Here is a 56,728-nt window from a genome sequence, read left to right on the forward strand (position 1 = left end):
GACCTTACCGCTTCGCGCCCAGTTCGCGTCCTTATCGTAGGCTTTCCCCTGATTACGCCATATCCATGCGTCCAGCAGCATATTGCCCGGCCCGGTATCAAAGCCGCGCACGGGCTGTCCCGGAATCAGCAGGGAGAGATTGGCAATACCGCCGATATTCAGCACCATGCGCCGTTCCGTGGCATCCATCAGCAGGGCCTGATGAAAGGCAGGCACCAGCGGCGCGCCTTGCCCACCCAGAGCCATATCGCGCCGACGGAAATCCCCGACCACCGTCACGCCTGTTGCCGCCACTATCTGGTTGTTATCGCCAATTTGTAAGGTATTGGGTGCCGCGCTGTGCGGCTCATGCCATACCGTTTGACCGTGACAGCCAATCGCCACCACATCGCTCATCTCCAGCGCCTCGCGCTGCATAAGCGTCAATACTGCGTCAGCGAATAGCTGGCCCAGTCGCGTGTCCAGTTGCCCCAGTTGCGACAACGTCACTGCCTGGCCCTGACAAATCGCCAGAATGCTTTGGCGCAGGTCGGGCGGCATGGGATGGCAATAGCTCGCCTGCTGCGCCACCATATTTTCGTCGATGGCGGCCAGCACGACATCGACCCCATCAAGGCTGGTACCCGACATCACGCCAATGTAGCGTCCTGATTTCATAGCCGTTCCTTTCATCGGGGTGAAAAAGTGAATACGCTGCCTGTAGCCTGACAAAATATCGGCCCTGAATCCATGATTACTTTGTTTTAAATCAACAAACTGTCTGGTGGTTAACGTCCTGGATATTTTTATGATTGATTGAATCATTGTTAAAAATTTGCGGTCTATGCTGTCGACAGCCAAGTTTTATTCCGCAGAAGGTTAATTCGCCAGGTTTCTGTCTTATACTGTTTACAGGATTTCGCGATAGAGATGGCGCATTCTTGAATAAAGGAGTTTCAAATGATTAAGCGTTTAATTGTGGTCGCTTTGACTGGTGCGATGCTGGCGGGCTGTAGCAATACCGATACGTTATCGGGCGATACCTACAGTGCCAGTGAGGCCAAGCAGGTACAAAGTGTTTCTTACGGTACCTTAGTCTCAGTTCGCCCGGTTAAAATCCAGGGTGGAGACGACAGCAACATCATTGGGGCCATTGGCGGTGCTGTACTGGGTGGATTCCTGGGTAATACCATCGGCGGTGGTGCAGGACGTAGCCTGGCAACAGCGGGGGGCGCGGTGCTGGGTGGCGTTGCAGGTCAGGGCGTACAAGGCGCAATGAACAAAACTGACGGCGTTGAGCTGGAAATCCGTAAGGATGACGGCAACACCATTATGGTGGTGCAGAAACAGGCAGCCAGCCGTTATTCAGTCGGACAACGTGTTGCGTTGGCCACCGACGGTAGTCAGGTTACCGTTTCTCCGCGTTAACGCAGTGACCAACCGACGCCGGTGCCGGTCGCACTGCGCGTCGGTCTTATTTCTCTTTGTTTTGCAGTTCGAGAATATTCTTTTCAAGACGCGCAATCAGCGTCACCATTTGGTTGATTTCGTCGCGGCTGATACCGGAGAGAATGTCATCCCGGGTAATATCAATCACGTGTTCAACCTGCTGAATGACTGGCTCTGCCTGTTGTGTCAGCTTAATGCGTTTGGCCCGGCGATCGTGGGCGCAAGTGGTCCGGGTAATCAGCCCTTTCTCCTCAAGTTGATCCAGGGTTCTGACCAGAGAAGGCTGCTCGATACCAATGGCTTTCGCTAACTGGATTTGCGACTGCTCAGGCGGCAGTTGATGGATATTGTGCAGTGTTACCCAGTGCGTTTGAGTCAGCTCTAACGGCTTCAAACGTTGATCAATCAGTGCTCGCCAGATTCGCACCAGCCTGGACAGATCCGTGCCGAGAGGGGTATCCATGCTATCTCCTTATAATGTATGTACGCAGCTATCAAGCTGCATTGTATAGCATTTTGCAAGCCCGAAGTTTAAATTACAAATAACCAAGTGAACAGTTTCGGCTGAAATTGTTTCACGCACAGGTTCCAGGATACTGCACTGCAATGGATATCATTCGCCAAGGATTTTTCAGCATCAGCCCGCTTTCCGAATTGATTTTCGGCGCCTCACTCTATTTCCCTCCTCTGTTTAAAGCGGTGCTGGCCGGTTTTGTTCTCTGGTTATTTATCCACCCGCTTCTGCGCGGCTGGCTTGCGTCGGGTGAGGTCTGGCATCCCACCTTGTTTGATCTCTCGCTGTTTGTGTTGTGTGTAACAGGCGCACTCTGGTTAATGGCGCACGGATGAAAAAGATGAACCTTTCAGGATTAAAGTACTTTTCTACGTTGATTGTTTTCACGCTGGCGCTTCTCAGCGCCTGGTGGGCCTGGAACTACTACATGCAGTCACCGTGGACGCGCGACGGCAAAGTACGTGCCGAGCTGGTCACGATCACCCCGCAAATTTCGGGACGGATCACGGCACTGAACGTGGTCGATAATCAGTTTGTACATAAAGGGGATCGGTTACTGACGCTGGATCCTGTGCCCTGGCAAATCGCTTTGCATAGAGCCGACGCACAGCTGAGTCAGGCGCAGGCCGATATGGCGAAAGCCCAAAATGAATTCAACCGGCGCAGTAAACTGCCGCGCAATACCATCTCGGGCGAAGATCTGGATGTCGCCCGACTGAATGCAGCGGCGGCGCAGGCCAACGTCAAGGCCGCGCAGGCCGCGCGTGAACAGGCCGCATGGAATTTACAGCAAACCACCGTGAACGCCCCCACGGACGGTTGGGTCAGCAATCTGACCCTACGTCCCGGCAATTTCGCCACGGCTGGCACTCCGCTTTTTGCGCTGGTGGACAGTCACGCTTTTTATGTCGTGGGCTACTTTGAAGAGACCAAATTGCGCCATATTCGTCCGGGTGCGGCCGCGCAAGTGACGCTCTACAGTACGGGCCGGCAGTTATCCGGTCAGGTTGAGAGCATAGGGCGCGCGATTTACGATCAGAGTCTGGACGTCGACAGTGGGCTGCTGCCCGATATCAAGCCGAACGTGCCCTGGGTGCGCCTTGCTCAACGTGTTCCTGTACGCATTCGTCTCGATGCTCTCCCGGATAACGCTCTGTTAATCGCCGGTACGACCTGCACGATTACGATACAACCATGAACCTCAACGGACTGGCCTGGCAAAACCTGCCCTGGCTGAAAGCGGACAGCAATCAGTGGCGTTATGCTCTGCGTAACGCGACTGCCATGTGCCTGGCCCTGAGCATTGCCTATGGACTGGATCTTAACGAACCCTACTGGGCCATGACCTCCGCTGCGGTGGTAAGCTTCCCGACAATCGGCGGTGTGATCAGTAAGAGTCTGGGACGTATTGTTGGAAGCCTGCTGGGGGCAACGGCCGCCTTGCTGATTGCGGGCCATACGCTTAATGAACCCTGGCTGTTTGCCTTTTTTATCGCAGGCTGGCTGGCGCTGTGTACCTGGGTGGCCAACCACTATCAAAATAATGTCGCCTATGGGTTTTCGCTGGCCGGGTACACTGCGGCGATCATTGCCTTTAGCTGTGTCAATCTGACCGATATCAGTGGCCTGTGGGACATTGCCCAGGCGCGCGTCTGTGAGGTGATTTCCGGGCTGCTCTGTGCGGGTTTAATGATGATGATCCTGCCCAGTACGTCAGACGGTGAAGCCCTGATCACCGCCCTGAAGCAGATGCACACGCGTCTGCTGGATCACGCCACGCTGCTCTTGCAGGACACCCGGAACGACGAGATCCGTCACGCTCACGAAGCGGTGATTGGCCAGATCCTGACCATGAATTTATTGCGTATCCAGGCATTCTGGAGCCATTACCGCTTTCGTCGCCAAAATAACGTTCTGAACTATATCCTGCATCAGCAGCTTCGTCTGACCAGCGTCCTGTCCAGCCTGCGGCGCATGCTGCTGAACTGGCCAGATGCGCCGGAAGCGCTGTATCAGGCTTTAACACGCATTATGCAGGAGCTGGCAAAACCGGACTGTGATAAGTACCGGCTGGCAGCTTTGTTACGCAGCATCACCCCTGCCAGCGATGGTGATTACCGGCAACGGGCGTTTTGTCAGCGGTTGCGCTACTTCTGCTGGATGTACCTCAATGTGTTGCGCTGGATAAGGCAGCTGGAACAGGCTGATGCCGATACCCGCTTTCAACCGCCTGCAGTGTCTGCGCTGGCCAGCGAAAGTGACAGCGCCGAAGCCAGCTGGAGTGCGCTACGAACATTCAGCATCATCGTGGCAGGCTGCGCATTCTGGATCGCGACACAATGGACCTCGGGCGCCTCGGCCCTGACGTTTACGGCGATTGCCTGTGTCCTTTACGCCTCGGCCCCTTCGCCCACAGGCAGCATTACGCTGTTACTGAAAACGTTGCTCTGGCTGTTTGCTTTTAGCGTGCTGTTTAAATTTGGTGTGATGGTGCAGTTTAATCAGCTGTGGCAACTGCTGGCCATCCTGTTTCCGCTGCTGCTGACGCTACAACTGTTCCGGGTACAGCAAAAACAGCGGGCGGCGATGTGGGGCCAGTTTATTGTTTTTTTGGGGTCGTTTCTGGCCGTCACCAATCCGCCCGACTGGGATTATCAGGGGTTCGTGAACGATAACATAGCGAAAGTCTGCGGTGTGCTGCTGGCCTGGCTGGCTTTCCAGATCCTGCGTCCCAGCTCCGATTCACGCCGCAGCCGTCGCCATATCCAGGCGTTGAGGCTGGCGTTTCTGGATCAGCTTCGTCAGCATCCCCACCGGGATCAAAACCGTTTTGAGTCGCTGATTTATCATAAAATTGGTCAACTCAGTAACAGTAAAGATGAAACGGCGCGCGTCTGGCTACTGCGTTGGGGCGTCGTTCTGCTTAACTGTTCCCATCTCGTCTGGCAACTGCGTGACTGGCAAACAGACACCCCGATACTGAACCAGTACCGGAGCGAAGCATTGCACAATCTGCAGAATATTATGAGCTTACACGGTGTGCAGCATCGCCACCTGGACACCGCGCTGGACGCGCTTCAGGGCCTCACAGAAGAGGCGCTTAGTGTCAACAGTGCCGACGCCAGCACCCTGGCCGGCCTGCTGTGGCGGTTGCGCTGTTCACTGGCGCAGCTGAAACAGGCGATTCCCGACTGATTACTGGCAATACTGCTGGTGCTGCCGGTTAAAATCATCCTGAAGTTGCTGAACGGTTTTTTGCCCTTCGAACCGGGTTTTATCGGCTTCGGAAACAGGCTCAATCACCAGGGCTTTTTCGTCGGGTGAATAGATAAAACGCCGGTAAATCATCGACCCCGTAAAACTTTTGCCCAGGATGCCACCACAAATCATTGTCGTGTTGTGCCGGTAAATGGTGGTATCCGTGAAATTGGTTTCCGTGGCGCTGCGCAGAACATTCTGGCAATGCTGCGCTTCAAGCTTTTGCCGCACATCCCGACTGAGCCGTTCACGGCCCTTCGCAATCTCTTCGCAGCGAAGGCGTGCTGAACTGGTATCAATGGTGCGCTGCAGTTCACGTCCTGTTTCTGTGATCAGTTGCGTATCATTGGGTTTATCGCATCCTGCCAGCAACAGACACAGTAGCCAGGCGCCCTTCCATTTCATTTGCACTGCTCCTCAGTTTGTCAGGCTTTGTAACGGGAATCAGTATCATAGGGGGGAATAAGACGATGATGCTACAACAAATTGTCAACAAGCGAAAAGCCGTGATGGCGGCAAAATCTGCCGCCATCAGCGACACTCAGCGTCAGATAACACCGCAGGCAAACCGTGCCCCGCCACCGCCCAAAGGTTGTGGGTGATCCGCATGGTTATCCCCGCCCACATGCACCATCAACGCTTTGCCTTTCACCTCACTCAGCGTTTTAATGCGCGGTGCCAGCACCGGATAGGTGGCTTTACCCTGCGCATCGACATAGAGCGCAGGCAGGTCGCCTAAATGGCCCTCAGCATAAGGCCCCAGGTGCTTGCCGGTGTTCGCCGGATCAAGATGCCCCCCTGCCGCCCCCGCGGCCACCCTTTTTCCTTCCGATTCGCCGGGTTCACAGCTGCCTTTCGCATGGACATGAAAACCGTAAATGCCCGGCTTCAGTCCTTCCAGCATGGGCGTCAGTTGCAAACCGTATTGCGTCTCTTCAATATTTACCGTGCCGATGGCATTGCCGATTCCCTGCGCCGAAACGGCATGAATTGTCACCTGTTCGCTGGCCGCCTGCGCGGCACCGCAGGCTAACAGCGTCGCTATCGCAATTGCGTTCACTTTCATTGTGGCTCCTTTTTGCTCTGGGGTTCAGCTTAAGCCTGGCCCCGTAGCGCAAAGATTGCCGCAAATTGACGAATGTTTACGCTCAGGGCACGTCATAGCCCAGTGCGGCTTTGCGGATGCGGAACCACTGCTGCCGACTGAGCGTCAGCCCGGCCGCCCCTGCCGCTTCTGTAATGCGATGGGTTTTGCCTGACCCGATGATGGGTAAGGGTTTACTCGGCAGACGCATCACCCAGGCATAGACGACCTGCTCAAGGCTTGATGCCCCGATCTCCTGACGAATGGCTTCAAGCTCGTCGCGCAGCGGCTGAAAATGCGGATCGCTGAACAGACGTCCGCCTCCCAGGCACGACCAGGCCATTGGGCGCAAACGCTGCTGCTGGCAGTGATCCAGCGATCCATCAAGCAGAACATGTTGCTGAACGGGTGAGATCTCAAGCTGGTTGGTCACGAGGCTAAACGGCAAACGAGACTGCAGCAGGGCAAACTGCGAGGGGGTAAAATTGGACACGCCAAAATGCAACACTTTGCCTGCCTGATGCAGGTGCAGAAAGGCTTCGGCAACCTCATCGGCCGCCATGAGCGGGTCGGGGCGATGAATCAACAGCAGATCAAGGCGATCGGTATTGAAATGTCCCAGCGAGCGTTCGGCACTGGCCACAATATGCGCTTTTTCCGTAATGTAATGGCCAATCTGGTGTTCAGGTTTTGCGCGGGTCGCGATACCGCACTTGGTGACGATCTGCAGCCGATCACGTAATCCCGGGGCCTGTCTGAGCGCCTCACCAAATGCGGCCTCACAGCGGTAATCACCATAAATGTCGGCATGATCGACCGTCGAAATGCCCAGTGAAAGATGGTGCTCAATAAACCCCACCAGCTGCTGTGGTGTCATGCCCCATTCCATCAAACGCCAATAGCCCATAATCAGCGGTGAAAAGTCGGGACCCTGTGGCGCGATGGCTTGCGGTTGTAACATGGTGTTCTCCCTGTGGCCTTGAGGCTGAATGTGTGTCAGGGAGTATAACGGAAATCACCATGCGGTCAGAATAAGGTGGGTTGCTGCGGTTCCTGCGGTTCTTCTTTGTGCTGCTGACGTAACAGGCGCAAACGGCGCTGGTGACAGAGGCGGAGCACCTCACGCTTTTGACTGTCGCTGTATTGCAGCCAGTTAAAACGTTCCTCACGGCTGCGCAGGCAGCCTTTGCAGTAGCCACGTGAATCGGTTTCGCAAATACGCCGGCAGGGACTGGGTACCGGAAAAAACTCAAGCTGCTCTGCCACAACGGCCTCTACTGAAACGGTGATACGTCTATTGAAGCCAGAGTCCGGCATTTGTGCAAGAAATAATCATAACTTGAACAATTTATTCATTCTAAATCACCTTCAATTTAACACTGCGTGCCTGGCGCGCGATAAAAGTTTGCATTAGACCGATTGGTCTACCAGGATGAACCCCATGAATAAGATGCCGCAACGTAATGAAACCCGGGAACACCTGCTGACGACAGGCGAATCGCTTTGTCTGCAACGGGGCTTTACCGGCATGGGCCTGAGCCAGCTACTGAACCAGGCGCAGATCCCTAAGGGATCGTTTTATTACTATTTTCCCTCTAAAGAAGCCTTTGGCGTGGCGTTGCTTGAGCGGTACTTTGTCCGTTACCTGCAGAACCTTGAGCAGCAGCTCTTCCAGCCTGCGGGATCGGCGGGTGAGCGATTACTGGCCCATTTTCGCCATGCGCTCGATCTGTTTGAACGGCAGGGCAATATTGTGGGCTGCCTGAGCGTAAAATTATCAGCCGAAGTCTGCGACCTGTCAGAGCCTATGCGCATAGCCTTGCAGCAGGGAGCCAGCCACGTTATCGCCGCCTATGCTAAGGCGCTGACGCAGGCACAGCACGAAGAGGATTTATCTCTACCCTCGCCTCCGGAGCAACTGGCTGAACTGCTGTATGTTCTCTGGCTGGGTGCAAGTTTACAGAGCAAGCTATCCCGTAATGCACAGCCCATGCGGCTGGCCTTAATTACCATCGAGCAGTGGCTAACAAAACCGCTGGTTTAAAAAAACCACCATTTGTAGACGACCGGTCTACTTGAAAGGAGTTGTTATGGCGAGTACTCAGTTGTTTCGTCCGTTAAAAGTGGGCGCAATTACCGTTCCTCATCGTGTCTTTATGGCCCCACTGACGCGTTTACGTAGCATCGAACCGGGCGATATCCCGACGCCGTTGATGGCCGAATACTATCGCCAACGTGCGGGTGCGGGGTTAATTATCACTGAAGCGACTCAGGTCTCCTTCCAGGCGAAAGGTTATGCGGGCGCGCCAGGCCTGCACACGCAGGAACAAATTGCCGCGTGGAAAGTCATCAATGAAGGCATTCATCAGGCAGGCGGCCACAGCGCAGTCCAGCTTTGGCACACCGGCCGCATTTCACATAACAGCGTTCAGCCTGAAGGTAAGGCACCGGTTGCACCGTCCGCCATTCCGGCAGGCACCCGCACCTCATTGCGTGCTGAAGACGGCAGCGTGTATCGCGAAGATACCTCGATGCCGCGCGAGCTGAGCGTCAGTGAAATCCAGCAGATTGTGGCGGATTTTGGTCAGGCAGCCGCCAATGCGCGTGAAGCTGATTTCGACCTGCTGGAACTGCACTCTGCTCATGGTTATCTGATGCATCAGTTCCTGTCGCCGTCGTCTAACCATCGTACCGATGCCTACGGCGGCAGCGTGGAAAACCGTGGCCGTTTTGCGCTGGAGGTCGTCGATGCCGCCATTGCTAACTGGTCCGCAGACCGCGTAGGTATTCGCGTGTCGCCTGTTGGCAGTTTCCAGAACCTGGATAACGGTCCGAACGAAGAAGAAGATGCGCTGTGGTTTATCGCTGAGCTGGCGAAACGCAACATCGCTTATCTGCACATGTCCGAACCGGACTGGGCAGGCGGCACGCCTTACAGCGATGCGTTCCGCCAGAAAGTGCGGGATACCTTCCCGGGCGTCATCATTGGTGCCGGCGCCTACACCGTCGAAAAAGCCGATGACCTGATCAGCCGTGGCCTGATCGATGCCGTTGCGTTTGGTCGTGACTACATCGCCAACCCGGATCTGGCGCAGCGTTTACAAAAAGATGCTCCGCTTAACCCACAACGTCCCGAATCGTTCTACGGCGGTGGCGCAGAGGGCTATACTGATTATCCTGCGCTGTAAAACAGCAGGCAGCCGTGAGAAGGTGTCACGGCTGCGGTTATTGTTTGGCGATGATCGTCGCTATACTGCGTATTTATGTCATCCGGGGATGACGTTTTTTTAAAGAGGAAACTATGCGTTTACTTCATACCATGCTGCGCGTTGGCGATTTACAACGCTCAATCGATTTTTACACCCGTGTGCTGGGCATGCGTCTGCTGCGTCAAAGCGAAAATGCTGAATATAAATATACGCTTGCGTTCGTCGGCTACACCGAAGAGAGCGAAGGCGCGGTGATTGAACTGACCTATAACTGGGGCGTAGACAGCTACGACCTGGGGAATGCTTATGGCCACATTGCGCTGGGCGTTGATGATGTCGCGGCGACCTGTGAACGTATCCGTAACGACGGCGGCAACGTGACCCGTGAAGCGGGCCCGGTGAAAGGCGGTTCCACCATCATCGCCTTCGTTGAAGATCCTGACGGTTATAAGATCGAGCTAATCGAAAACAAACATGCCGGTCACGGCCTCGGTAACTAACCGTTGCCGCCCATCAGCCTGCCCCCTGCAGGCTGATTCTTACTTCCCTCGCCCACATCTGCTGCAGAGAGTGCGCTTTTTTGGCATACTACGCGCTGCCCTTTTTCTGCAATGAGATCCTGATGTCTGAATCGTCTTCCCCCAACGCACTCAATCAACGCTTTCGTGGTTTTTATCCTGTCGTGATCGATGTTGAAACGGCGGGCTTTAATGCGCAAACCGATGCGCTGCTGGAAATCGCTGCCATCACCCTGAAAATGGATGATGAGGGTTGGCTTCATCACGACGAGACGCTGCATTTTCATGTGGAACCTTTTGTCGGTTCGCTCCTGCACCCTGAAGCGCTGGCGTTTACGGGCATCGATCCCACGAATCCCTTGCGCGGCGCAGTCACCGAATATGAGGCCCTGCATGCCATTTTTAAAATGGTGCGAAAAGGCATCAAAGAGACCGGATGCAACCGCGCCATCATGGTCGCTCACAACGCCACGTTTGATCTGAACTTTATGAATGCGGCGGCGGAACGTGCGGGCCTGAAACGCAATCCCTTTCATCCCTTTGCGACCTTCGACACGGCCGCGCTGAGCGGACTGGTGCTGGGCCAGACCGTGCTGGCAAAAGCCTGCAAAGCCGCAGGCATGGCGTTCGACAGCAGTCAGGCGCACTCCGCACTCTATGATACACAGCAAACGGCGACCTTATTTTGTGAGCTGGTTAACCGCTGGAAACGGCTGGGAGGCTGGCCGTTAGCTGTTACGGAAGCGTCGGCGACGGGTGGAGAAACAACCGAGTAACGCGCGTAAAAAAGGCCGACGAGGTCGGCCTTTTTCAGTTATTCCGCTTCTTTAAACTTCTCAGCGGTTTCTTTGATTAACGGCTGCAACTCGCCGCGCTGGAACATTTCAACAATAATGTCGCAGCCGCCGACCAGTTCGCCATCAACCCATAACTGCGGGAACGTGGGCCAGTTGGCGTATTTTGGCAGCTCTGCGCGAATATCCGGGTTCTGCAGAATATCCACGTAAGCAAAGCGCTCACCACAGGCAGACAACGCCTGGACCGCCTGCGCAGAGAAACCGCAGCTTGGCAGTTTCGGCGAACCTTTCATGTACAGCAGGATCGGGTTTTCTGCGATCTGGCGCTGAATTTTTTCTACAGTACTCATTATTGCCTTCCTTAATTCGTCACTTCGTGTTTCTTTATTGTAGCGACTTCACGCCAGGACTGAAAACGAGATTTTGGCTCGTCTGACGTTAAATCGCCATGTTTGCTAAGTAAGCTGGTCAGGCATCCGCAGGAAACTGTGACAAAGACTATGAATGTATTCATAATTTGCAATGAATTTGCTGTTATAAGAGACTGAAATTCCTGATTTATGCCTGATTTTTATCCAGGCCAGCAATTAATAAAAAAGGACTTACTCTTTTAAAAAAAACTGGACTAGAATGACTTCGGCGCTGATCGGTGATCAGATTTTTCTTAACTTTGTCAGAGACCTGTTTGATCTGACAGCTTAACCAGTAAACGGACTATGCGTTCAATCATTACGCTTCTTATTCTGGCTTTTGCGCAACTCTTCTTTAACATCGCTGCTGCCTCCCCGCATGCGACGGTTAAGGCCAGCTTGCATAAGGTAGAGAAAAAAAGTGCGCGCGACGATGATCGGCGCAAACGACGCGCGGTTAAAGCCTCATCTAAAAAAAGTCGCGCCTCCGCTGTTCAGAAAGTCAGTAAGACCACGAAAACCAGCAAAACGACCTCTCACACCATCACGCACAAAACACTCGCTAAAACGACTGCCTCGCACAAGACGCTGAGCAAAAAAGTCGCCGCCAATGCCGCCAGCAAAAAACGGTATGGTCATCAACGTGCTGCGAAGGCGTTAACGGCAGACAATACCGAAACCGGCACCATTAAAATGAGTAAAGCGCATCGCCAGCGTTACCAGAAAGCGCGTGAAACGGCGATGGCAAAACTGATGGGGCAACTTGGCAAGCGTTATCAGTGGGGAGGCAAATCGCCCCATACGGGTTTTGATTGCAGTGGCCTCGTATGGTACGCCTACAAAGACGTCGTGAAGTTTAAGATCCCCCGTACCGCTAACGAAATGTACCATCTGCGGGATGCAGCACCGGTCAACCGCGAATCCCTTGAAAAAGGCGATCTGGTTTTCTTCCGCATCAACGGGCGTGGAACCGCAGATCATGTCGGGGTTTACCTGGGCAACGGTAAATTCATTCAGTCACCGCGTACCGGTAAAGATATTCAAATCAGTGCGTTGAGCGAAGATTACTGGCAGCGCCATTATATTGGTGCGCGTCGCGTTATGACGCCAAAGACCGTTCGCTAAACGTCCTTCATACAAAAAAGCCGGGAAAGGCAGCTTCCCGGCTTTTTTATTGCCCATATCGCCCCGATTGTGCAGCGGGGTGTTCCGGGCGAAAATGCCGCACTTGCCGGTGATACGGTCTGACAGACAGGACGTATCACCGGCAAGGCTGGACGCGCAGTCAGCCAGTATAGCGTCGCTGCAAACGAATGCGGCTAGTGCAGAATAGCGGTGAAGCTAAACGCGATGATCATTAACAGTGCGGCTGCCGTCGTCATTAATGACAGTTTTAAATCGGTACTCATCCCCTCTCCTTTAACCCTGACGTTTGTAAGGTTATAGCATTTTCACATACGCGTGGGTAAAAATCTCGTTTTATCCGCACAGCCTTGTTAGAATCCCCCCTTTGTTGCGCAACAGCGCGCAATATCGGTTGCGTCCGCGCCCTTTTCAGACGTTATTTCCTGCCCTGATGACTCAATACCGGACAGAAAAGCGATGTTTTTCGCAGAAATAACCGTCCGCTGACGCAAACGTTTAACAATATGCTTATCAATAATTTAGATAGGCCCGGGAGTTCGATTTACATGGCAACAATTAAAGATGTGGCGAAGCGTGCGGGCGTGTCCACCACGACCGTCTCACACGTCATCAATAAAACGCGCTTTGTCGCAGAAAATACCTGCGAAGCGGTGTGGGAAGCGATTCGGGAACTGCATTATTCTCCCAGCGCAGTCGCGCGTAGCCTGAAGGTGAATCACACCAAAACGCTGGGCCTGCTCGCCACGTCCAGTGAAGCGCCCTACTTTGCTGAAATTATCGAAGCCATTGAGAATCACTGCTTCGATAAAGGCTATACCCTGATTCTGGGCAACGCACATAATGACCTGCAAAAACAGCGCGCCTATCTGTCGATGATGGCGCAAAAGCGCGTTGACGGGCTTCTGGTGATGTGTTCAGAGTATCCGGATGATCTGCTGCAAATGCTGGAAGCGAACCGCAATATTCCGATGGTGGTGATGGACTGGGGCGAATCCCGTGCCGACTTTACCGATACCGTACTGGACAATGCTTTTCAGGGCGGTTATCTGGCGGGACGTTATTTGATTGAGCGTGGTCATCGCGATATTGGTGCCATTCCCGGCCAGATGGAGCGTAACACGGGAGGCGGTCGCCATGCCGGTTTCCTTAAGGCGCTGGAAGAAGCGGGTATTCAGCCACGTGCCGAATGGATTGTGCAGGGTGACTTTGAACCCGAATCTGGCTATCAGGCCATGCAGCAGATTCTGTCACAGAAGCAGCGCCCAAGCGCCGTATTCTGTGGGGGCGACATCATGGCGATGGGCGCAATCTGCGCGGCCGACGAAATGGGCCTGCGCGTGCCGCAGGATATCTCCGTCATTGGTTACGACAATGTGCGCAATGCGCGCTATTTCACTCCGGCACTGACCACGGTGCATCAACCTAAAGCCCAGTTGGGTGAGAAAGCGCTGGAGATGTTGTTAGATCGCATTACCAGTAAGCGGGAAGAGTCGCAGACGATTGAAGTCCACCCGACGCTTATTGAGCGACGCTCGGTGGGCTATGGTCCTTATCGCGATTACCGCCGTTAATCCTCGCTCAACCACTCCTGATTTAGCGTTTGCGCATCGCCCAGGTACTGGAGTAACCACCCCAGCGCCGGTGATGCGCGATCTTCCGCCCAGCTGACGCAGCAGGGACTTTCCGGAAACGCCTGTGGTAAGTTCAGCTCTGCCATCTCGCCGCTGTCCAGTAAGGGCCGCGCTAAATGGCCGGGTATCATCGCGACACACAAGCCGGCGCGCACGCAGTCCAGACCGGTTTGCCAGTCCGGGACCACCAGCCGGCGTTGGTTATCCAGCGCCCAGGTCATACGACGCGGTAACGCGCGTGACGTATCTTCCAGCACCAGAGAAGGCCAGTAGCGCAACGCCTCATCATCCAGCGTAGCAACCTGCGTCAGAGGATGCTGATGCGCCACCACGCAACGCCAGTTCAGGGTGCCCATATCGCGAAAGGCGAAACGCCCCCCCACCGGAATCGCCTGTGTCGCACCTATCGCCACATCCACTCGCCCGTCTGCCAGCGCATCCCAGACGCCGTTAAAGACCTCATAGCTGATGTGCAACTCCATGTCGGGAAAATGACGGTAAAAATCCCTGACAAACTGCCGGGTCCGCTGCGGTTTGACGATGCAGTCGACGGCAATACCAATCTGACCGCGCCAGCCGTTGGCGAGCTGTTGACACTGACGTCGTGTGGCATCCATTTTTTTGATAACGCTGCGCCCTTCCCGCACGAAATGCTCGCCCGCCGGCGTGAGAATCACCTCCCGGTGCTGGCGTTCAAACAGCGGCACAGCCAGCCAGGTTTCCAGCTGGCGAACGGTATAGCTGATGGCAGAAGGCACACGGTGCAGTTCCTGGGCGGCCGCGCTAAAGCTGCCACCGCGTGCGACCGCATCCACCACTTCCAGCGCATATTCAGACCACATAATTTGCCTTCAAAATTTTTAACAGCAACAGGCAAATTTTACCGTTTCACAGCGTGAAGTACAGCTTTTACACTGCCCCGCGTTTATTCTGCAACTGATGAGAACCCGATGTCCGCTTCAAAAGGCTTTATTCCCTATCTTGCCGTGCTCAGTATGCTGGGCTTTCTGGCAACCGATATGTACCTGCCCGCCTTCGGCGCTATGCAGCAAAGTTTTAGCACGTCAGCCGGGATGATCAGCGCCAGCATGAGTCTGTTTCTGGCCGGTTTTGCCTGTGGTCAACTGGTCTGGGGCCCCTTATCTGATCGGTTGGGGCGTAAGCCGGTGCTGCTGGCAGGCCTCGCCCTGTTTGCTCTGGGCTGTGCGGGTATGTTGTGGGTAGATAATGTGATCCTGATGCTGGTACTGCGTTTTGTGCAGGCTATCGGCGTGTGCGCGGCGGCCGTCAGCTGGCAGGCGCTGGTCGTCGATCGCTATCCTCAGTCACAGGCTAATAAAGTCTTTGCTACCATTATGCCGCTCGTCGCGCTGTCTCCCGCCCTGGCGCCGTTACTGGGCGCCTGGCTGATCGGCCATTTTCACTGGCGCGCCATTTTTGCGGTGCTGACGGGAATTGCTGTGGCGCTCATCCTGGTCACGCTGCGCCTGCCTTCGCCGCAAAAAAAGCAACGTTCCCCTGCTCCGCAGCCTGGGTTTCTGACGCTGCTGCGCGCACGTGCCTACAGCGGTAACGTACTGATGTATTCCGCCTGCTCAGCCAGTTTTTTTGCATGGCTGACGGGTTCGCCGTTTATCCTGGCTGATATTGGTCTGTCTCCTGCGGATATCGGGCTCAGTTATATTCCCCAAACCATCGCCTTTTTAATCGGCGGGTTTGGCTGCCGTGCGCTGCTCAACCGGTTTTCTGGCGCAACGCTGCTGCCGTGGCTGCTCGGCGTCTATAGCCTGAGTGTCGGGGCGCTGTTTGCCGTCGCGCTTTCGGGAAGCCCGTCACTCACGGCGTTACTGGTGCCGTTCTGCGGCATGGCGCTGGCAAATGGCGCGATTTATCCGATTGTGGTGTCCAGTGCGCTGCTGCCCTTCCCAAATGCCACCGGGAAAGCGGCGGCATTCCAGAACACGCTTCAGCTCGGACTCTGTTTTGCCGCCAGCCTTGCGGTGTCCGCAGGCTTGATCCAGGCTCTGTTTACGACCACGCTAATTATGATGGTGACGATTGGTCTGGCATGGATGGGCTATCAGCTACAGCGCGGCGCCGGCGCACAAACTGATATTGCCTCATCTGCACATCCCTGCCAGGATAATCACTGAGGCAACGATTTGCGTGTTACCCGTTTTCACTGACTGAATCAGGGTCTGCCAGTGTGCCTCCTCTGCCAGACCCACTCGCACTGTCATCATAATAAAAATGTTTCACACAGCCTTCAGGCTGTGACGGCATCTGTGTGAGCAACGCTGCATGGATACCGACGTTTTCTCTTCTCTGTACCCTTTTTGTTGTCTGGCGCAAGGCGTCATCTGTGACTTTTCTCATAATCCTGAGAAACAGCTCCTGCTTTTTCTCAGGTTCTGACGGTTCTGGTGATGGAGTGGCTATGAGTTCATCATGTGTAGAAGAAGTAGGCATCGAACGTAACCATTGGTATCGCATCGTTCAGGAGTTACTGCAAAAAGCCGATATTGAAATTAACGGTTCGCGGCCCTGGGATATTCAGGTTAAACACCCCGATTTTTTCAAACGGGTTCTGCAGAAAGGATCGCTGGGCCTGGGCGAGAGTTATATGGATGGCTGGTGGGAATGCGAGCGGCTGGATATGTTTTTTCATCGGGCGCTGAAGCATAAACTCGACGAGCAACTGCCGCATCATATTCAGGACATCCTGCGTATTGCGCTGGCGCGTCTGGTGAACCTGCAATCCAAAAAGCGGGCCTGGCAGGTGGGTAAAGCCCACTACGATTTAGGCAACGATCTCTTCAGCCTGATGCTGGATCCTTACATGCAGTATTCCTGCGCGTACTGGAAAGACGCCACCACGCTTGAGGCGGCGCAGGAAGCCAAACTCGATATGATTTGCCGCAAGCTGCAACTCAAACCGGGAATGCGCCTGCTGGATATCGGCTGCGGCTGGGGCGGCCTGGCGGCCTTTGCCGCCAGAAATTATGGCGTGAGCGTTCAGGGCGTAACCATCTCGGCAGAGCAACAAAAACTGGCTCAACAGCGCTGTGAGGGGCTGGATGTCCAAATCCTGTTGCAGGACTACCGCGATCTCGATCAGCAGTTTGATCGCATTGTGTCCGTGGGCATGTTTGAACATGTCGGGCCTAAAAATTACCCCACCTATTTTGCTACGGTCGATCGCAACCTGAAGCCTGACGGGATTTTCCTGCTTCACACAATAGGCGCGATCAAAACGGATATGCATGTCGATCCCTGGATTGGCAAATATATCTTTCCGAACGGCTGCCTGCCTTCTTTGCGCCATATCGCCGACGTCAGCGAACCCCATTTTATTATGGAAGACTGGCATAACTTTGGCGCGGACTATGACACGACATTGATGGCCTGGCACGAACGCTTCTTACATGCCTGGCCGCAGCTTGCCGGGCGCTATGACGAACGCTTCCGCCGCATGTTCACGTACTATCTGAATGCCTGCGCGGGTGCGTTTCGCGCCCGCGAGATCCAGCTATGGCAGGTGGTGTTTAGCCGAGGCATAGAGGGGGGATTGCGCGTAGCACGGTAACAGGACGCGCTGCGGTTTGGCGCCGCGCATTGCCCGAACCGGCTCATGTCGGTTGACTGAGATGCCGGGGCGACGAAACGCGACGGCGCGTCAGCGGTTTCCCGATAAAAAAGCAGCCCTGATAACAGGGCTGCTTTTTTTGCAATACCCGCATGCGGATGACAACAAGATTGTTGCCAGGCGGGCCTTATTCGTGATCGGCTTCCGGCTGATCGGCCTGCTCCGCAAGTGCCTTCACGGCAGCGGCTTCACGCTGCGCCAGCACGCGCTCTACCGTATCCACAATGGCCTGTGTATGGGGATCGATTTCAATGTTGACCCGATCGCCAAAGGTTTTGGCTCCCAGAGTGGTGCGCTCCAGCGTTTCAGGAATCAAATGGACGCAGAACTTCGTTTTTGTCACATCACCCACAGTCAGACTGATGCCATCAATGCCGACAAATCCTTTGTGCAGGATGTATTTCATCTGCAGAGGATCCTGAATCCTGAACCACACTTCGCGGTTGTTTTCAGAGCGGATAATTTTGCAAATTTCTGCCGTGGTCATGATATGGCCCGACATCAGGTGTCCGCCAATCTCATCACTGAATTTGGCCGCGCGTTCAATATTCACCACGTCGCCCTGGCGCAAGTCGCCCAGATTGGTCACGCGTAAGGTTTCTTTGATCAGGTCAAAACTCACCAAATCACCGTTAATCTCGGTAACGGTCAGGCAACAGCCGTTATGGGCCACGGATGCGCCAAGTGCCAGGCCTGGCACCAGTTCAGCGGGAAGCCGGACAACATGAGTACGGAATAAACCTTTATCTTCAATGGACACGATTTCTGCGGTGCCCTGCACAATACCGGTAAACATAATCTTTGCCTCTGTGAAGTTTGCCTCCAGTTTATCACAGGCGCGCTTAACTTTTAGATTTCAACGTGCTGAGAGATGCGCAACCGCAAAGCGTGACAAAGATTGGAGAAATCGGCTGCGGCAGTTACACTAGTCCCGACTTCGCCTGAAGTCGTCCTCATTTCCTTATTAATCACACAAGTCAGGTGTTTACGTGCAGAAGTATTTAACAGAAGCGCGTCAATTGCTGGCCCTCGCGATTCCCGTTATCCTGGCTCAGGTGGCGCAAACCGCGATGGGATTTGTAGATACCATTATGGCCGGCGCCGTCAGCGCCACGGATATGGCCGCCGTCGCTGTTGGCACGTCCATTTGGCTTCCCGCCATCCTGTTTGGTCATGGTGTTTTACTGGCATTGACGCCGACCATTGCGCAACTTAATGGTTCAGGTCGCCGCGAGCGCATTGCTGAACAGATTCGTCAGGGGTTTTGGCTGGCGTTTTTTCTCTCATTGCTCATCATGCTGGTCCTCTGGAACGCGGGCTATTTTATTCGCTCGATGCATGATATCGATCCGCTGCTGGCTGAAAAAGCGGAAGGTTATCTGCATGCCCTGCTGTTTGGCGCGCCGGGTTACCTGTTTTTTCAGGTGATGCGTAACCAGTGCGAAGGGCTGTCTAAAACCAAGCCCGGCATGGTGCTGGGCTTTCTGGGATTGATGCTCAACATTCCGCTCAACTATGTCTTTATCTATGGGCATTTTGGTATGCCCGCGTTGGGCGGTGTGGGCTGTGGCGTCGCTACCGCCTCCGTTTACTGGGCGATGTTTATCTGTATGCGCTTTTGGGTGCGGCGCATGCGCAGCATGCAGGATATCCGGCCTGAACAGCGCTGGTCACCGCCCTCGGCCGCCATTCTGAAACGTCTGGCCGGTCTGGGCCTGCCTGTCGCCCTGGCGCTGTTTTTTGAAGTGACCCTGTTTGCCGTGGTGGCGCTGTTAGTCTCCCCGCTGGGCATTGTGAATGTGGCCGGTCACCAGATTGCCCTGAACTTCAGCTCACTGATGTTCGTGCTGCCGCTGTCACTGGGCGTCGCGACAACCATTCGCGTGGGCTATCGTCTGGGTCAGGGATCAACCGAACAGGCGCGCGTGTCCGCCTGGACCGCGCAGGGCGTGGGCGTGAGTATGGCCGTGCTTACGGCGATCTTTACGGTGACCTTCCGCCATCACATTGCGCAGCTCTATAACGATAACCCCGACGTAGTGACGCTGGCTGCTCAACTGATGATGCTGGCCGCCATTTACCAGATTTCGGATTCCATTCAGGTGATTGGCAGCGGTATCCTGCGCGGTTACAAAGACACAAGGTCTATTTTCTTTATAACCTTTATCGCCTACTGGCTACTGGGGCTGCCTTCAGGGTATATCCTGGCGTTGACCGACTGGGTGGTGCCGCGCATGGGCCCGGCAGGATTCTGGTGTGGGTTTATTGTCGGCCTGACCTCAGCCGCCGTCATGATGCTGTGGCGGGTTCGGCGTTTGCAGCAACTCCCGGCCGCGTTAATCCTTTCGCGCGCATCGCGTTAAAAGCAGAACGGGCCGTAACAGGCCCGTTACGTTCAAAAAAACGACGCTTCGCACAGATGATGTTCATTCATTTGCAATTTTGCGTTTTTCCCCTTGCCAGTCTTCTGCGCTGTCGTTAATATTCGTCCCCGCTGTCGCCCTGACAGCATGTTGCGCTCTTAGCTCAGTTGGTTAGAGCACCACCTTGACATGGTGGGGGTCGATGGTTCGAGTCCATTAGAGCGCACCAAGTGCGTCCGTAGCTCAGTTGGTTAGAGCACCACCTTGACATGGTGGGGGTCGGTGGTTCGAGTCCACTCGGACGCACCAAATTTATTTTGCGCTCTTAGCTCAGTTGGTTAGAGCACCACCTTGACATGGTGGGGGTCGATGGTTCGAGTCCATTAGAGCGCACCACTCTTTTACTTCCTTTCTTCACTTGCGCAACAACCCATTTCTTGATTTACATTGCCTTTACGTACTGTTTTTCGATTGGTTTTCGCATACTTAGTGATTATACTGGCCGCGTTGTTTACTTGAAAGGTTTCAGCGACTACGTGCTTATGACGATAATTAAGATTGTTTGCGCAACAACGTCCCGGTGGTTAAGCCAACTAACCACGCAACTTCTCTGCACGCCTGGCCTTCGTCACCTATTCTTATCCTGTATCACCCTTTTCTCTTTCAACCAGCGTTTTCATTTCGGTGCGCTGTCATCGAAACCCTATTTATCATCCATCACAACTTACAGATAACCCGTCATGAAAAAGACTAAGATCGTTTGTACTATCGGCCCAAAAACCGAATCCGAAGAGATGTTGACCCAGCTGCTTGAAGCAGGCATGAACGTGATGCGTCTGAACTTCTCGCACGGCGACTATGCAGAACACGGTCAGCGCATCACCAATATGCGTGCTGTCACCCAAAAAACTGGCATTCCTGCCGCTATTCTGCTGGATACCAAAGGTCCGGAAATCCGCACCATGAAGCTGGAAGGTGGCAATGATGTGTCACTGAAAGCTGGCCAGACCTTTACTTTTACCACTGACCAGAGCGTGATTGGCAACAGCGAACGTGTTGCGGTGACGTATTCTGGCTTTGCCAACGATTTGAAAATCGGCAATACCGTTCTGGTTGACGATGGTCTGATCGGCATGAAAGTGACTGAAGTCACCGAAAACAGCGTCATCTGTGAAGTCCTGAACAACGGTGATTTAGGTGAGAATAAAGGTGTTAACCTGCCAGGCGTTTCTATCCAGTTGCCTGCGCTGGCCGAGAAAGACAAACGCGACCTGATTTTTGGTTGTGAACAAGGCGTTGATTTCGTTGCCGCGTCCTTTATCCGTAAGCGCTCTGACGTGCTGGAAATCCGTGAGCACCTGAAGCAGCACGGCGGCGAAAATATTCAGATCATCTCTAAAATTGAAAACCAGGAAGGCCTGAACAACTTCGACGAGATCCTGGATGCGTCTGACGGCATCATGGTCGCCCGTGGCGATTTGGGCGTTGAAATCCCGGTTGAAGAAGTGATCTTCGCGCAGAAGATGATGATCAAAAAATGTAATAAGGCGCGTAAGGTTGTTATCACCGCCACCCAGATGCTGGATTCCATGATCAAGAATCCACGCCCTACTCGCGCAGAAGCCGGCGACGTAGCGAACGCCATCCTGGACGGGACGGACGCCGTCATGCTGTCGGGCGAAAGTGCGAAAGGCCGTTATCCGCTGGAGTCGGTCACCATCATGGCGACCATCTGTGAGCGTACCGACCGCGTGATGAAGCCGCGCATTGATGAGCAGAATGACAACCGCAAACTGCGTATCACCGAAGCGGTGTGCCGTGGTGCCGTTGAAACCGCCGAGAAGCTCGAAGCGCCACTTATCGTTGTCGCAACAGAAGGCGGTAAATCAGCGAAGGCCGTGCGTAAGTACTTCCCTAACGCCACCATCCTGGCCTTAACCACCAATGCCACCACAGCGCGTCAGTTGATTCTGAGCAAAGGTATTGAGACGCGTATGGTCAGCGAAATTGCCTCAACTGACGATTTCTATCGTCTGGGTAAAGAAGCGGCGCTGGAAAGCGGTTTTGCTCAAAAAGGCGATGTTGTTGTGCTGGTTTCTGGCGCGCTGGTGCCAAGTGGAACCACGAATACCGCATCGGTACACGTGCTGTAATACGGGGTTTATGGCTTTATTATCGAAAGCGCCTTAAAAGGCGCTTTTTTTATGGGCTTTGTAATACAGATTCCTGAAAACGCCAGCCCAAAACAACAATAAAAACGCCCCTGAAATTAAGGTTAATCCGATTAAATCTCTCTGTTTTAGCTAAATTTTTTTATCTTCTTCTTTGATCCGCTGTTTCTTTGAGCGAACGATCATGTTTAAGCATGTTCTTATCAAAAAATTATTCTCAAGTTAAAAAGCTTTGTGTAATACTTGTAACGCTACATGGAGATTAACTCAATCTAGAGGGTATAAATAATGAATCGTACTAAACTGGTACTGGGCGCGGTAATCCTGGGTTCAACTCTGCTGGCTGGTTGCTCAAGCAACGCTAAAATCGACCAGCTGTCTTCAGACGTTCAGACTCTGAACGCTAAAGTTGACCAGCTGAGCAACGACGTGAACGCAGTGCGTTCTGACGTTCAGGCTGCTAAAGATGACGCAGCTCGCGCTAACCAGCGTCTGGACAACCAGGCTCACTCTTACCGTAAGTAAGAGTTCTGGTTTTAAAAATGGTGCCCTTGTGGCACCATTTTTTTTGTCTGCTGATCCGCAACTAACGCCTTCTCTTTCACTGATGCCGCGTCGTTCGTCGACAGCACGTTTGCCCTGTCCTGCCTCGTTTACTGTCGCGACTGTCCGTTAGCCCCATTCCGCATCGGTTATGTCCAGGCAGGCCTGTCGCCTCAATCTGCTTCGGTTACTGCACTGACAGGACTCGCGCCCTGTCCCGCATTAATTAGTGTGCCGACAGGACGCTTGCCTCATCCCGCACCGGCTCACCGGCACTGACCAGCACCGGCATGCCCGAACGGCGCGTCAGCGTAGCGTTAATTAAGGCCTGGTCACTTTTCTCGCTCTTCATAAACGTCCTGAAGCCCGCACTTAAGGCCAGAGGCGCGGTTTGCGGATCGTCTTTCTCGCTGCGCGACAAGGGCTGATGGACTTCAACGTAACGTTTGCCATCGGGCTCAACGGTATATTTCACCGGTTGGTTAATCACCTGCACACGCGTTCCCACCGGCACCGCATTAAACAGCGCTTCAATATCGTCCGTGCGCAGGCGAATACAACCCGAACTCACGCGCATACCGATACCAAAATTGGCATTAGTACCATGGATAAGATATTGCCCGGTTCCCCGCGCCATACGCAACGCATGCAGCCCCATAGGGTTATCCGGGCCTGCGGGCACCACTGCAGGCAGGGTAATGCCCTCTTTCGCGTAGCGCTTACGAATATTCGCGGTAGGCGTCCAGGTGGGATTAGGGATTTTCTGGCTGATGCTGGTCACCATCACGGGCGTCATGATCCCCATCTGACCGATACCAATCGGATACACGATGACCTTGTTTTCACCTTTTGGGTAATAGTACAACCGCAGTTCCGCCAGGTTTACCACAATGCCTTCGCGTGGCGTATCCGGCAGAATCATCTGTAGCGGAATGGTCAGCTGCGTACCCGGCTTGGGCAACCACGGATCGGTGCCTGGGTTCGCTTCCAGCATGCCCAGCAGGCCAACCTGATAACGCGCAGCGATATCTTCCAGCGGGCGTTTATTATCTGGCACCTGGGTAACAAGATTTTCACCTGTCAGGCGGCTGCCAGGCGGCGGCAAGGGATATTCGGTAGCAAAACCGGGTGCAGAGAGCCCAAAACAGGTCAGCAGCAATGCACCGGCTATATAAAAAGCAGGTTTCATGCGATGTTCTCATCAGACAGTAAAAAGACGCCGGATGGCGTCTTTGGAGTGTATCTTAGCTGAGGTTCTGAGCGGTATGGCGAATTGACTTAATCATCGCCTCCAGCCCCTGCGAGCGCGTCGGCGTGAGGTGCTGAACGAGGGCCAGTTCGCTGAACCAGTGGCGAACATCCAGTGCCACGATTTCAGCGGGTTGCAGGTCCTGATAAAGGCTAAATACGATAGCAATCAGTCCCTTAACGATAGCTGCATCACTGTCACCTTCAAAGGCGATCGTACCGTCTGCCTGCGGGGTCATCTTGATCCACACCTGACTCTGACAGCCGGTAATGGCATTTTCAGGCTGGTGCAGTGTTTCAGACGATTCCGGGAGTTTGGCACCTAATTCAATGATGTACAGATACTTCTCTTCCCAGTTAGCGCAACGATTAAAGTTGCGCACCAGTTTCTCTTTTTCTGGCAACGTGGCCATGAATCACTCCGTTTACGTTGTTCAGCCGCCCAGCAGGCGATGAATACGCGTCAGACCTGCCGCCAGCCGATCCACTTCGTCTTCACTGTTGTAGAACGTGAAAGAAGCGCGACACATCGCGGGGACCTGATAATGGCGCAGCAGCGGCATAGCGCAATGGTGGCCGGTACGAATCGCGATACCGTACTGATCAAGGAAGCTGCCGACATCAAAGGCGTGATGTTTGCCCAGGTTAAAGGCAATCACACCGGTACGCTGCTGCGAACCGTAGATCTGGATATCCGGCACGGAGGCGAGCTTATCAAGCGCATAATTCATCAGGATTGTTTCCCGCTGATGAATCGTATCCAGTCCCAGCGCCTCAACATACTCCAGCGCGGCGCCCAGACCAATGATGCCACCGGTATTCGGCGTTCCGGCTTCAAAACGCCACGGTGCCGTATTCCAGGTGGTGCCGGTGGGCAGCAGGACTTCACCAATCATCGATCCGCCCCCTTCCCAGGGCGGCATGATGTCCAGCAGCGCCTTGCGGCCATACAGCACGCCAATGCCCGTTGGGCCATAGAGCTTATGGCCGGAGAACACATAGAAGTCGCAGCCGATATCCTGTACATCGACGGCGCTGTGCATCACGGCCTGCGCCCCGTCGATCAGGGTAACCACACCTGCTGCCCTGGCCTGCGCGACGATGGCTTTGACCGGATTCACCGTACCGAGCACATTGGACACATGGGTGACCGCCAGCAGGCGCGTGCGACTGTCAATCAGCCCCGCCAGTTGATCCAGCGCCAGCTCACCGTTGTCGGTCAGGGGCAGTACCCGAATTTCCGCACCACAGCGTTGAGCCACCATCTGCCAGGGCACGATATTCGCATGGTGCTCCATCTGCGTGATAATCAGGTTATCACCGGGTTGCAGTTGACTGCCCGCCCAGCTGTTGGCAACCAGGTTGATGCCTTCCGTCGTACCTTTAACAAAAACGATTTCTTCCGCAGAAGCCGCATTCAGAAAACGTGCCGCCTGTTCGCGAACGTTTTCCATATCGCTGGTTGCCTGCTGGCTGAGCGTGTGAATACCGCGGTGCACGGCGGCATAGCCGTGCTGGTAGAAATGGCTTTCGGCATTGATGACCGACAAAGGACGCTGTGCGCTGGCCGCGCTGTCAAGGTAAGCCAGCGGATGACCGTTGACCTCACGCTTCAGAACCGGAAAATCCGCTCTGATACGCTCGAGATCGAAGTTCATCATGAGTTGTCTCCTGGAAAACGCTGAGCAATGCGCTGGAGCACCGCCTGGCGAAGAACGGGGTTCTCCAGCGTTTCGGTTAACTCAGCCGCAAAGGCGTGAATGATCATGGTCTGCGCGGCATCCTGCTCAATACCGCGCGAACGCAGGTAGAACATCTGCTCGTCATCAATACGGCCTACGGTCGCACCGTGGCTGCATTTAACGTCATCGGCATAAATTTCCAGCTGCGGCTTGGTATCCACTTCGGCCAGGCGGCCTAACAGCAGATTGTTGTTGGTCATCTGACCATCTGTCTTTAACGCATGCTGCGCCACTTTGATGTGGCCGTTAAAGACCGCACGCCCTTTGTCACGCACGATGGTTTTGTGCATCTGACGGCTCAGGCAGTGGCCTTTGTTGTGCTCAAGATAGGTGCGGGTATCCGCCACTTCCTGATTCACGGGCAGCACCAGACTGTTCAAAGAAAGCTGGGTGTTTTCGCCATTGAGCTGCGTACTGGTGTTATGACGGCTTAAACCCGCACCCAGTAAGAAGCTGGTGCTGGTCACCTGCGCATCACGGTTAATCACGATGTCATTATGGGCAAAGTGATAACTTTTAGTGCTTTCAAAGGCCAGCTTGGTGTGCCTGAGCGTAGCATTATCAGCGACAGCAAAGGTAAAGCGACCGCCGGTGAAGTGCGCGCTGTCGTTCAGCGTGACATAGTGCTCGATGACTTCCGCTTCTGCACTCTCTTCCAGTTGCAGATGATGACGGTAATGAACGGTGTTCATGCCATCATCTTTGCCGCTGGTGATGTGCAGCAGGTAAAGCGGACGTGAAGCCGCCTTACCGCGCGGCAGACGAACATGGGTCACTTCTTCAGCCAGGCTTTCCGTCAGATGCAGAAAGACTTCTGGCTGAACGGGCGCAGGCAGATCGCGACGCTCAGCGGCAACGCTGTGCTGAATCTCGAAAAAATCAGTCCCGGTCGCGCTCAGCGCAGACTGGAATTTGCCGTCGACAAACACCAGACGAATGGCATCCAGCGGCAGAGCGAGCGCTTCAACCTGTGAAGCACTCACGTCCTGAGACTCAGGCAACACAAAGTGCTGTGCCAGCAGGCCATCCAGCGGCGTGTATTTCCAGTTTTCATGCTTGCGCGTGGGCAAGCCCAGACGCATTAACTGCTGCCAGTGCTGCTGTGCCTGCATGGAACGCAGTTCACCGCGCGATTCAAACAGGTGGTGCCACTGTTGCAGCGCAGTATCACTCTTCGTCGGTAAGCCAGCCATAACCCTGCTCCTCCAACTGTTTCACCAGCGAGAAGTCGCCAGATTTCACGATCTTGCCCTGATACAGCACATGCACAAAATCAGGTTTGATATAGTCCAGGATACGCTGATAGTGCGTGACAATGATGAACGCACGCTTCTCATCGCGCAGGCTGTTTACGCCGTTAGCCACGATTTTCAGGGCATCGATGTCAAGACCGGAGTCCGTTTCGTCCAGAATGCACAGATCGGGCTCAAGCGCGGCCATCTGCAGAATATCGTTACGCTTCTTCTCACCGCCGGAGAAACCGACGTTGACAGAACGGGTCAGCAGATCTTCAGGCATCTTGAGCAGATTAATTTTCTCTTCGATGAAATCCTGGAAATCAAAACGATCGAGCTCATCCTGCTGACGGTATTTGCGCACTGCGTTCACAGAGGTCTGCAGGAAAAACTGGTTGCTGACGCCAGGAATTTCAACCGGATACTGGAACGCCATGAAGATCCCTTCACCCGCGCGCTCTTCCGGCTCCAGCTCCAGCAAGTCTTTGCCTTTAAAGGTCACTGAACCGCCGGTGATTTCATAGTCTTCACGGCCAGCTAAGGTCGCAGACAGCGTACTTTTACCTGAACCATTCGGTCCCATGATGGCATGAACTTCGCCTGGTTTAATCTCAAGGTTCAGGCCACGTAAGATCGCTTTGTCTTCAACGCTAACCTGTAAATCTTTAATACTTAACATACTTATTCCTTCACATTGCTTCCGGCAACGCGTGTGACGGCGTCAATCAGCCCACACTGTGCTCAAGGCTGATGGCTAACAGTTTTTGTGCTTCCACTGCAAATTCCAGCGGCAGCTCAGAGAATACGTCTTTACAGAAGCCGTTCACGATCATCGAGATAGCATCTTCTTCACTGATGCCACGTTGCAGACAGTAGAACATCTGATCTTCGCCGATACGTGAAGTGGTCGCTTCATGCTCCAGCTGGGCGGTGTTGTTGCGGGTTTCAACATACGGGAACGTATGTGCACCACAATCTGGCCCAATCAGCATGGAATCACACTGGGTAAAGTTACGTGCGTTGGTGGCCGTCGGCATGATTTTCACCAAGCCACGGTAAGTGTTCTGGCTTTTACCGGCAGAGATACCTTTGGAGATAATGGTCGACCGGGTGTTTTTACCAATGTGAATCATCTTGGTACCGGTGTCCGCCTGCTGGCGTCCGCTGGTTAAGGCGACGGAGTAGAACTCGCCCACGGAGTGATCGCCACGCAGGATACAGCTCGGGTATTTCCAGGTAATGGCCGACCCGGTTTCCGACTGCGTCCAGGACATTTTACTGTGGTCGCCTTCACACAGCGCACGCTTGGTCACGAAGTTAAGGATACCGCCCTCGCCTTCACCGCCCGGGAACCAGTTCTGTACGGTGGAGTATTTCACTTCCGCATTCTTGTGGATGATCACCTCGACCACCGCTGCGTGCAGCTGATAGCTGTCACGGACCGGTGCAGAACAGCCTTCAATGTAGCTGACATAGCTGTCTTCATCAGCAATCAGGATGGTGCGTTCAAACTGACCGGTTTTCGCCGCGTTAATACGGAAGTAGGTTGACAGCTCCATCGGACAACGCACCCCTTTCGGGATGTAAACAAAGGTACCGTCTGACGCAACCGCTGAATTCAGGGCAGCGAAGAAGTTGTCGTTGGGCGGCACTACCGTGCCCAGATATTTCTTCACCAGCTCCGGATGATCGTGAATGGCTTCACCGAACGAGCAGAAGATAATGCCCTGTTCCGCCAGCTTGCTACGATAGGTGGTGGACACCGACACCGAGTCAAAAATGGCGTCAACCGCCACTTCCTTGCCTTCACGCACCGGTACACCCAGTTGGTTGAAGGCGTTTTCCACTTCCTGCGTCAGGTAATCGTTGGCAGGCGCCGCGCCTGAAGCCTGCGTGGCTCCCGGCTCCGACGCACAGGTATCGTCACAGTTGCCGCACGACGGCGCGGAATAGTAACTGTAATCCTGATAGTCGAGCTTTTCGTAGTGCGCTTTCAGCCAGTGTGGCTCTTCCATTTCCAGCCAGGCACGAAAAGCTTTAAGCCGAAACTCCAGCATCCACTCTGGCTCGTTACGCTTAGCCGAAATTGCGCGTACGACATCTTCATTGATGCCGTTGGCAAATTCTTCGGTTTGCAACTGGGTAAAGAAGCCCTCTTTATAATTGAGCTTGCCTTCCCACATTTGTACATCGTCAGATGTTTCGCTGTGTCGTGACATATTTCACTTACTCGACGCCAAAGCTTTCACCGCACCCGCAGGCGTGTTGAGCTTTAGGGTTATTGAATTTAAAAATTTGATTCAGGCCTTCACGGACGTAATCCACTTCAGTGCCATCGATAAATGGCATCGCCTGAAGCGGTACAAACAATGTTGCGCCGTAGTAGGTAAACTGCAGGTCGTCATCTTCTGGTTGCTTCACCAGATCCATGACATAACCAAAGCCGGCACAACCGGATTGTTTAATCGCTAAACGCAGGCCCTTGACTTCTGGGTTTTCTGCGGCCAGATTTAGAATTTGTTTCGCTGCGGTTTCGGTCAGCGTTAACCCTTTCCACACATATTCGTCAGGTGAGAAAGAGTCTGCATTCACGGATGACATGTTGCTACCTCTTGTGAGTCCGGACCTTTTCAGGCTATCCCCCTATGGTAGTGATCTCACTGATCACTTCAACCTCTTGTTTTGCAGGGATAATCATTAGGTGCTGTTTTTAACAGCGCATTTATTAAGCATAGCGTCTTCAGCCAGGCTTGCATTCGCAAAACAGGCAGGAAGCACGACCCCGTAACCTGTTAATAACTGGTGAATTTTAAAATCATCACTTTATGATAAACCCTTTATTGATAGGTTACGCCTTTCTGTGTTGTAAATAGATTGTTATTTCCGATTATACCGACAGGTGAAATAAATCGGAAAAAAATTCTCATTTGCCAATTGCAATCGCTGTTCAGTTGAATATGATAATTATTATCATTCAGCATCAGGATGCGTTATGTCGTTATCGGTTTCCGCCTGGCTTCAGCACAAACTTGATGAATACCGTTTTTCGGTTCGCGATCTCACTGTCGATTTTTACCTGGCGCAGGCCAGACTTGACCGGGCTGAGTGTACCGTTCAGCAGTTACGTCAGTTCAATGATACCTGTCTGGATATGGCAGAACTTTGCCAACTGAACGGTGACGACCAGAGTTATTTGCATGCCATGGGTAAGCTTCATCACCGACTGGTCGTAGAAATGCAAAATCCCGACCGGGATCGGCTGTTTCGCATTCAGGCTTACCAGCTGGCAAGACTGTCACTCACCCGGCTATGCCACCAGCTGGCCATTACAGGTGAATGGGAACAGGCGACGGTGCTCCAGAGTAACTTTGTCAAACATGCAGGCTGGATATTCTAATCCAGCCTGCGGTTGACGTCTCCTGCCTTTTTACACCAGCTCAAGCAGAGCCTGAAGCGGATGGCGCATACCATTGCCTTCAACACGTTTAACCTGGCTCCGGCAGGAAAAACCGGTTGCCAGACAGCGTTGACGCGGCAGCTTTTGCAACTGCGGATGCCATGAGAGCGCGTAAATGCCCAGCGAATTGTCCAGATTTTTGCTCTCGTGTCCGTAAGTGCCCGCCATGCCACAGCAGCCCACGTTGATGTTTTCCAGCTTTGCACCAAACCGTAAAAAAATCGCCTGCCACTGACCGGGCGTTGCAGGCAAGGCGGTGACTTCGGTGCAGTGCGCAAACAGGTACCAGGCTTCGCCGCTGGCAATCTGGACGTCACGTTCCTGCACCGCATTCTGCAACCATTCATGCACCAACAGCACATTGAAATCGCCCCGCGCCTCCCCCAGCGTCTGGCGATATTCATCGCGATAACACAGGACCGTTGCGGGATCGATGCCGACCATTGGCATGCCCAGCCGGGCGACGCGATTGAGAAAATCGGCGGTTTTACTGGCCGTGCGGGCAAAGCGTTGTAAAAAGCCTTTAACGTGCTGTGCCTTACCGTTTGGCGAGAAGGGCAACAGAACAGGTTGATAGCCGAGTTTCTCAATCAGCCTGATAAAGTCGCTGACCAGCCGGGCCTCATAGAAGCTGGTAAAGGGATCCTGCACCACCAGCACCGTTTTCGCCCGCTGCGCCTCCGTCAGCCCTTCAAGCTGTTCCAGCGTCATCTGCATTGCCGGATGGCCGCTCAGATGCTGTTTGAGTGTAGGTGAGGAAAGCAAGGGCAAATCCACCATGCCAATGTGCGTTTTGCTGAACGATGCGGCCCAGGGCTGTTTAAGGAAGAAGTTAAAGACCGTAGGCGCTTTTGCCATCACGGGCGCATAGCTTTCCACCGCGGCCACCAGATGATCGCTCAGGGGACGAAGATAGCGCGTATGATAAAGCTGCAAAAAACGCGAGCGGAAAGCCGGCACGTCAATTTTAATCGGGCACTGGGTTGAACAGGCCTTACAGGCCAGGCAGCCTGACATGGCGTCCTTCACTTCATGCGAAAAATCATATTCCCCTTTATTCGCATACCAGGTGTTCCGCATGCGGCCAACCAGCCCCCGCAACGACAACGTCTTCTCTGGCAATTTTTTCTCCAGCATCACCGGATCCACGCCCTGCTCTGCCAGCAAGCGCAGCCATTCGCGTGTTAAGGTGGCGCGCCCTTTAGGTGAATGAATGCGGTTGCGCGTGATTTTCATCGAGGGGCACATTGGGCTGCGCACGTCGAAATTGAAGCACAAGCCATTACCGTTACATTCCATCGCGCCACGCCAGGTGTCACGCACCTGTACAGGAATCTGGCGGTCATAGCTGCCGCGTTTGGTGGCATCCACCTGCATCATCGCCGCATCGCTGTTATAAGGCGTACAGATCTTGCCGGGGTTCAGCCGGTTATCGGGATCGAACGCCGCTTTGATACGGCGCAGTTCGTTGAACAGGGTGTCCCCGAAGAAGGCCGGACTGTATTGCGCGCGAAAGCCCTTGCCATGTTCGCCCCACAGCAGACCGCCATAGCGCGCGGTCAGTTCGACCACCTCATCAGAAATCTGCTTCATCATCATTTCCTGATGCGGATCGCACATATCCAGCGCCGGCCGGACATGGAGCACGCCCGCGTCCACATGACCAAACATGCCGTAACTCAGGCCATGGCTGTCAAGAAGCGCCCGGAACTCGACGATGTAGTCGGCAAGGTGTTCCGGCGGCACGGCCGTATCTTCGACAAACGGAATCGGCTTCGCCCGCCCTTTCGCATTGCCCAATAATCCCACCGCTTTTTTACGCATGTTATAAATGCGTTCGATGCTGTCCAGGTCGTTACAGCGTTGATAGCCAATGACGCCGCCTTCCTGCTGCGCGATCAGCGCATCAAGCCGGCTGCACAGTTGCGTCAGTTGCTGCTCAATTTTCGCTTCGTCATCCCCGGCAAACTCCACAATATTCAGCCCTGACATCGTTTTGTCGGGAACATCGGTGATCAGCGCTTTCACCGAGTGCCAGACGATGTCCTCCCGTGCCAGATTGAGCACTTTCGAGTCCACCGTTTCGACGGAAAGAGCCTGCGCCTGTACCATCAGAGGCGCATTGCGCAAAGCAGAATCAAAGGAGTCGTATTTGATATTCACCACGCGCCGCACTTTAGGCAGGGGCGTAATGTCCAGCCGGGCTTCACTGATAAAGGCCAGCGTGCCTTCTGCGCCGCACAGCAGGCGCGTCAGGTCAAACGTTTGCATATCGTCGCTGAAGACATGACGCAAATCGTAGCCAGTCAGGAAGCGGTTCAGTTTGGGAAATTTTTCCAGAATCAGGTCACGCTGTTCGCGACATCGCGTCAGGACCTGCTGATAGATGCGGCCCTCTGGCGTGGGCGTTTGCGCCAGGCTTTCGGCCAGCGCCGTGGGCATGGGCCGGGTATCCAGAATATCGCCCCCCAGCAGGACCGCCCGCAACCCAAGAACATGATCAGAGGTTTTACCATACACCAGCGATCCCTGGCCGGAGGCATCGGTATTGATCATGCCGCCCAGCGTAGCACGGTTACTGGTCGACAACTCTGGCGAGAAAAAGTAACCAAACGGTTTCAGATACGCGTTAAGTTGATCTTTAACCACGCCCGCTTCTACACGCACCCATCCCTGTTCGGTGTTAACCTCCAGGATACGGTTCATGTAGCGGGACATATCCACAATAATGCCCTGATTCAGTGACTGGCCGTTAGTGCCGGTCCCGCCACCGCGCGGGGTGAAAACCAGACTCGAGAACGCCGGGTCCCCCGCTACGCGGGCAATCAGCGCGACATCAGCCGTCGAGCGCGGAAACAGCACCGCATCGGGCAGCAGCTGATAGATGCTGTTGTCGGTTGAGAGAGAAAGCCTGTCGGCATAACTGGTGGCGGTATCGCCGGTGAAGCCCTGTTCTTTGAGGGTTTCAAGGAATGTCAGCACCCGCTGGATAAGACCCGGTGCCTGAGAAATCTGTGGGATCATGATTCTGTGACCAACGATGTTGTGTAGGTTTGCGTCTGTCGCGTGCGTTAATCTCCTGTTTTATCACATTTCTGTCAGCCCTGTCGTTTTTTCAGGAAAGGCTGAAACCATTTCTTTACAAGCCTGTTTAAACGCCCTCAAATAGCTCATGATGACGGGTCACTGTCATCCCCTGCGTTGACGGATCTCAAAGAGGTAATGCTTAAGATGAAAAGCCTGGAACGGCAGATAGACCTTCCCCAAATGTTGTTCACTCTGATATTCATTTTGCTGTTGATTGCCGCCTGCTTATGGGTGGTGCAACCTTTTATCCTCGGCTTCGCCTGGGCCAGCATGGTAGTGATTGCGACCTGGCCGTTGATGCTGAGAATTCAGCGACTGCTCTGGGGCCGGCGTTCTCTGGCCGTCATTGTGATGACCATTCTGCTTCTGCTGCTGTTTATTATTCCGGTTGCCCTGCTGGTGAACAGCCTGATTGATAACAGTGCTCCGGTAATTGCCTGGGCGACGCAGGGCCATATGCTGCCGACGCTGAGCTGGCTGAATGACATTCCTGTGGTCGGGGAAAAACTGTATGCCAGCTACCAGAAACTGGTGGCCGGCGGCGGTGCGGCCATCATGGCCAAGCTTCAGCCTTACGTCGGTCGTACAACAGGCTTCTTTGTTGCGCAGGCCGGACACTTTGGCCGGTTTATGATTCATCTGGCCGTGATGCTGCTGTTTAGCGTGCTGCTCTACTGGCGCGGTGAACAGGCGGCGCTGGGGATTCGCCATTTCGCTGTGCGCATGGCGGGCCGTCGCGGTGATGCCGCCGTTTTGCTGGCCGGGCAAGCCGTACGTGCGGTGGCGCTGGGCGTGGTGGTGACTGCGCTGGTACAGGGCGTGCTGGGCGGTATCGGGCTGGCCATCTCCGGCATTCCTTATGCGACCTTGCTGACCGTCCTGATGATCCTCTGCTGTCTGGTCCAGATTGGTCCCCTGCTGGTGCTGGTGCCCGCCATTGTTTATCTCTACTGGAGCGGCGATACGACCTGGGGCACGGTGCTGCTGGTGTGGAGCTGCGTCGTCGGAACACTGGACAATATTTTGCGTCCCGTGCTGATTCGTATGGGTGCCGACCTGCCGCTGATTCTGATTTTATCCGGTGTCATTGGCGGACTCATCGCGTTTGGCATGATCGGACTGTTTATCGGCCCCGTCGTGCTGGCCGTCTCCTATCGCCTGGTGTCCGTCTGGATGAATGAAGTGCCCAGACCACCGGTCGATCCGCTCAAAGCCTTGGACAAAAAGACGGATCAATAGGCCCTGTTCTGCATTTCATATGATTAGTAGTGGTTAAGTAGGCTGGCTGATTAAGATATCACCAGCCTTTTTTCCATTAGTAGTTTTTAAGATAAAACGCATATTTAGCGCTTTAAGCCCATTTTTCGGCCTGAAATGATTATTTTTCATACATAATAACTCTCCTGAACGCTCTTAATGATGGTCAAAATATTATTTCCTTTAAACTAATAAGAGGATTCTTAAAGACGCCAGCAAGCGGTATGAATAACATATTTAACAAGTTTGAAATCAACTCACTGATTTCTAAACACCCTTATTTCCCCTGAGTAGCGTAAAGAATTGCTGTGTGTAGTCTTTGCCCATCCCCTGTGATGGGCTTTTTTTTTTGCCTGTCGAAAAGGGGTTGCGCCCTCTTTTTACCGGTCAGGTTGTATGAACAGGCCGAAGAGCAACCTCGCCCCATATACGCTTTCCGCGCAAGTGATATCTCGACAACCGGAGCGGGTCAGCACTGATCAACCCCGTCTGTTTTTCCGCCGGGAATAAAAAAGCCAGCTTGCGCTGGCCTTAAAGTAACAGTGTAAACGTCGCGTCAGGCAGACTTATTCAGGGCCGCCAGGCTCAGCCACGTTTCCACGACGGTATCCGGGTTAAGTGACAAACTGTCGATGCCCTGCTCCATCAACCAGGCCGCAAAATCCTGATGATCCGAAGGCCCTTGTCCACAAATACCGACGTATTTACCCTGTTTTTTCGCCGCCTTGATCGCCATGGACAGTAAGGCTTTCACCGCCTCATTGCGTTCATCAAACAGGGCAGACACGACGCCGGAATCACGATCGAGCCCCAGCGCCAGCTGCGTCATGTCGTTCGAGCCAATGGAGAAGCCGTCAAAGTGCTGTAAAAACTGCTCCGCCAGCAGAGCATTTGACGGGATTTCACACATCATAATGACCTTCAGTCCGTTCTCACCCCGTTTCAGGCCCTGGCGACCTAACTCTTCGACCACCGCCTGCGCCTGGCCCACCGTACGTACAAACGGCACCATGATCTCGACATTGGTCAGTCCCATGTCATTTCGCACCCGCTTCACCGCTTCACACTCAAGCGCAAAACAGTCGCGGAAGCTTTCTGACACGTAACGGCCAGCGCCGCGGAAGCCCAGCATGGGGTTCTCTTCTTCCGGTTCGTACCGTTCCCCGCCGACCAGATTGGCGTATTCATTGGTTTTGAAGTCGGACAATCGCACAATCACCCGTTTGGGTGCGAATGCCGCGCCCAGGGTCGCGATACCTTCAGTCAGGCGCGCAATATAGAACTCGACGGGATCGTCAAAGCCTTTCATCAGCTGACGGATGTGTTGCTGCAACGCCGGCGGTTGTTGGTCAAACTCAAGCAGCGCTTTAGGATGCACACCGATCATGCGGTTGATGATGAACTCCAGGCGCGCCAGCCCAACCCCTTCATTGGGTAAGCAGGCAAAATCAAAGGCGCGATCCGGGTTACCCACGTTCATCATCACCTTCAGCGGCAGGTCCGGCATGGTATCGACCTGCGAACTGGTCACGTCAAAATCGAGCAGTTCGTCGTAAACATAGCCGGTATCCCCTTCCGCACAGGACACGGTCACGGTATGACCTTCTTTCAGGCGCTCGGTGGCATCGCCGCACCCGACCACCGCCGGAATCCCCAATTCACGCGCTATAATCGCGGCATGACAGGTACGCCCCCCGCGATTGGTGACAATAGCGGAGGCCTTTTTCATGATCGGTTCCCAGTCAGGATCGGTCATATCAGTCACCAGCACGTCACCTTTTTCGATACGGTTCATTTCGCTGATGTCATGAATCACCTTAACCGGCCCGGCACCAATGCGATGGCCAATTGCACGGCCTTCAATGACCACATTTCCCTGGCCTTGCAGGGTGTAACGCTCCATCACCTGACCATTTGAGCGCACGGTTTCCGGTCGCGCCTGCACGATGAACAGCTTGCCGGTATGCCCGTCTTTTGCCCACTCAATATCCATCGGGCGCTTATAGTGCTGCTCGATCAGTACCGCCTGCTGTGCCAGCGCCTGAACTTCGCTGTCGTTCAGGCAGAAGCGGTCGCGTTCCGTTTCCGGCACATCCTCGATTCGCACCTGCTCGCCGTGCTCACGTGAATCGGCATACACCATCCGCACTTTTTTCGAGCCCATGTTGCGGCGCACGATTGCCGGACGCTTCGCGGCCAGTGTGGGTTTATGCACGTAAAACTCATCCGGGTTGACAGCGCCCTGCACCACCATTTCGCCCAGACCCAGCGCCGCCGTGATAAACACCACCTGATCGAAGCCAGATTCCGTATCAATGGTAAACATCACGCCTGATGCGGCCAGATCGGAACGGACCATACGCTGTATGCCTGCCGACAGGGCAACACCCCGGTGATCGTAGCCCTGATGCACACGGTAAGAGATGGCACGATCGTTAAACAGGGATGCGTAAACATGTTTCACCGCTACCATCACAGCTTCGATGCCCTGCACGTTCAGAAAGGTTTCCTGTTGTCCGGCAAAGGAAGCATCGGGCATATCTTCTGCGGTGGCCGAGGAGCGTACGGCAAAAGAGGCCTCGGCATCGTCTGCTGAGAGCTGTTCGTAGGCCGACAAAATGGCGGCTTCAAGTTCAGGCTGGAAGGGCGTTTCGACGACCCACTGACGAATCTGCTTACCTGCTTTCGCCAGTTGATCAACATCATCAATATTGGTGTCATCCAGCAATGCATAAATACGCTGGTTCAGACCGCTCTGCTCAAGAAACTGATTAAAGGCCCAGGAGGTGGTCGCGAAACCATTGGGTACCGAAACCCCCAGAGAGGATAAATTAGTAATCATCTCACCCAGAGACGCATTTTTGCCTCCTACCCGATCAACATCATGCATGCCAAGCTGGTTGTACCAGAGTACTAACGGCTGTTCGCCTTTATTGGACATTGAACTGATCCTTTATTAATGAATGGGCACATGGAAAATCCTGCTATTAACACAATCAGCCTGGCATAACGTTTTGGCAAACACGATCTGTTGAATCGTTAAAGCAGATTCTGCACGGCAGTTTCAGACTATAACCCGCTTTTTTAAGACGTTGCGCAAAGGATTATTTTTATCACAACCCACTCATTTAAAAGTATTTTTCATTTCAGGGTCCTCTAAAGCGTCGTTTTTGTTGCGCAACAAGGCGGGTGGAAAAGGCAGCTTCAGGCGCGATTTTCATGGCAAATCTGTGGCGGAGAAAAGGAATACTTTCTGTCGGTTATGCTAAAACTGTACGACAAATGGTTAAGCCAGACTTCACATGCCCCCGCTGGGATTCGCGCGCCTGAACTTAACCCTGCTCCGTCTTTTCACGACTTCCTTGCACGAGGCATGCTCCATGACCACCGACAGAAGCGTTTTTTATATCTCCGACGGCACTGCGATTACCGCCGAAGTATTAGGCCACGCGGTGCTATCGCAGTTTCCCGTTAACACCAACAGTGTCACCCTGCCGTTTGTTGAGAATGTTCAGCGCGCGCAGGCGGTTAAAGCGCAGATCAATGCCCTTTTTCAGCAAAGCGGCGTGCGTCCACTGGTCTTTTTTTCTATCGTCACGCCGGAAGTGCGCGACATCATTCTGCAAAGTGATGGGTTTTGTCAGGACATTGTTCAGGCGCTGGTCGCTCCGCTTCAGCAGGAGCTTGGTCTCGCACCGGCTCCGGTCGCACACCGAACGCACGGACTGGATGCCAGCAATCTGGGCAAATACGATGCGCGTATTGCGGCGATCGATTACACCCTGGCACATGATGACGGCATTTCACTGCGCGGCCTGGAAGACGCGCAGGTCATTCTGTTAGGCGTTTCCCGTTGTGGTAAAACCCCCACCAGCCTCTATCTGGCGATGCAGTTTGGTATTCGTGCCGCGAACTATCCGTTTATTGCCGATGACATGGATAACCTGAAACTGCCGCCCGCTCTGCGCCAGCATCAGCATAAACTGTTTGGTCTGACAATTGACCCGGAACGCCTGGCGGCCATACGTCAGGAACGCGCGGAAAATACCCGATATGCTTCCCTGCGTCAGTGTCGACTGGAGGTGGGCGAAGTGGAAGCGCTGTTCCGTACCCACCAGATTCGCTATCTCAACAGTACCAACTATTCCGTGGAAGAGATCGCTACCAAGATCCTCGATATTATGGGCCTGACGCGCCGCATGTACTGATTCGCCGCCGGCAGCGCCCTGTAACGTGGCGCTGCCGTAATTTTGCCTGTCATTGTCACGTTGGTGCTTGAATTCACAAGCTAATGGTTTATTGTGACCCTCATCACTTCCCGGTATTCCACCGCTGCGAAGAACACATTTAGAGAACACCATGAATAAAACTGACGAACTGCGCACGGCGCGCATTGGCAGCCTGATCTCTCCTGCCAGTCTGGCAGCTGAATATCCGCTTTCCTCCGCCATGGCCGATAATATCACCGCAGCACGCAAGCGCATTGCGCGTATCCTCACGGGCGACGATCCCCGTCTGCTGGTCGTGATTGGTCCCTGCTCCCTGCATGACCCGGTGGCGGCTTTAGACTATGCCCGGCGTTTAAATGCGCTGCGCGAGCAGTATCAGGACCGGCTGGAAATCGTGATGCGGGCCTATTTTGAAAAGCCACGTACGGTGGTCGGCTGGAAAGGCCTGATCTCCGATCCGGATCTGGACGGTAGCTTTGATGTGAACCGCGGCATCGGCATTGCCCGTAAGCTACTGATTGATATCAACGCCCTCGGCTTACCCACAGCAACGGAGTTTCTGGATATGGTGATCGGGCAGTTTATTGCCGATCTGATCAGCTGGGGGGCCATTGGAGCCCGCACCACTGAAAGCCAGATCCATCGTGAAATGGCCTCTGCGCTCTCCTGTCCTGTCGGCTTCAAAAACGGCACCGATGGCAATGTGCGTATTGCTGTGGATGCCATTCGCGCTGCCCGAACCAGCCATATGTTCCTGTCGCCGGATAAACAGGGGCAAATGACCATTTACCAGACCAGCGGCAACCCGCACGGCCATGTGATTTTACGTGGCGGTAAACAGCCCAATTATCATGCCGCCGATGTCGCCGAGGCGACTGCCTGCCTGAATGAATTCGGCTTAGCGCCACAGTTGGTGATTGATTTCAGCCACGGCAACTGCCTGAAACAGCATCGTCGTCAGCGCGACGTTGCTGCTGAGGTGGCTGAACAGATCAAAGGAGGTTCACGCGCGGTAGCGGGCGTGATGATCGAAAGTTTTATCGAAGAAGGCAATCAGAAAGTGGTGAGCGGTGAGCCCCTGACGTACGGTCAGTCCATCACCGATCCCTGCCTCAACTGGCAAGACAGCGAAGCTGTACTGGCCCTGTTAGCTGAGGCAGTTACTCACCGTTTATAACTTAGCTGGAACAACTGACTTCCAGTGATTTGCCCCAGTCCGGCGGCCGTTGACGATACACAGCGGCCGTCGCGTCACTGAAGGGCTGCTGAAGCACCTGATGTAAACGGGCCAGCGCCCCGCTCTCACCCTGCTCCGCCGCCTCGATCGCCTGCTGTGCCAGATAATTTCGCAATACCAGCGCCGGATTGGCCGCTTTCATCACCTGTTGGCGCGTCGCATCGCTGACCTGCTCCTGCAACAAACGGGTGCGGTAATCCTGATACCAGCGATCAAAGGCAGCGCGATCGATAAATTCATCCCGTAACGGCGATCGCTGTTCTGACTGCTGCGTTTCACTGAGCAGGCGGAACGTCAGCGTATAATCGCGCCGTTCCTGACTCATTAAGCTGAGCAGACCGGTCAGAATCGCGTTATCCCCTGCCTCTTCGGTCAGAAAGCCCAGTTTCGCCCGCATCCGCTGGCCCCAGACGCGCATCAGTTCGTTTTCATAACCGCTCAGCGCCTGCTTTAGCTGCTCTGTACTGAGTAATCCTGACAGGGCATGCGCCAGACGATTAAGGTTCCACAGACCGATCATCGGCTGATTCTCGAAGCTGTAGCGCCCCTGGTAATCACTGTGATTACAGATAAAGTCCGGCTGATAGTCATCCAGAAAACCGTAAGGGCCGTAATCCATCGTCAGGCCAAGGATCGACATGTTGTCGGTATTCATCACACCATGCGCAAAGCCCACGCTCTGCCACTGCGCAATCAGGCGTGCTGTGCGCAGGACGATATCGGCGAACCACAGATAATAACGGTCGGCGTCCTCCGCCAGATGCGGCCAGTGATGACGAATGGCATACTCCGCCAGCTGTTTGACCTTGTCAGGCTGCTGGCTGTAAAAGAAGTGTTCGAAATGGCCAAAGCGCAGATGACTCGGCGCGATCCGCATCAGCATTGCACCGCGCTCAGCGGTTTCACGGTAAACCGGCTCATCGCTGATGGCTATCGTTAACGCGCGCGTGGTCGGGATCCCCAGATGGTGCAGCGCCTCCGAGGCCAGAAACTCACGCACCGTCGAGCGTACCACAGCACGACCATCGCCCATGCGAGAATACGGCGTCAGCCCTGCGCCTTTTAAATGCCAGTCGAGACGGCTGCCGTCTTGCTGGCGCTGCTCACCCAGCAGAATGCCGCGCCCGTCACCCAGCTGGCCTGCCCAGACGCCGAACTGATGGCCACTGTATACCTGCGCCAGCGGTTGCATACCCGGCAACAGTGACGCACCGTACCAGACACCGTGCCCCTGCCCGGTAAACAGATCGCTCTCCAGCGCCATTTCGTGCGCCAGCGGACCGTTGTGATATAACAGTCTGCCACCGGCAAGCGGGGTGGGATGTAAGGCGGTATAAGTACCCGAAAGCTCTCGAAACCAGCTGTTGTCAAAGACCATGTCTACTCCCAAACGACACCGGGTATCGTATGATAAAACCCACAGTGTAGCGTTGATAGCCGGGATTAAACAGGCGACAGTCGTGCAAATATCAGGGAGAGTGCAGGAATTGCTCGGAGTAGATCAAGGACTCAAATGCATCAGATTTCACCACCGGGAACAAGGCACCCTGCAGATGCACATTACTTAGATGGCTAACTTTATCCAGTAAAATTTCGTCATCTACGCCACAAATAATCATCCGATCGCAATGGCTACGGAAATTATCAATGATGCTTTGCATAAATGGTAAAAAAGAAGCACGTTTAGCAAGCGACTGAATAAAGTGTTTGTCCAGCCTGATACAGCTAAACAGATTATCGTAAACGGCAGTCGTCGACGATTTCCCCGCGCCAAAATGCGACAGAGACAATTTAAACTCACCATATAACGCCGCGAGAAGCGGATTATTTTTTCCCAAATGGAGCGAGAGAAACGTTTCGCTGATATCCAACCTTAAAAAGGGCAGTTGTTTTATTTTACGCGTCAGAAACTCACTTTCGAGCAGGGTGCTTGCCATGCCCTCGTCTGTGGGCATAAAGGCCAGCAGATTGTGCGTTTCGAAAAAGGTCTGATGCTTTTCCAGTAACGAAACCTGCCGCTGCAGCAGGCGCAGGCGCTGTGTCTCATCAAGCTGCGGCAACAGAACATCCTGCGGCAACGTGATAGGCGCACTTTCGTGGACGAACTGGGTAGCCAGCTCAATAGCGGTTAAGTGCCCTTCCTGGGAACAGGCGGCATAAAACCAAATTTCCGACTCATAGTCGGCCGACAGATGAATTTTCATTTTACAGCCAGTATATGTGGCGATAGTGCATCGTATATGATTAAAAACTTACTGGCAATAGTAGCAAAGGACTGATGAGATAGATATTTTTAGGCCATTACTGGCTTTAGTTTTAAGAAAATAAACTTTAAGCCAAATAATTTTTGGGACAATTCTGTAAAGTATGAAAAAGATTCCCGCTCCCAATGTTATAAATAAAATGAGTTGGTTAAAGCCAAATTAGGAATATTTTTTAGATCCGGTCATTTTCTGAATTAATCCGCACTAACCGGGCGGGCTTAGGTTGACAAATTATATGCGTCGCGCCTGCCAAAACACTTTCCGCCAGTAGACATTATCCAGCGAGGATCGAATGACGCCCTGACTGGTTGAAGCATGGATGAAGGCGTTATCCGTGTCGTAAATGCCCACATGTAAGCCATTTTCGCCACTGCCGGTCCTGAAGAACACCAGGTCGCCGGGCAGAAGGTCCTCTTTGCTGATACGCGTGCCGATATCACTCTGGGCGGCGGTACTGCGTGGGAGCTGCAAATCAAACTTATCCCGAAATGTCAGATAGACAAAACCCGAGCAGTCAACGCCCTTGCGGCTCATGCCACCATAGCGATACGGTGTTCCCCGCCAGCTCCCCAGTTGATCGTTGAGCTGCGCAATAACGGTAATGGAGTCAGAGAGGCGACCATTGACAGGCGGTGCACGATGGCTACAGCCCACCAACAGTAACACCACGAACAGCAACCCCATGCGCATCACAGCTCATCCTTAATCAGTTATAACGGGGTAAATGTAGCGGCAAAGCCCGCCACGTGGCAAGTCTCAGGGTAAAACCGTTAGCAGCGGACGGCCTTCCAGGATGAGTTGTCGGAAAGGGATACCGTAGAGTGGCGTGAGCTGTTCCGGGCGCAGGACCTCACAGGGTTTGCCCTGTGCCACAACCGCGCCCTGATGCAACAGCCAGACCCGATCGGCATGCCACAGGCTGTGGTTAAGGTCATGGCTGCTGGCAATCACACAAACCCCTGCACGACAGAGTTCCTGAATCAGATTATCGACAGCGTGTTGCTGCGCCACATCCAGCGCCGTCATGGGTTCGTCAAGAATCAGCAGTTTACCGTCCGCATTAATCTGCGGATCGATTTGTGCCATGACCGCACAGAGCCGGACGCGCTGCCATTCGCCCCCGGAAAGCTGATTCAGCGGTCGGGAGAGTTTTTCTGTCAACTGCAGCCGGGCGAGTAAGCTCATTAACCGCGCATCATTGTGTGGCCCTGAAGACGCCAGATGCAAACGAAGATAGTGATAAACCGGCATCATGCCAAGTGGCAGCTGCTGTTGAGGCAGCCAGCCGCGTACCCGGGCCAGCGCCGGTCCGGGCCAGTCAGCCAGCGCTTTATCCTGTAAAGTCATCTGACCGGTTATCGGCTCCAGACCGGCCAGCGCGGACAACAAGGTGCTTTTGCCCGCGCCATTCGGCCCCACCAGATGGATCAGATGCCCGGCATGAAGCGCACCGCTTACCGGTTGCAGCCGTCCGGCAACGGCGACCGCTTGCAGGCTGAGTAACACCTACTTCGCCAGCGCGACCTTAATCGTTTCCAGAATAATCGGGTCTTCTGGCGACATATCGGGCGAGAAACGCTGGATCACGCTGCCGTCACGTCCAATCAGGAATTTTTCAAAATTCCACAAAATATCCCCTGGCGCTTTTGGTGCCCGGCCTTTACTGACCATACGCTCATAAAAGCCACTTTCTTCCGGCCGAACGGCATCCGGTTTTGCGGCCACCAGCTGCGCATAAAGCGGATGACGATGTTCACCATTCACCTCACATTTTTCGAACAGAGGGAAGGTCACACCGTAGGTGGTGCTGCAAAACGTCTTGATTTCTTCGCTGGTGCCGGGTTCCTGCTCCAGGAACTGATTGCACGGGAAACCCAGTACACTGAAGCCCTGGTCATGCCAGGCTTCATGAATATTTTCCAGTGCTTCGTATTGCGGCGTTAAACCACACTTCGAGGCCACGTTCACCACCAGCAGGACGTTGCCCTGCCAGGCAGACAGCGTGGTTTTCTCACCATCCAGCGTAACCAGTTCAGTTTGATAAATGCTCATACAGGGTTCCTGTGGTTAAGACTTGTTTGTCAGCGCAGGCTGACGTGTCGATTTGACTAACAGAACGATAAACAATGGCGCACCCAGCGTGGCCGTGACCACGCCAACAGGTAACTCAGCCGAGGCCAGTGCCAGACGGGCAATAATATCTGCCCCCAGCAGTACGCTGGCCCCTGCCAGCGCGGAGGCCGGCAGCAACGCACGATGATCGTGCAATCCCACCAGGCGTAACAGATGAGGAATGACCAGCCCGACAAATCCTATCGCCCCGGCCAGCGCAACGCTGACCCCGACCAGCCAGCCCATGGCCAGCACCAGCAGATTACGCCAGCAGACCAGAGACAGTCCTAACTGGCGCGCGGAGGTCTCACCGAGGGCCAACAGATTGAGCGCGCGGGCCGCCGTCATGCTGGCCAGAATCACCGGCAATAACGCCAGCATCATCCAGCCATAACGCCAGTCGATGCCGCTGAATCCGCCCATCATCCAGTACATCAGTTGGCGCAAATCGAGACTGCTGCTGAAATACACCGCCCAGGTCATCATCGCGCTGCAAATCATGCCCAACGCTACGCCGGTGAGCAACAAACGGCTGACGGATAAATGGCGGTGGGCAAAGTGCAGCAGAATCAGCGTAATCACCAACGCGCCCGCTATCGCCGAAAGCGAGAGGCTCCATAATGCGCCGCCGCTGAACAGCACGCCCGCCACCAGGCCAATGCCTGCCCCGCTGGACACCCCCAGCAGGCCGGGCTCGGCCAGCGGATTGGTAAACAGCGCCTGCATCATCACCCCGCTCAACGCCAGCGCCGCCCCCACCAGCATCACCGCGACGGTACGGGGTAAACGTAACTGGCCGACAAACAGCCTGCCGCTCTCACTCCACCAGGCGGCAGGCCCTATCCAGCGCTCGCCTGCACACAGGCTGACCGTAAAAAGCGCCAGCAGCAGCAGACTCAGGCCCATCAGCCATTTTTGATTTTGCCGTGTGCTGTGCCGTGCAAGTTGTTCAAGCTGGGACATAAGCGGAATTGATCTGGGTAACAGGGAATTGATTGTAAAAGGATTGCGAAAAAAAGAAATGAAAAAGGCCGCTTGCGCGGCCTTTTTAAAACACTGGGATCAGTCACTGTCTTTGGGTGTGGCGTTCTCAACGCGACTTTTAAGCTTCTGCCCTGGACGGAAGGTGACTACGCGACGTGCAGTAATCGGAATATCCTCTCCCGTTTTTGGGTTTCTGCCCGGACGTTGGTTTTTGTCACGCAGATCAAAATTACCAAACCCCGACAGTTTAACCTGTTCTCCATTTTCCAAAGCGCGGCGAACCTCTTCGAAAAACAGCTCCACTAACTCTTTTGCATCACGTTTGCTCAGCCCGAGTTTCTCAAACAGGTATTCTGACATCTCAGCTTTTGTAAGCGCCATAGGTTCAATCCCTCAAGGTTGCCTGGAATCGCTCTTTTAATGCCGCAACGCATTTGGCAACCGTCGCGGCAATCTCCTCTTCTTCGAGTGTCCGGCTGGTATCCTGCAAAATCAGGCTGATTGCGAGGCTCTTATAGCCCTCGGAAACACCCTTACCTCGGTACACGTCAAACAAGTTTACGCCAACTACCTGATTTACGCCAACTTTCTTACACTCTGCGATGATATCTGCTGCGGGCACGTTTTCCGCCACAACAACGGCGATATCTCGGCGGTTTGCCGGGAAGCGCGAAATCTCTTGCGCATCAGGCAGGACGCGGTCTGCGACCTTATTCCAAAGCAGTTCAAAGACTAAGGTGCGACCGTTGAGATCCAGCTTACGTTCAAGTTCGGGATGAACCACTCCGATAAATCCGATTCGTTCATCATGCAAATAAATTGCCGCACTTTGTCCCGGATGTAACGCCGGATTCGCTTCTGCACGGAAAGTGATGGCGTCGAGCTTACCGGTTAAATCCAGTAATGACTCTAAATCGCCTTTCAAATCATAGAAGTCAACCGCCTGGCGCGCCAGATCCCAGTGCTCTTCGAAGCGATTGCCACTCAGTACGCCGGCCAGCATCAAATCCTGACGGATACCTAAATCTGCCTGTGTATCAGGCACAAAACGCAGACCGCTCTCAAACAGGCGCACGCGGCTCTGCTGACGATTCTGGTTATAGACCACGGCGCTCAGCAAACCGGTCCACAGCGACAGACGCATGGTGGACATATCGCTGGAAATCGGGCTTGGCAGCAGCAATGCCTCTTCGCCGGGATGCAGCAACTGCTGGACTTTTGGATCCACGAAGCTGTAGGTAATGGCCTCCTGATAGCCTTTATCCACCAGCAGCATCTTTGCGCGTTTCAGCGACAGGTTGGCTTCACGGTGCTTCGTCATCACCAGCCCGGCCTGCACCGGCACGTTCGGGATATTGTTGTAACCGTAGATGCGCGCAATCTCTTCCACCAGGTCTTCTTCGATAGCCATATCGAAGCGCCAGGTCGGTGCGACCGCCTGCCATTCCTGATTGCCTACGTTCACCTGACAACCGAGGCGGGTCAGAATGTCGGTCACCTGGGCATCGCTGACCACATGACCGATTAAGCGATCCAGCTTCTCACGACGTAAGGTGATGGTGGCTGGCACCGGCAACGCGGCCTCTACCGTCTGATCGATAACCGGACCGGCTTCGCCGCCACAGATGCTCAGCAGTAGCTGCGTCGCCCGCGCCATCGCCTTGTGCTGCAGCGCCGAATCCACACCACGCTCGTAACGATGTGAAGCATCCGTATGCAAACCATGACGACGCGCACGGCCGGTAATCGCCAGCGGCTCAAACCAGGCGCATTCCAGTAAAATATTTTGCGTTTCGGTGTTTACGCCGGAATGCTCACCGCCAAAAATGCCGCCCATCGCCAGCGCTTTCTGGTGGTCAGCAATGACCAGCGTATCGCTGCTGAGTCTGGCTTCTGTACCGTCCAGCAGCGTGAGTGCTTCGCCCTCTTCTGCCATGCGCACCACGATCCCGCCGTCAAGACGATCCAGATCGAAGGCGTGCATCGGCTGACCCAGCTCCAGCAGCACGTAGTTGGTGATATCCACGACCGGATCGATAGAGCGAATACCGCAGCGGCGCAGTTTCTCTCTCATCCACAGCGGCGTTGCTGCGGCAACGTTCACGCCTTTAACCACCCGGCCTAAATAGCGAGGACAGGCATCGGTCGCGTCAACGCGAATCGGGAAGGTATCGGGAATCGTGGCAGTAACCGGCTCGATGGCGGGCGCGTTCAGCGGCAGGCCGTTCAGGACCGCAACATCCCGAGCGATGCCCATGATGCCCAGACAGTCAGCGCGGTTAGGCGTCACGCTGATTTCGATGGTGTTGTCATCTAACTGCAGATAGTCACGGATATCGGTGCCCACAGGCGCATCGGCAGGCAGTTCAATAATGCCATTGTGATCATCGGAAATACCCAGCTCCGAGAACGAGCACAGCATGCCTTCCGAGGGTTCACCGCGCAGCTTTGCGGCTTTGATTTTGAAATCGCCCGGCAGAACGGCACCCACGGTGGCGACGGCCACTTTCAGGCCCTGACGACAGTTCGGCGCACCGCACACGATGTCCAGCAGACGATCACCCCCGGTGTTGATTTTGGTCACGCGCAGCTTGTCGGCATTCGGGTGCTGACCGCACTCTACGACCTCACCGACCACCACGCCATGAAACGCGCCAGCCACTGGCTCAACGCCATCCACTTCCAGACCCGCCATGGTGATTTGTTCTGACAGCGCTGCGCTGTCAAGGGCTGGATTTACCCATTCGCGTAACCAGAGTTCACTGAATTTCATTGGATAACCTGCCCTTACTTAAATTGTTTGAGGAAACGTAAATCATTTTCGAAGAATGCGCGTAAATCGGTCACGCCGTAACGCAGCATGGTCAGACGCTCCATGCCCATACCAAAGGCGAAGCCCGAGTAGACTTCCGGATCGATACCGACGTTGCGCAGCACGTTAGGATGCACCATGCCGCAGCCCAGCACTTCCAGCCACTTGCCGTTTTTCCCCATCACATCCACTTCCGCAGACGGTTCGGTGAACGGGAAGTAAGACGGACGGAAACGGATCTGCAAATCTTCCTCAAAGAAGTTGTTCAGGAAATCGTGCAGCGTGCCTTTCAGGTTGGTGAAGTTGATGTTCTTATCGACGATCAGGCCTTCCATCTGGTGGAACATCGGCGTGTGCGTCTGATCGTAGTCGTTACGGTACACGCGGCCCGGGGCGATAATGCGCAGCGGCGGCTGCTGGTTTTTCATCGTGCGGATCTGTACGCCGGATGTCTGCGTACGCAGCAGGCGAGTGGCATCGAACCAGAAGGTGTCGTGATCGGCACGTGCCGGGTGATGGCCGGGGATATTCAGCGCGTCAAAGTTATGGTAATCGTCTTCAATTTCCGGGCCGGTCACCACCGCGAAGCCCAGTTCACCAAAGAAGGTTTCAATGCGATCGATAGTACGGGTAACCGGATGCAGCCCACCGTTTTCGATACGGCGTCCCGGCAGCGAGACATCGATGGTTTCCGCCGCCAGACGGGCGTTGAGCGCCGCCGACTCCATCGCTTCTTTGCGGGCATTCAGACGATCTGTCACCTGCTGTTTGGCTTCGTTAATCACGGCACCGGCTGCTGGACGCTCTTCTGCTGGCAGCTCACGCAACGTGGTCATCTGCAAAGTCAGATGCCCTTTTTTCCCCAGGTATTCGACGCGCACCGCGTCAAGGGCGGCGATATCGGTCGCCCCGTCGATGGCCGCCGTGGCGTTCGCCACCAGTTCTGCTAGTTGGGACATGTTTTCCTCTTTTTCCAGTCAGGCTGGTTAGTACTTGTTGGGACCTGCCGGTCCAATATGCCAGCGCCAAAAATAAAAAAGCCTCCACGTGGGAGGCTTTCAGCGCGATTTTTCGTTTCTTTTCTTATGCGCAAAAGCCCCTGATTGTCAGGCGCTAAAGTAAAAAAAGAAACGGAAAATAGCAGCATTCATGCTTGCGTTACCTTGTCGTGATACTCAACGGCACTATTGAAAAGCGCAGAGGCGAAAAAGTCAATCTTTTGCTCAGGTTACAGGTAATAAAAAAGGGAGCAAGCTCCCTTTTTCAACTGACTTACGCCAGAGCTGATTTCGCTTTTTCTACCAGTGCAGTGAATGCCACTTTGTCGAATACAGCGATGTCGGCCAGGATTTTACGGTCAATTTCAATGGCTGCTTTTTTCAGACCATTGATGAAACGGCTGTAAGACATACCGTTCTGACGCGCCGCTGCGTTGATACGCGCGATCCACAGCTGACGGAACTGACGCTTACGTTGACGACGGTCGCGGTAAGCATACTGACCAGCTTTGATAACAGCCTGGAAGGCAACGCGGTAAACACGTGAACGTGCACCGTAGTAACCTTTAGCTTGTTTTAAGATTTTTTTGTGACGTGCGCGAGCAACTACACCACGTTTTACACGAGCCATTTAGCTCTCCTGTTTAATATTCTGAATTAATTAAAAAAATTTACTTATGCGTACGGCAGGCAGGCAACAACCAGACCCAGATCGCCTTTAGACACCATGCCTTTCGGACGCAGGTGACGTTTACGCTTGGTAGATTTCTTAGTCAGAATATGACGCAGGTTCGCGTGTTTACGCTTGAAGCCGCCAGAAGCGGTCTTCTTGAAGCGCTTAGCCGCGCCACGTACAGTTTTAATCTTTGGCATTTTAAAAAATATCCACTTCGCATTGTTGATAACATGACCCAGACAGGCGAACAACAAACCGCACAACGCGAGCGCTGCGCGGTCATTGCTACTTGAATGCCTACTGTTTCTTCTTAGGTGCGAGCACCATGATCATCTGGCGGCCTTCGATCTTCGAAGGGAAGGATTCGACAATAGCCAAATCCAGATCATCACACAGGTCTTTACGGACGCGGTTAAGCACTTCCATACCGATCTGCTGGTGCGCCATCTCACGACCGCGGAAACGCAGCGTGATTTTGGCTTTATCGCCTTCTTCCAGAAAGCGAATCAGGTTGCGTAGTTTGACCTGATAGTCGCCATCATCGGTTCCAGGACGGAATTTAATTTCCTTAACCTGAATAACTTTTTGCTTCTTCTTCTGTTCCTTAGAAGATTTGCTTTTTTCATAGAGGAACTTGCCGTAATCCATAATGCGGCAAACCGGCGGTTCGGCGTTCGGGCTGATTTCAACTAAATCTACACCCGCTTCCTCAGCTTTTTCCAAAGCTTCGCGTAGACTGACAATACCAAGTTGCTCGCCTTCAACGCCTGTTAAGCGCACTTCTGTTGCGCGAATTTCACTGTTGATGCGATTCGGACGCGTAGGTTGTACTCGTTTTCCGCCTTTAATACCTTATTCCTCCAATTGGTGAAGATTGCGGCTGCGAATCTCTTGCTGCAGCTTCTCAACAAACACATCGACATCCATCGACCCAAGGTCTTTACCACGGCGGGTGCGAACGGCCACTTTGCCAGCTTCCACCTCTTTATCACCACAGACCAACATATAAGGGACGCGACGTAATGTGTGCTCGCGGATTTTAAAGCCTATCTTCTCGTTTCTCAAGTCCGCTTTCACACGAATGCCAGCATTCTGCAATTTACGTGTCAAAGTCTCAACATATTCTGCCTGACCGTCGGTAATATTCATGACGACAGCCTGCACTGGTGCCAGCCAGCTAGGGAAGAAACCGGCAAACTCTTCGGTCAAAATACCGATAAAGCGTTCCATCGACCCCAGAATCGCACGGTGAATCATCACGGGCGTCTGACGATCGTTGTTTTCACCCACGTAGGTGGCATCCAGACGTTTAGGCAGGGAAAAGTCTAGCTGAACTGTTCCGCACTGCCAGGCACGGTCAAGGCAATCGTATAAAGTAAATTCAATTTTCGGGCCGTAGAAGGCGCCCTCACCCGGCTGGTATTCAAACGCAATGTTGTTTTCATTGAGCGCCGCAGCCAGATCCTCTTCTGCACGATCCCAGGTTTCATCAGAACCGATGCGTTTTTCAGGACGGGTAGACAGTTTCACCACGATCTTTTCAAAGCCAAAGGTGCTGTACATGTCGTAAACCATGCGGATACAGCTGTTCACTTCGGCGCGCAGTTGATCTTCCGTACAGAAAATATGGGCATCATCCTGAGTAAAGCCACGAACGCGCATCAGACCATGTAACGCACCTGAGGGTTCATTACGGTGGCAGCTCCCGAACTCGGCCATACGCAGTGGCAAATCGCGATAGGATTTCAGCCCCTGATTAAAGATTTGCACATGACCCGGGCAGTTCATTGGCTTGATGCAGTACTCACGGTTCTCCGAAGAGGTCGTAAACATCGCATCTTTGTAGTTTTCCCAGTGACCGGTTTTTTCCCACAGCACGCGGTCCATCATGAACGGACCTTTTACTTCCTGGTACTGGTACTCTTTCAGCTTACTGCGGACGAACACTTCCAGTTCACGGAAAATTGTCCAGCCGTCATTATGCCAGAAAACCATACCCGGCGCTTCTTCCTGCATATGGTAGAGGTCGAGCTGTTTACCGATCTTACGGTGGTCGCGCTTCGCCGCTTCTTCCAGACGCTGCAGATAGGCAGACAGCTGCTTTTTATCGGCCCAGGCGGTGCCGTAGATGCGCTGCAACATTTTGTTGTCGCTGTCGCCACGCCAGTAGGCGCCTGAAATTTTCTGCAGTTTGAAATGGTGACAAAAACGCATATTCGGTACGTGCGGACCGCGGCACATATCGACGTATTCTTCATGATGATACAGCCCAGGGCGATCATCATGGCTGATATTCTCGTCCAGGATGGTGGTCTTATAGACTTCACCCCGCGCCGCGAAGACATCGCGCGCTTCCTGCCAGCTGACCTTCTTCTTCACGACATCGTAGTTGGTCTCAGCCAACTGATGCATGCGTTTTTCCAGCAGCTCAATATCTTCCTGGGTCAGCGTGCGATCGATGTCGACATCATAGTAGAAACCGTTGTCGATAACCGGACCAATAGCCATTTTCGTGTCGGGCCACAGCTGCTTAATGGCATGGCCTAACAGGTGCGCGCAAGAGTGACGGATGATTTCAAGACCCGCTTCGTCTTTTGCAGTAATAATGGCGACAGACGCGTCGTCGGTGATGGGATCAACCGCATCGACCAGTTCACCGTTCACTCGTCCGGCGATACAGGCTTTGGCCAGACCGGGGCCGATATCAAGCGCGATGTCCATCACGCTGACAGGGCGATCATAAGTGCGCTGGCTGCCATCAGGAAGCGTAATTACAGGCATAGAATGTCCTTAGTTGCAGTGGTAAGCCACACGAAAGCCTACATACAAAATTGAGTAGTTTGATTCACCTGGCGTGAAATCAGACCCACATTGTCGGAATGTCGCCAGGAAGTTGATGCGGCACGAATAATAGCAGTTTTCAGACGTGAGCAAAACCCATGCCTTTCCGCTAACTCTCAGACAGATCGAAAAAAAAGCGGCCAGGCCCCAGGCCAGACCGCTTCTCCGTCAGACAGAGTTAACGCGGATTACATCGCGTACGTCAGCATGACCGTGGTTTTGGTATCCGTATGGTCGGGCGCAGACTCAGGTGGATTGTTGTTCCAGGTGACGTTATACGCCAGTTTCAGGGCGAAATGGTCGTTAATCGCTACCTGTAAGCCCGTTTCAGAGTTCACTGTCGTATCGTCACCCAGTGAGCTCAGCACGGAAACACCCTGAATGAATTTGGTGGTATCTGTCAGCTGCCACTGGTAGCTCACCGCACCGTAAGCCAGCGCCTGCGTTTTATGGCCACCTTCGCGGTAATCGTCGTAACGGACACCAGGACCGAATTCCGCACGCAGTGAATGCACCGGGCCATTCAGGATCTGACGACCATAACCGGCGGTCAGGACATCGCGTCCGTCATAACCATTGTAACGGTCACTTAACCAGCTTGCCTGACCAAACAGGTAGTCATAGGCACTCATGTTGTAACGCGAACGCGCACCTACGTTATAGGTTTCGGACGAGCGCTCATCGTTTGCAGAGGTATTCGCGGCATTGCCCCACAAGCTGTAGGCCATTGATTCTGTATACCAGGTCATGTTGGTCTGTGCGGTCAACGATGAGCTGGTGGTGTTACCGGTTTGCGCCAGGTAACCTGCAGAGGCCGATCCTTCAAAAGGCTTTTTCGCCGTTGAAGGGTCATCCATCGCGGTGAAGACCGCGTTATCGGCCAGCGCCTGGTGACAAAACGCTCCGGCAGAGAGCAATAGAACAGCAGACAGCTTGTTAAAGGCGTTCATTAAGTGTGATCCGTGCAACAGTTTTGAAAACGAAGATTCTGAAGGGTTTCCCGGTGCGATCAATCCCCTTTACCGTAACTTTTGTAAAGAGATATGAATTCGCTCAGAACATCATGCATTAGCGTAACGTCCCGTATTTGCTGGACGTTAACCTGAGTTCGGCGCGCATTATAGAGTTGTTTTTGCCAAATAACATCTGTTCGTTTACAAGATTTACATACGTTCGGGTCGCCAGCATCCGCACAAACGGTAAACAGTTTAGTCCGAATTGTTGGCTCATCCCCTTCATTATTCGCCTGTTTTTTCACCCTGTACTACGCTGTGTGATATTTAACCCTTTCGAGGTGCAAAATGCGCAGTGGAGATCTACATCGCTATGTCGTGACCTTTCATTATCAGGAAGCCGGACTCAGTGACGTTCTGAACCTGACCGGTGCTCTGACATCAGGGGGCTTCTCTACCACGTTAATGGATGACAGTGGCACCGCCCATGAGCTTGGCACCAACAGTTTTGGCATTGTCACCACACTGGATGAGGCCGCGCTAAAACAGCAGGCTCTTGCCGCGGGCGAAAGCGCGCTGGGCCAGAAACCCGACGTGACGTTGACCACGCTTGACGACTTTCTGCGCCAAGCAACAGGTGCCGCAGACTAGTCTGTGCACACGCGCAGGTTTTTATCGCGTGCGTCCGCGTTACAATTGAACTCAGGCAGCGAATAAAGAGGATAACCCGATGTGGTCAGCCATTAGTCGTCTGTTAAACGAGCAATTTGGCAACGCCGAAATTACCCAACGTCACGAACTCCCCGGGGGTGATGTGCATCCCGCCTGGCTCATCCGCTATGGTGAGCAGGATGTGTTTGTGAAGTGCAACAGCCGCGATAAAGTGTCCCTGTTTAGCTGGGAAGCCGATCAACTCGCCCTGCTGCGCCGTACCCAGACGGTCCGCGTTCCGGACGTTTATGGCGTTGGTAGCGATCGTGACTACAGTTTCCTGCTGCTGGAATATATCAAACCTCAGCCCCTGAATCCGCAGAGCGCCTACCAGTTAGGCCAGCAGTTGGCGCGTCTGCATCAGTGGAGCGAGCAACCTCAGTTCGGGCTTGATTTCGATAATAATCTGACCTCTACACCACAGCCCAACAGCTGGTTGCGGCGCTGGTCAGTTTTCTTTGCGGAGCAACGAATCGGCTGGCAACTGCAGATTGCCGCTGAGAAAGGCATTCTGTACGGCGATGCCGAACGGATTATTGATTGTGTGCAACGGACCCTGGCGTCCCATCACCCTCAACCTTCCCTGCTCCACGGCGATCTGTGGCCAGCTAACTGTGCGGGCAGCGAGATTGGCCCCTGGATTTTCGATCCTGCCTGTTACTGGGGCGACCGGGAATGCGACCTGGCGATGCTGAGCTGGTTTACCGATCTGCCGAAGGCGATCTTTGACGGTTATCACCAGAGCTGGCCATTACCCGATGGCTTTTCGCAGCGTCAGCCGGTTTATCAGCTTTACTATCTCCTGAACCGGGCCAACGTGTTTGGCGGCAACTGGCTGGGCGCGGCGCAGTTTGCCGTGGGCCAGTTGCTGGATGACGACGCACGGGCAGCCGGTCAGGTGAAACCGGCCTGATCGTTTAGAGAAAACCAAGCAGAGAAAGCAGAAAGTAACCGGCGATGGCAATCACCAGCGGCAGGATGTAGAGCGGGAAAATCTGCAGAAAAATGGTGTGGCGTGGGACCCGTACCTTTTCTTCCAGCTGCTGCCGGGTCCGACCATCGCTGCCTTTTGCCTGCTCAAGAATCATCTGATCTTCAATCCCTTCCCGCACATGGCGCACCTGACGTCCCATGCGCGCACCGGACGCTTCCAGCGCCAGCCCGACAAAAATCAAAATATAGATAAGCCAGAAGCCCAGATTCATCTGTCCATTGAACTCGGGCACCGGTGAGTTTTGCCAGAACACATTCAGAAACGGCGTATTAAAGCGAATCATATCCACCATGACATGAATGAAATCCAGCATTACGGCATCAATACCGGGTTTCTTTTCACTGTGCTTAAACAAAAAGCTCAGCAGTGAAATGATGGTAGACAGCAACGCGAGTAAAAAAATCACCCAGCCAGCGACACGCTTAAGGATGGCAATGCGGCCAGCCTGTTGATAGGTCATGATATCTCCTGAACCCAAAATCCCATTTGCTTCAGTCTACCTGCCCTTGCAGAATTTTCCCAAAAAAAAGAGCGGTCTGCGCCCGTTTCGCCTCATCTGCGCACCAACCCTGTGTTCATGCTAAGGTAGCCTGAACTTTTTAAGGAGCGACACATGTCTTACCACCGCCCTGTTTTTGCAGCTTTATTTGATATGGATGGATTGTTGATTGATTCTGAACCTCTCTGGGATCAGGCTGAAATGGACATCTTCTCAACCCTGAATATCGATTTGACCCGACGCCACGAATTACCTGATACGCTCGGATTACGTATCGATCAGACGGTGCGCATGTGGTACGAAACGTTGCCCTGGTCGGGACCAAGTCAGGAAGCGGTCACACAGCGTATCATCGCCCGTGCAATGGAACTGATTGCGATAAACCGCCCGCTTCTGCCCGGTGTTGAGTCCGCCCTCTCATTGTGCAAACAGCACGGCCTGAAGACCGGCCTGGTTTCCGCATCGCCCCGCTTCATGCTGGAACAGGTACTGGCGATGTTTAACCTGAATCACTATTTTGATGTGCTGTCTTCCGCCGAACATCTGCCCTACAGCAAGCCGCATCCGCAGGTCTACCTCAACGCCGCCGAGGCGCTGGGCATTGATCCGCTTCACTGCGTCGCGCTGGAAGATTCGGTGAACGGCATGGTAGCAAGCAAAGCCGCACGAATGCG

Annotated in this window: 57 protein-coding genes, 3 tRNA genes, 1 other RNA gene and 1 other annotated feature (2 of these 62 only partly in view); of the genes, 26 read left to right on the top strand and 35 right to left on the bottom strand. The window is 53.9% G+C overall.

All coding sequences use genetic code 11. From position 1 onward, the window contains the following. Window positions 1-657: the 5' portion of an anhydro-N-acetylmuramic acid kinase gene (anmK, locus tag C1N58_RS08835; RefSeq protein WP_006118999.1), read on the bottom strand. Its footprint begins 465 nt before the window's first position; the window shows 657 of its 1,122 coding nt (coding positions 1-657); the start codon lies at window positions 655-657; its stop codon lies beyond the left edge, outside the window. A 282-nt stretch (window positions 658-939) separates the two neighbouring features. Here anmK and slyB point away from each other — a divergent pair, with 282 nt between their 5' ends. Continuing rightward, entirely contained in the window at window positions 940-1,407 is a 468-nt protein-coding gene (slyB, locus tag C1N58_RS08840) for an outer membrane lipoprotein SlyB (protein WP_006118998.1), read from the top strand. Window positions 1,408-1,453: 46 nt separating this feature from the next. Here slyB and slyA read toward each other — a convergent pair whose 3' ends face one another. Then, on the bottom strand, window positions 1,454-1,891 hold the full coding sequence (gene slyA, locus C1N58_RS08845; protein WP_006118997.1) for a transcriptional regulator SlyA: 438 nt from the start codon (window positions 1,889-1,891) through the stop codon (window positions 1,454-1,456). A 143-nt stretch (window positions 1,892-2,034) separates the two neighbouring features. On the opposite strand from slyA, the gene C1N58_RS08850 reads away from it, so the two are divergent. Genes C1N58_RS08850 through C1N58_RS08860 form a run of 3 tightly spaced genes read left to right on the top strand, consistent with a single transcriptional unit; the run spans window position 2,035 to window position 5,137 of the window. After that, window positions 2,035-2,277: a DUF1656 domain-containing protein gene (locus C1N58_RS08850; RefSeq protein WP_006118996.1), complete on the top strand. Its 243-nt coding sequence runs from the start codon at window positions 2,035-2,037 to the stop codon at window positions 2,275-2,277. Between the two features lie 5 nt (window positions 2,278-2,282). After that, window positions 2,283-3,140 (top strand): efflux RND transporter periplasmic adaptor subunit, encoded by an 858-nt coding sequence (locus C1N58_RS08855; protein ID WP_394564879.1) that lies wholly within the window; start codon window positions 2,283-2,285, stop codon window positions 3,138-3,140. Further along, entirely contained in the window at window positions 3,137-5,137 is a 2,001-nt protein-coding gene (locus C1N58_RS08860; protein ID WP_394564807.1) for an FUSC family protein, read from the top strand. The genes C1N58_RS08855 and C1N58_RS08860 overlap by 4 nt, the downstream gene beginning before the upstream one ends. On the opposite strand, the gene C1N58_RS08865 is transcribed toward C1N58_RS08860, so the two are convergent. From C1N58_RS08865 to C1N58_RS08880, 4 genes are all read right to left on the bottom strand, one after another. Then, entirely contained in the window at window positions 5,138-5,605 is a 468-nt protein-coding gene (locus tag C1N58_RS08865) for a hypothetical protein (RefSeq protein WP_039340576.1), read from the bottom strand. 142 nt (window positions 5,606-5,747) lie between these two features. After that, window positions 5,748-6,266 (bottom strand): superoxide dismutase [Cu-Zn] SodC, encoded by a 519-nt coding sequence (gene sodC, locus C1N58_RS08870; protein ID WP_394564808.1) that lies wholly within the window; start codon window positions 6,264-6,266, stop codon window positions 5,748-5,750. An 82-nt stretch (window positions 6,267-6,348) separates the two neighbouring features. Further along, window positions 6,349-7,245, bottom strand: a complete 897-nt coding sequence (locus C1N58_RS08875) for an aldo/keto reductase (RefSeq protein WP_033741168.1) — start codon at window positions 7,243-7,245, stop codon at window positions 6,349-6,351. 65 nt (window positions 7,246-7,310) lie between these two features. Further along, the gene (locus C1N58_RS08880; protein ID WP_191091045.1) at window positions 7,311-7,601 is read right to left on the bottom strand and encodes a DUF1289 domain-containing protein; all 291 of its coding nucleotides are present in this window, start codon (window positions 7,599-7,601) and stop codon (window positions 7,311-7,313) included. A gap of 124 nt (window positions 7,602-7,725) precedes the next feature. On the opposite strand from C1N58_RS08880, the gene C1N58_RS08885 reads away from it, so the two are divergent. From C1N58_RS08885 to rnt, 4 genes are all read left to right on the top strand, one after another. Further along, complete coding sequence (locus tag C1N58_RS08885; RefSeq protein WP_006118989.1) at window positions 7,726-8,328, top strand: TetR/AcrR family transcriptional regulator; 603 nt, start codon at window positions 7,726-7,728, stop codon at window positions 8,326-8,328. A 46-nt stretch (window positions 8,329-8,374) separates the two neighbouring features. Beyond that, window positions 8,375-9,472, top strand: a complete 1,098-nt coding sequence (locus C1N58_RS08890) for an alkene reductase (RefSeq protein ID WP_039340582.1) — start codon at window positions 8,375-8,377, stop codon at window positions 9,470-9,472. A 113-nt stretch (window positions 9,473-9,585) separates the two neighbouring features. Beyond that, window positions 9,586-9,993, top strand: a complete 408-nt coding sequence (gene gloA, locus C1N58_RS08895) for a lactoylglutathione lyase (protein WP_033741163.1) — start codon at window positions 9,586-9,588, stop codon at window positions 9,991-9,993. 122 nt (window positions 9,994-10,115) lie between these two features. Further along, window positions 10,116-10,787, top strand: coding sequence for a ribonuclease T (gene rnt / locus C1N58_RS08900; RefSeq protein WP_394564809.1), 672 nt, complete (start codon window positions 10,116-10,118; stop codon window positions 10,785-10,787). Between the two features lie 38 nt (window positions 10,788-10,825). On the opposite strand, the gene C1N58_RS08905 is transcribed toward rnt, so the two are convergent. Further along, the gene (locus C1N58_RS08905) at window positions 10,826-11,161 is read right to left on the bottom strand and encodes a Grx4 family monothiol glutaredoxin (RefSeq protein WP_170317969.1); all 336 of its coding nucleotides are present in this window, start codon (window positions 11,159-11,161) and stop codon (window positions 10,826-10,828) included. A gap of 363 nt (window positions 11,162-11,524) precedes the next feature. Here C1N58_RS08905 and C1N58_RS08910 point away from each other — a divergent pair, with 363 nt between their 5' ends. Further along, the gene (locus tag C1N58_RS08910) at window positions 11,525-12,343 is read left to right on the top strand and encodes a C40 family peptidase (protein ID WP_394549534.1); all 819 of its coding nucleotides are present in this window, start codon (window positions 11,525-11,527) and stop codon (window positions 12,341-12,343) included. A 194-nt stretch (window positions 12,344-12,537) separates the two neighbouring features. On the opposite strand, the gene C1N58_RS08915 is transcribed toward C1N58_RS08910, so the two are convergent. Then, window positions 12,538-12,627, bottom strand: a complete 90-nt coding sequence (locus C1N58_RS08915; protein ID WP_100208612.1) for a cytochrome bd-I oxidase subunit CydH — start codon at window positions 12,625-12,627, stop codon at window positions 12,538-12,540. Between the two features lie 282 nt (window positions 12,628-12,909). Between C1N58_RS08915 and purR the strand changes: the two genes are divergently transcribed. Next, entirely contained in the window at window positions 12,910-13,935 is a 1,026-nt protein-coding gene (gene purR, locus C1N58_RS08920) for an HTH-type transcriptional repressor PurR (protein ID WP_006118983.1), read from the top strand. Here the strand turns inward: purR and punR are convergent. Then, window positions 13,932-14,837, bottom strand: coding sequence for a DNA-binding transcriptional activator PunR (gene punR / locus C1N58_RS08925; RefSeq protein WP_394549536.1), 906 nt, complete (start codon window positions 14,835-14,837; stop codon window positions 13,932-13,934). The genes purR and punR overlap by 4 nt on opposite strands. Before the next feature lie 108 nt (window positions 14,838-14,945). Between punR and punC the strand changes: the two genes are divergently transcribed. Both punC and cfa read left to right on the top strand, forming a co-directional pair. Next, entirely contained in the window at window positions 14,946-16,148 is a 1,203-nt protein-coding gene (gene punC, locus C1N58_RS08930; RefSeq protein ID WP_394564810.1) for a purine nucleoside transporter PunC, read from the top strand. Between the two features lie 284 nt (window positions 16,149-16,432). Continuing rightward, entirely contained in the window at window positions 16,433-17,581 is a 1,149-nt protein-coding gene (gene cfa, locus C1N58_RS08935; protein ID WP_033741158.1) for a cyclopropane fatty acyl phospholipid synthase, read from the top strand. A 187-nt stretch (window positions 17,582-17,768) separates the two neighbouring features. Here the strand turns inward: cfa and C1N58_RS08940 are convergent, their stop codons facing one another. Next, a complete protein-coding gene (locus C1N58_RS08940) occupies window positions 17,769-18,437 on the bottom strand; it encodes a riboflavin synthase (RefSeq protein WP_033741155.1) in 669 nt (222 codons plus the stop codon). Window positions 18,438-18,630: 193 nt separating this feature from the next. Here C1N58_RS08940 and C1N58_RS08945 point away from each other — a divergent pair, with 193 nt between their 5' ends. From C1N58_RS08945 to C1N58_RS08970, 6 genes are all read left to right on the top strand, one after another. Continuing rightward, the gene (locus C1N58_RS08945; protein WP_282498730.1) at window positions 18,631-20,004 is read left to right on the top strand and encodes an MATE family efflux transporter; all 1,374 of its coding nucleotides are present in this window, start codon (window positions 18,631-18,633) and stop codon (window positions 20,002-20,004) included. A 152-nt stretch (window positions 20,005-20,156) separates the two neighbouring features. Then, window positions 20,157-20,233 (top strand) — tRNA-Val (locus C1N58_RS08950). A 3-nt stretch (window positions 20,234-20,236) separates the two neighbouring features. Next, window positions 20,237-20,313 (top strand) — tRNA-Val (locus tag C1N58_RS08955). A 10-nt stretch (window positions 20,314-20,323) separates the two neighbouring features. Beyond that, window positions 20,324-20,400: transfer RNA gene (locus tag C1N58_RS08960), tRNA-Val, on the top strand. 344 nt (window positions 20,401-20,744) lie between these two features. Beyond that, on the top strand, window positions 20,745-22,157 hold the full coding sequence (pykF, locus tag C1N58_RS08965) for a pyruvate kinase PykF (protein ID WP_033741152.1): 1,413 nt from the start codon (window positions 20,745-20,747) through the stop codon (window positions 22,155-22,157). A 306-nt stretch (window positions 22,158-22,463) separates the two neighbouring features. Beyond that, complete coding sequence (locus tag C1N58_RS08970) at window positions 22,464-22,700, top strand: major outer membrane lipoprotein (protein ID WP_006118977.1); 237 nt, start codon at window positions 22,464-22,466, stop codon at window positions 22,698-22,700. Window positions 22,701-22,944: 244 nt separating this feature from the next. Here the strand turns inward: C1N58_RS08970 and C1N58_RS08975 are convergent, their stop codons facing one another. From C1N58_RS08975 to sufA, 7 genes are read right to left on the bottom strand one after another with little or no spacing between them, the layout of a single operon-like run. Then, on the bottom strand, window positions 22,945-23,907 hold the full coding sequence (locus C1N58_RS08975) for a L,D-transpeptidase family protein (protein WP_324019829.1): 963 nt from the start codon (window positions 23,905-23,907) through the stop codon (window positions 22,945-22,947). 55 nt (window positions 23,908-23,962) lie between these two features. After that, on the bottom strand, window positions 23,963-24,379 hold the full coding sequence (gene sufE / locus C1N58_RS08980) for a cysteine desulfuration protein SufE (RefSeq protein ID WP_283786933.1): 417 nt from the start codon (window positions 24,377-24,379) through the stop codon (window positions 23,963-23,965). Between the two features lie 21 nt (window positions 24,380-24,400). Continuing rightward, window positions 24,401-25,624, bottom strand: a complete 1,224-nt coding sequence (sufS, locus tag C1N58_RS08985) for a cysteine desulfurase SufS (RefSeq protein WP_282499009.1) — start codon at window positions 25,622-25,624, stop codon at window positions 24,401-24,403. Continuing rightward, complete coding sequence (gene sufD, locus C1N58_RS08990; RefSeq protein WP_283786935.1) at window positions 25,624-26,901, bottom strand: Fe-S cluster assembly protein SufD; 1,278 nt, start codon at window positions 26,899-26,901, stop codon at window positions 25,624-25,626. The genes sufS and sufD overlap by 1 nt, the downstream gene beginning before the upstream one ends. Further along, window positions 26,876-27,622: a Fe-S cluster assembly ATPase SufC gene (gene sufC / locus C1N58_RS08995; protein WP_006118973.1), complete on the bottom strand. Its 747-nt coding sequence runs from the start codon at window positions 27,620-27,622 to the stop codon at window positions 26,876-26,878. The genes sufD and sufC overlap by 26 nt, the downstream gene beginning before the upstream one ends. A 46-nt stretch (window positions 27,623-27,668) precedes the next feature. Then, window positions 27,669-29,162 carry a Fe-S cluster assembly protein SufB gene (sufB, locus tag C1N58_RS09000; RefSeq protein WP_033741147.1) on the bottom strand — a complete coding sequence of 498 codons (1,494 nt, stop codon included), beginning with the start codon at window positions 29,160-29,162 and terminating at the stop codon, window positions 27,669-27,671. A gap of 7 nt (window positions 29,163-29,169) precedes the next feature. After that, window positions 29,170-29,544, bottom strand: a complete 375-nt coding sequence (sufA, locus tag C1N58_RS09005) for a Fe-S cluster assembly scaffold SufA (protein WP_006118971.1) — start codon at window positions 29,542-29,544, stop codon at window positions 29,170-29,172. 391 nt (window positions 29,545-29,935) lie between these two features. On the opposite strand from sufA, the gene C1N58_RS09010 reads away from it, so the two are divergent. After that, window positions 29,936-30,340 carry a hypothetical protein gene (locus C1N58_RS09010; RefSeq protein WP_006118970.1) on the top strand — a complete coding sequence of 135 codons (405 nt, stop codon included), beginning with the start codon at window positions 29,936-29,938 and terminating at the stop codon, window positions 30,338-30,340. 30 nt (window positions 30,341-30,370) lie between these two features. Here C1N58_RS09010 and C1N58_RS09015 read toward each other — a convergent pair whose 3' ends face one another. Continuing rightward, window positions 30,371-33,424: a D-2-hydroxyglutarate dehydrogenase YdiJ gene (locus C1N58_RS09015; RefSeq protein WP_394564811.1), complete on the bottom strand. Its 3,054-nt coding sequence runs from the start codon at window positions 33,422-33,424 to the stop codon at window positions 30,371-30,373. A gap of 207 nt (window positions 33,425-33,631) precedes the next feature. Between C1N58_RS09015 and ydiK the strand changes: the two genes are divergently transcribed. Next, window positions 33,632-34,726 (top strand): AI-2E family transporter YdiK, encoded by a 1,095-nt coding sequence (gene ydiK / locus C1N58_RS09020; protein WP_054633899.1) that lies wholly within the window; start codon window positions 33,632-33,634, stop codon window positions 34,724-34,726. Between the two features lie 259 nt (window positions 34,727-34,985). Further along, an RNA gene (gene rprA / locus C1N58_RS09025) (antisense sRNA RprA) lies at window positions 34,986-35,095 on the top strand. Window positions 35,096-35,300: 205 nt separating this feature from the next. Here the strand turns inward: rprA and ppsA are convergent. Next, complete coding sequence (gene ppsA, locus C1N58_RS09030) at window positions 35,301-37,685, bottom strand: phosphoenolpyruvate synthase (protein ID WP_283786943.1); 2,385 nt, start codon at window positions 37,683-37,685, stop codon at window positions 35,301-35,303. Between the two features lie 439 nt (window positions 37,686-38,124). Here ppsA and C1N58_RS09035 point away from each other — a divergent pair, with 439 nt between their 5' ends. Both C1N58_RS09035 and C1N58_RS09040 read left to right on the top strand, forming a co-directional pair. Beyond that, complete coding sequence (locus tag C1N58_RS09035; RefSeq protein ID WP_006118966.1) at window positions 38,125-38,952, top strand: posphoenolpyruvate synthetase regulatory kinase/phosphorylase PpsR; 828 nt, start codon at window positions 38,125-38,127, stop codon at window positions 38,950-38,952. Window positions 38,953-39,103: 151 nt separating this feature from the next. Then, complete coding sequence (locus tag C1N58_RS09040; protein ID WP_283786946.1) at window positions 39,104-40,150, top strand: 3-deoxy-7-phosphoheptulonate synthase; 1,047 nt, start codon at window positions 39,104-39,106, stop codon at window positions 40,148-40,150. Window position 40,151: 1 nt separating this feature from the next. Here C1N58_RS09040 and C1N58_RS09045 read toward each other — a convergent pair whose 3' ends face one another. The 15 genes from C1N58_RS09045 to C1N58_RS09115 form a co-directional block, all read right to left on the bottom strand. After that, on the bottom strand, window positions 40,152-41,588 hold the full coding sequence (locus tag C1N58_RS09045; RefSeq protein ID WP_394564812.1) for a protein adenylyltransferase SelO: 1,437 nt from the start codon (window positions 41,586-41,588) through the stop codon (window positions 40,152-40,154). Between the two features lie 91 nt (window positions 41,589-41,679). Further along, the gene (locus C1N58_RS09050) at window positions 41,680-42,414 is read right to left on the bottom strand and encodes an EAL domain-containing protein (protein WP_006118964.1); all 735 of its coding nucleotides are present in this window, start codon (window positions 42,412-42,414) and stop codon (window positions 41,680-41,682) included. A gap of 291 nt (window positions 42,415-42,705) precedes the next feature. Beyond that, window positions 42,706-43,164 carry an NlpC/P60 family protein gene (locus C1N58_RS09055; RefSeq protein WP_033741136.1) on the bottom strand — a complete coding sequence of 153 codons (459 nt, stop codon included), beginning with the start codon at window positions 43,162-43,164 and terminating at the stop codon, window positions 42,706-42,708. A 66-nt stretch (window positions 43,165-43,230) separates the two neighbouring features. Then, window positions 43,231-43,980 (bottom strand): vitamin B12 ABC transporter ATP-binding protein BtuD, encoded by a 750-nt coding sequence (gene btuD / locus C1N58_RS09060; RefSeq protein ID WP_394564813.1) that lies wholly within the window; start codon window positions 43,978-43,980, stop codon window positions 43,231-43,233. Then, window positions 43,981-44,526, bottom strand: coding sequence for a glutathione peroxidase (locus tag C1N58_RS09065; RefSeq protein WP_039340642.1), 546 nt, complete (start codon window positions 44,524-44,526; stop codon window positions 43,981-43,983). It lies immediately after the preceding gene. Window positions 44,527-44,541: 15 nt separating this feature from the next. Then, complete coding sequence (gene btuC, locus C1N58_RS09070; protein WP_039340645.1) at window positions 44,542-45,549, bottom strand: vitamin B12 ABC transporter permease BtuC; 1,008 nt, start codon at window positions 45,547-45,549, stop codon at window positions 44,542-44,544. A gap of 99 nt (window positions 45,550-45,648) precedes the next feature. Then, the gene (gene ihfA, locus C1N58_RS09075) at window positions 45,649-45,951 is read right to left on the bottom strand and encodes an integration host factor subunit alpha (RefSeq protein ID WP_006118960.1); all 303 of its coding nucleotides are present in this window, start codon (window positions 45,949-45,951) and stop codon (window positions 45,649-45,651) included. 4 nt (window positions 45,952-45,955) lie between these two features. Beyond that, a complete protein-coding gene (gene pheT, locus C1N58_RS09080; RefSeq protein WP_058708702.1) occupies window positions 45,956-48,343 on the bottom strand; it encodes a phenylalanine--tRNA ligase subunit beta in 2,388 nt (795 codons plus the stop codon). 14 nt (window positions 48,344-48,357) lie between these two features. Then, window positions 48,358-49,341, bottom strand: a complete 984-nt coding sequence (gene pheS / locus C1N58_RS09085) for a phenylalanine--tRNA ligase subunit alpha (protein WP_033741123.1) — start codon at window positions 49,339-49,341, stop codon at window positions 48,358-48,360. A gap of 71 nt (window positions 49,342-49,412) precedes the next feature. Continuing rightward, window positions 49,413-49,538, bottom strand: a sequence feature (Phe leader region). Next, complete coding sequence (gene pheM / locus C1N58_RS09090) at window positions 49,489-49,533, bottom strand: pheST operon leader peptide PheM (protein WP_106120997.1); 45 nt, start codon at window positions 49,531-49,533, stop codon at window positions 49,489-49,491. It overlaps the preceding feature by 45 nt. A 116-nt stretch (window positions 49,539-49,654) precedes the next feature. Further along, window positions 49,655-50,011 (bottom strand): 50S ribosomal protein L20, encoded by a 357-nt coding sequence (gene rplT, locus C1N58_RS09095; RefSeq protein ID WP_006118956.1) that lies wholly within the window; start codon window positions 50,009-50,011, stop codon window positions 49,655-49,657. Between the two features lie 44 nt (window positions 50,012-50,055). After that, window positions 50,056-50,253, bottom strand: a complete 198-nt coding sequence (gene rpmI / locus C1N58_RS09100; RefSeq protein ID WP_006118955.1) for a 50S ribosomal protein L35 — start codon at window positions 50,251-50,253, stop codon at window positions 50,056-50,058. A 100-nt stretch (window positions 50,254-50,353) separates the two neighbouring features. Next, window positions 50,354-50,905 carry a translation initiation factor IF-3 gene (infC, locus tag C1N58_RS09105; RefSeq protein ID WP_006118954.1) on the bottom strand — a complete coding sequence of 184 codons (552 nt, stop codon included), beginning with the start codon at window positions 50,903-50,905 and terminating at the stop codon, window positions 50,354-50,356. A 3-nt stretch (window positions 50,906-50,908) separates the two neighbouring features. Then, complete coding sequence (gene thrS, locus C1N58_RS09110; protein WP_006118953.1) at window positions 50,909-52,837, bottom strand: threonine--tRNA ligase; 1,929 nt, start codon at window positions 52,835-52,837, stop codon at window positions 50,909-50,911. A gap of 248 nt (window positions 52,838-53,085) precedes the next feature. Next, on the bottom strand, window positions 53,086-53,847 hold the full coding sequence (locus C1N58_RS09115) for a DUF481 domain-containing protein (protein WP_006118952.1): 762 nt from the start codon (window positions 53,845-53,847) through the stop codon (window positions 53,086-53,088). A gap of 351 nt (window positions 53,848-54,198) precedes the next feature. Between C1N58_RS09115 and ghoS the strand changes: the two genes are divergently transcribed. After that, window positions 54,199-54,501: a type V toxin-antitoxin system endoribonuclease antitoxin GhoS gene (gene ghoS, locus C1N58_RS09120; protein ID WP_054633904.1), complete on the top strand. Its 303-nt coding sequence runs from the start codon at window positions 54,199-54,201 to the stop codon at window positions 54,499-54,501. A 79-nt stretch (window positions 54,502-54,580) separates the two neighbouring features. Continuing rightward, window positions 54,581-55,474: a fructosamine kinase family protein gene (locus C1N58_RS09125; protein WP_394564814.1), complete on the top strand. Its 894-nt coding sequence runs from the start codon at window positions 54,581-54,583 to the stop codon at window positions 55,472-55,474. A 4-nt stretch (window positions 55,475-55,478) separates the two neighbouring features. On the opposite strand, the gene C1N58_RS09130 is transcribed toward C1N58_RS09125, so the two are convergent. Further along, complete coding sequence (locus C1N58_RS09130; protein WP_039340653.1) at window positions 55,479-56,015, bottom strand: YniB family protein; 537 nt, start codon at window positions 56,013-56,015, stop codon at window positions 55,479-55,481. A 153-nt stretch (window positions 56,016-56,168) separates the two neighbouring features. Here C1N58_RS09130 and hxpB point away from each other — a divergent pair, with 153 nt between their 5' ends. Beyond that, window positions 56,169-56,728, top strand: the 5' portion of a protein-coding gene (gene hxpB / locus C1N58_RS09135; RefSeq protein ID WP_394564815.1) for a hexitol phosphatase HxpB. 109 nt of this gene lie beyond the right edge of the window; only the first 560 of its 669 coding nucleotides appear in the window; its start codon is at window positions 56,169-56,171; its stop codon lies off the right edge, out of view.

It is taken from the genome of Pantoea sp. SGAir0180 (assembly GCF_043546245.1).

Coding starts and splice junctions, on each gene's coding strand:
- slyB (WP_006118998.1), top strand. CDS start 940: ATGATTAAGCGTTTAATTGTGGTCGCTTTGACTGGTGCGATGCTGGCG.
- slyA (WP_006118997.1), bottom strand. CDS start 1,891: ATGGATACCCCTCTCGGCACGGATCTGTCCAGGCTGGTGCGAATCTGG.
- C1N58_RS08850 (WP_006118996.1), top strand. CDS start 2,035: ATGGATATCATTCGCCAAGGATTTTTCAGCATCAGCCCGCTTTCCGAA.
- C1N58_RS08855 (WP_394564879.1), top strand. CDS start 2,283: ATGAACCTTTCAGGATTAAAGTACTTTTCTACGTTGATTGTTTTCACG.
- C1N58_RS08860 (WP_394564807.1), top strand. CDS start 3,137: ATGAACCTCAACGGACTGGCCTGGCAAAACCTGCCCTGGCTGAAAGCG.
- C1N58_RS08865 (WP_039340576.1), bottom strand. CDS start 5,605: ATGAAATGGAAGGGCGCCTGGCTACTGTGTCTGTTGCTGGCAGGATGC.
- sodC (WP_394564808.1), bottom strand. CDS start 6,266: ATGAAAGTGAACGCAATTGCGATAGCGACGCTGTTAGCCTGCGGTGCC.
- C1N58_RS08875 (WP_033741168.1), bottom strand. CDS start 7,245: ATGTTACAACCGCAAGCCATCGCGCCACAGGGTCCCGACTTTTCACCG.
- C1N58_RS08880 (WP_191091045.1), bottom strand. CDS start 7,601: ATGCCGGACTCTGGCTTCAATAGACGTATCACCGTTTCAGTAGAGGCC.
- C1N58_RS08885 (WP_006118989.1), top strand. CDS start 7,726: ATGAATAAGATGCCGCAACGTAATGAAACCCGGGAACACCTGCTGACG.
- C1N58_RS08890 (WP_039340582.1), top strand. CDS start 8,375: ATGGCGAGTACTCAGTTGTTTCGTCCGTTAAAAGTGGGCGCAATTACC.
- gloA (WP_033741163.1), top strand. CDS start 9,586: ATGCGTTTACTTCATACCATGCTGCGCGTTGGCGATTTACAACGCTCA.
- rnt (WP_394564809.1), top strand. CDS start 10,116: ATGTCTGAATCGTCTTCCCCCAACGCACTCAATCAACGCTTTCGTGGT.
- C1N58_RS08910 (WP_394549534.1), top strand. CDS start 11,525: ATGCGTTCAATCATTACGCTTCTTATTCTGGCTTTTGCGCAACTCTTC.
- C1N58_RS08915 (WP_100208612.1), bottom strand. CDS start 12,627: ATGAGTACCGATTTAAAACTGTCATTAATGACGACGGCAGCCGCACTG.
- purR (WP_006118983.1), top strand. CDS start 12,910: ATGGCAACAATTAAAGATGTGGCGAAGCGTGCGGGCGTGTCCACCACG.
- punR (WP_394549536.1), bottom strand. CDS start 14,837: ATGTGGTCTGAATATGCGCTGGAAGTGGTGGATGCGGTCGCACGCGGT.
- punC (WP_394564810.1), top strand. CDS start 14,946: ATGTCCGCTTCAAAAGGCTTTATTCCCTATCTTGCCGTGCTCAGTATG.
- cfa (WP_033741158.1), top strand. CDS start 16,433: ATGAGTTCATCATGTGTAGAAGAAGTAGGCATCGAACGTAACCATTGG.
- C1N58_RS08940 (WP_033741155.1), bottom strand. CDS start 18,437: ATGTTTACCGGTATTGTGCAGGGCACCGCAGAAATCGTGTCCATTGAA.
- pykF (WP_033741152.1), top strand. CDS start 20,745: ATGAAAAAGACTAAGATCGTTTGTACTATCGGCCCAAAAACCGAATCC.
- C1N58_RS08970 (WP_006118977.1), top strand. CDS start 22,464: ATGAATCGTACTAAACTGGTACTGGGCGCGGTAATCCTGGGTTCAACT.
- C1N58_RS08975 (WP_324019829.1), bottom strand. CDS start 23,907: ATGAAACCTGCTTTTTATATAGCCGGTGCATTGCTGCTGACCTGTTTT.
- sufE (WP_283786933.1), bottom strand. CDS start 24,379: ATGGCCACGTTGCCAGAAAAAGAGAAACTGGTGCGCAACTTTAATCGT.
- sufS (WP_282499009.1), bottom strand. CDS start 25,624: ATGAACTTCGATCTCGAGCGTATCAGAGCGGATTTTCCGGTTCTGAAG.
- sufD (WP_283786935.1), bottom strand. CDS start 26,901: ATGGCTGGCTTACCGACGAAGAGTGATACTGCGCTGCAACAGTGGCAC.
- sufC (WP_006118973.1), bottom strand. CDS start 27,622: ATGTTAAGTATTAAAGATTTACAGGTTAGCGTTGAAGACAAAGCGATC.
- sufB (WP_033741147.1), bottom strand. CDS start 29,162: ATGTCACGACACAGCGAAACATCTGACGATGTACAAATGTGGGAAGGC.
- sufA (WP_006118971.1), bottom strand. CDS start 29,544: ATGTCATCCGTGAATGCAGACTCTTTCTCACCTGACGAATATGTGTGG.
- C1N58_RS09010 (WP_006118970.1), top strand. CDS start 29,936: ATGTCGTTATCGGTTTCCGCCTGGCTTCAGCACAAACTTGATGAATAC.
- C1N58_RS09015 (WP_394564811.1), bottom strand. CDS start 33,424: ATGATCCCACAGATTTCTCAGGCACCGGGTCTTATCCAGCGGGTGCTG.
- ydiK (WP_054633899.1), top strand. CDS start 33,632: ATGAAAAGCCTGGAACGGCAGATAGACCTTCCCCAAATGTTGTTCACT.
- ppsA (WP_283786943.1), bottom strand. CDS start 37,685: ATGTCCAATAAAGGCGAACAGCCGTTAGTACTCTGGTACAACCAGCTT.
- C1N58_RS09035 (WP_006118966.1), top strand. CDS start 38,125: ATGACCACCGACAGAAGCGTTTTTTATATCTCCGACGGCACTGCGATT.
- C1N58_RS09040 (WP_283786946.1), top strand. CDS start 39,104: ATGAATAAAACTGACGAACTGCGCACGGCGCGCATTGGCAGCCTGATC.
- C1N58_RS09045 (WP_394564812.1), bottom strand. CDS start 41,588: ATGGTCTTTGACAACAGCTGGTTTCGAGAGCTTTCGGGTACTTATACC.
- C1N58_RS09050 (WP_006118964.1), bottom strand. CDS start 42,414: ATGAAAATTCATCTGTCGGCCGACTATGAGTCGGAAATTTGGTTTTAT.
- C1N58_RS09055 (WP_033741136.1), bottom strand. CDS start 43,164: ATGCGCATGGGGTTGCTGTTCGTGGTGTTACTGTTGGTGGGCTGTAGC.
- C1N58_RS09065 (WP_039340642.1), bottom strand. CDS start 44,526: ATGAGCATTTATCAAACTGAACTGGTTACGCTGGATGGTGAGAAAACC.
- btuC (WP_039340645.1), bottom strand. CDS start 45,549: ATGTCCCAGCTTGAACAACTTGCACGGCACAGCACACGGCAAAATCAA.
- ihfA (WP_006118960.1), bottom strand. CDS start 45,951: ATGGCGCTTACAAAAGCTGAGATGTCAGAATACCTGTTTGAGAAACTC.
- pheT (WP_058708702.1), bottom strand. CDS start 48,343: ATGAAATTCAGTGAACTCTGGTTACGCGAATGGGTAAATCCAGCCCTT.
- pheS (WP_033741123.1), bottom strand. CDS start 49,341: ATGTCCCAACTAGCAGAACTGGTGGCGAACGCCACGGCGGCCATCGAC.
- rplT (WP_006118956.1), bottom strand. CDS start 50,011: ATGGCTCGTGTAAAACGTGGTGTAGTTGCTCGCGCACGTCACAAAAAA.
- rpmI (WP_006118955.1), bottom strand. CDS start 50,253: ATGCCAAAGATTAAAACTGTACGTGGCGCGGCTAAGCGCTTCAAGAAG.
- thrS (WP_006118953.1), bottom strand. CDS start 52,837: ATGCCTGTAATTACGCTTCCTGATGGCAGCCAGCGCACTTATGATCGC.
- C1N58_RS09115 (WP_006118952.1), bottom strand. CDS start 53,847: ATGAACGCCTTTAACAAGCTGTCTGCTGTTCTATTGCTCTCTGCCGGA.
- ghoS (WP_054633904.1), top strand. CDS start 54,199: ATGCGCAGTGGAGATCTACATCGCTATGTCGTGACCTTTCATTATCAG.
- C1N58_RS09125 (WP_394564814.1), top strand. CDS start 54,581: ATGTGGTCAGCCATTAGTCGTCTGTTAAACGAGCAATTTGGCAACGCC.
- C1N58_RS09130 (WP_039340653.1), bottom strand. CDS start 56,015: ATGACCTATCAACAGGCTGGCCGCATTGCCATCCTTAAGCGTGTCGCT.